The following is a 57671-nucleotide window of genomic DNA, read 5'->3' on the forward strand; positions in this document are numbered from 1 at the left end:
GAAGATCGAGGCGGGTGGCTGGACCATCACGCTGAACATCAACGCCAAGAAGCAGGCCGCGCTGGAGAAGGCCGTCAAGCAGCGCCTCACCAGCAAGCTCGACCCGAAGAAGCGCAAGGTCGACAAGTACATCCAGGCCGGCGCCGTCTCGGTGGACCCGAAGACCGGCAAGGTCGTCGCCATGTACGGCGGTGTCGACTACGTGAAGCACTTCACGAACAACGCGATGCGCCGGGACTACCAGCCCGCCTCCACCTTCAAGCCGGTCATCCTCGCCGCGGCCGTCGACGAGGACGCCGAGACGCAGGACGGCGACCCGATCACCGCCAGCACGGTCTACGACGGTGACAGCAGGCACAAAGTCATGGACGACGGCACCGCGGTCGGCTTCAACCCGCCGAACGAGGACAACGTCGACTACGGCGACGTCACCGTCCAGACCGCCATGAACAAGTCCATCAACTCCGTCTTCGCGCAGATGGGCGTCGACGTGGGCATGGAGAAGGTCATGGAGGTCGCCGGGAAGCTCGGCATGGACACCGAGGGCATGCAGGCGGTCCCCGCCCAGACCCTGGGCTCCATGGGCGCCAGCCCGCTGGAGATGGCCGGCATCTACGCCACGCTCGACAACCACGGCAAGAAGGTCACCCCGACCATCATCGCCTCGGCCACGCACCGGGACGGCGAGGTCGAATTCCCCAGTCCGATCGGTGAGCAGGTCATCACCCCCGAGGCCGCCGACACGGTCACCTCGGTCCTCACCGGCGTGGTCGACGACGGTACGGCCAAGACCTCCGTCCGCGACAACCCGGCCCGCAACGGCCAGCAGGTCGCCGGCAAGACGGGTACCTCCGACGAGAACCGCTCCGCCTGGTTCACCGGCTACACCCCGAACCTCGTGACCTCCGTCGGCCTCTTCGGCGAGGACATGAGCAAGAACGGCAAGCACGTCTCGATGTACAACGCCGTCGGCGTCCCCCGGGTCAACGGCGGTGGCTTCCCGGCCCAGATCTGGGCCACGTACACCTTCGGTGTCATGGGCAAGCCCGCCAAGTTCGACCTGGACACCAAGCAGGGTGCCGCGGTCGCGCCCACCGAGTCGCCGACCCCCTCGCAGACCCCGAGCGAGACCCCGTCCGAGACCCCCAGCAGCGAGCCGCCGACGTCCTCCAAGCCTCCGACGGCCTCGGAGTCGCCCTCGCAGTCGCCCCCGGAGTCGCCCCCGGAGTCGAGCCCGCAGGAGACCCCGTCGGGGACCCCGTCGGACGACGGCGGCATCGAGTTCCCGCCGGATCCCAAGGATCCACAGGTGGACGACTAGCGCACGTGACAGGCGAAGGGCGCCCGGTGAAAATCACCGGGCGCCCTTTCGTGTGTGCCCTCACGAGGCTCGTGTGTGCCTTCGAGAGGCGCGGGGCCGCGACCTGCGCGGCCGTTGAGCGCTCACGCGTGGTTCAGCTCGAACCACACGACCTTCCCCGCACTCAGCCGTGTGGCCCCCCACCGCTTCGCCAGCCGATTGACCAGGTAGAGCCCACGGCCCCCCTCGTCCGTCGCCCGGGCCTGCCGCAACCGGGGCAGCTGCGGCACGTCGTCGGTCACCTCGCACCGCAGCACGTCGGTGCGCAGCAACCGCAGGGTGACCGGCCGCGTCGCGTACCGCACCGCGTTCGTCACGACCTCGCTGATCAACAGCTCGACCGAGTCGGTCAACTCCTCCAGCCCCCAACGGGACAACGCGTGCCGGGCCAGCCGGCGCGCGCGCCCCGGAGCCATCTCCTCCGGCTCCAGGAACCAGTACGCGACATCGCTGGGAGCGATCCCATCGAACCGCGCGGCGAGCAGCGCGATGTCGTCGTCCCGGTCACCCGGGCCGAGCATGTCGAGCACCTCGTCGCACAGCGCTTCCAGCGGCGGCGGATGGTCCGGCCCGGTCAGCTGCGCGGTCGCGGCCAGCTTCTCCCGCAACTGCTCTATACCGGTCCACACGTCCCGGAGCCGGGACTCCACGAGCCCGTCGGTGTACAGCAGCAGCGTGCCACCGGCCGGCGCGTCCAGCTCCACCGCCTCGAAGTCCACGCCGCCCACACCGATCGGCGCACCCGGCGGCACCCGCAGCACCTCGGCACGCCCGCCCAGATGCAGCAGCACCGGCGGCGGATGCCCCGCGTTGGCGATGGTGATCCTGTGCGAGACCGGGTCGTACACGGCGTACAGACAGGTCGCCATGCGGTCCGTACCGAGCCGCTGGGCCTGCTCGTCGAGGTGGTGCAGCACCTCCTGCGGCGGCAGATCCAGCCCGGCCAGCGTCTGCGCGGTGGTCCGCAGCTGGCCCATGATCGCGGCAGAGGTCATCGAATGACCCATCACGTCACCCACGACCAGCGCGACCCGGCTCCCCGGCAGGGGAATCGCGTCGTACCAGTCACCGCCGACCCGCGCCGTCTCGGCGGCCGGCAGATACCGGTGCGCGAGCCGTACGCCGGTGCAGCGCGGCAGCGCCTCCGGGAGCATCGTGCGCTGCAGCTCGTCGGCGATGTACGCCTCGCGGCCGTACAGCACGGCCTTGTCGATGCCGAGCGCGCTGTGCGTGGCGAGCTGGGCGGCGACCAGCAGGTCGTCCTGCTCGAACGCCATCCGCTCCGGACGGCGCAGGAAGACCGCTGCGCCGATCACCCGGCGCCGGCCGCGCAGCGGGGCGAGGATCGCCCGCTGGCCGGTCGGCACCGTCAGCTCCGCGTCCGGGCCCAGCAGTTCGGGCAGCGCGTCGTGCGCGGCCGGCGCGTCCGCGAAGACCGGACGCACCCCCCGCAGCACCTCGGCGAGCGCCCCGCCGGGCCGTACCTCGCACTGCTCGGCCGTGACGACCGCCAGATCCACCGGCTGCTCCGGCTGGAGCGCGGACGGCATGAAGCCGCCCTCGGTGTCCCGCTCCTCGGGGATCCGGTCGGTGCGGCGCAGGCGCAGCACCATGGGCCCCGTCGGCCGCTCGTCGCCGACCGGCAGCGGCTCGCGCAGATACACGAGGATCGCGTCCGAGAACGTCGGCACGGTGGCCCGGCACAGACCCATCACGATCTCGTCCAGGTCTATGCCCCGGGCGATCCGCCGGGTCGCGGCGCCGACGAACCGCAGCCGGTCGCCGTCCCGCCGCATGGGCATGGGGGCGCCCGGCGCCACGCCCTGCCCGCTGCGCCGCTCCAGAGCGCCGACGGTCCCGCCGGACCGTTCCGGCTCACCGCCCGGCTGCGCCGGGATGGTCTCCGGCGCGGGGCGCGGGCGGTGTGGGGGGTCGGGTTCGGCGGCCGCGGGCTGGGAGTGCTCGGAGACCGCCGGCTGGGCGTGCTCCGAGGGGGCCTGTCCGCCCTTCGCGCAGGGCGTCGCGGTGCCGGGCTCGGCCGGTGCGTCACCCATGCGTGCCTGAGCGGGTAAAGCCGCGGCCGGCGCGGTGCGCATCGACTCCTGCGTACGCAGGAGCGCCCCGCGGGGATCCGTGGGGCCGGCGCCGCCCTGAGGGCGCTCATGGGAGGTGGGGTGCTCCGTCACGCGTGTCGAATCCATCCGTCCGGGACTGCGCGTTGTGTGCGCAGTGCGTCCCGCAAACCCGATACTTCGTCCCGCAGAAAGGCCGATACCCGGATTACGTGTCCTGGGAACGGAATTCCCGCGTGGTCAGAGGCAGTTCCTGTGCCACACACGGTACCGGCGGGCACGGCGAACGACAGTACAGCCCGTCCACCGGGCCGTCTCCGGCTCGTCCCGGTGTAACCCTCGTACCCCTTGATCACGTCTTGCCGCCCCTCGGTGACGTACGGTCAAGCCCTGCCCGAACTGCGGGAGTTGCCCCTGTGAACTCTTGCGGAGGACGATCCTACGGTTGCGGACCCGGGGCGCATCAAGGGTCTCATGAGGACAAGTGCGCGGGCGTACGGTCCCAGTCGTCCGGGAGAGACGGTACTCCCCATGCCGGATTCGGGCGCCAGTGCTGCCAGCCGTCCGCGAACGGCGGGCCCCACGCGCGGATCACCTCCACCGCGGACCGGCCCGCCTCCCGCACCTGCTCGGCCGCCGACGCGTCCATCAGGCCGTCCTGCTGGGCCTGCGCGAACTCGTCCTCGTCGAGCCAGGTCCAGGACCGGTCAGGGTAGACGCAGATGTCCAGGAAGTGGTCCTCGGAGTCCACACCGCCGTCCCAACGGGCCAGTGGCGTCTCCAGGTTGACGTACCAGTTCTTGAAACGCCAACCCTGCTCCCAGAAAAGCCACACCGACCACGGCTCGCCCGGCCGCGCGAGCTTCAGCACCCCGGTGCCGGACCAGCGGCCGTGCCGCACGCCACGCGGCTTCTTGTAACGCGACGCGAGCGGCTCGGAGTTCAGCGAGGTGCCGTCGGCCAGCACGGGCCGAACACACTCGGTGCCGGGCGCCAGCCACACGGCCAGCAACTCGGCGTCGTCGCGTACGACCGTGACGGGGCGCGCGATATGGAAGCGTTCGCCACCGTTCTCCCGGTAACGCCACAGGATCTGACTCCCCGGCTCCCAGAACGCCGCCGACCCGCCCGCTTCCACTCGTCTCACCACTCCGTCGTCTCCCATGCGCAGATATTAGGTGTCATGCGCATATGACGCTGCGGCACCGCTCACGGTTCACGCCTCGGCGGGAATCGGTTACCCGCGCGACACCCACGACGGCCGGAACTCGCCGTACGGTCACGGCCGTGTCATCCGCAGGACATCCAGCGCCTCGTCGAGCTGTTCGAGGGTGAGGTCGCCGCGCTCCACGTACCCGCTCGCCAGGACGACCTCCCGGATGGTCCTCCGCTCGGCCAGCGCCTTCTTGGCGACCTTCGCGGCCTCCTCGTACCCGATGTACTTGTTGAGCGGGGTGACCACCGACGGAGAGGACTCCGCGTACTCGCGGGCCCGTTCCCGGTGGGCGACGATCCCGTCCACCGTCCGGTCGGCGAGCAGTCGCGAGACGTTGGCCAGCAGCCGGACGGACTCCAGGACGTTCTTGGCGATGACGGGCAGCATGACGTTCAGCTCGAAGTTGCCGGACGCGCCCGCCGTGGTGACCGTGACGTCGTTGCCCGTGACCTGCGCGGCGACCATGAGCACGGCCTCCGGGATCACCGGGTTGACCTTGCCGGGCATGATCGAGGACCCGGGCTGGAGGTCCGGCAGGGAGATCTCCGCGAGACCGGTCCTCGGCCCCGACGCCATCCACCGCAGATCATTGGCGATCTTGGTGAGGGACACGGCGATCGTACGGAGCTGTCCGGACGTCTCGACGAGCCCGTCCCGCGCCCCCTGCGCCTCGAAGTGGTCCCGCGCCTCGGTGAGCGGCAGCCCGGTGACCCGCGCGACCTCCGCGATGACGGCGGCGGAGAACCCGGGGGGCGTGTTGATGCCGGTCCCCACGGCCGTGCCGCCCAGCGGGAGTTCGGCGAGCCGGGGGAGCGAGGCCGTGAGCCGCTCGACGCCGTACCGCACCTGGGCCGCGTACCCGCCGAATTCCTGGCCGAGAGTCACCGGTGTCGCGTCCATGAGGTGCGTACGACCGGACTTCACCACGTCGGAGAATTCCGCGGACTTGCGCTCCAGCGCGGCGGCCAGGTGCTCCAGGGCCGGGATCAGATCACGGGTGACGGCGGCGGTGGCGGCGATGTGGATCGAGGAGGGGAAGACGTCGTTGGACGACTGCGAGGCGTTCACATGGTCGTTCGGGTGCACGTCCCGGCCGAGCCGCTCGCTCGCCAGTGTGGCGATGACCTCGTTGGTGTTCATGTTCGACGAGGTGCCGGAGCCGGTCTGGAACACGTCCACCGGGAAGTGCGCGTCCCAGCGCCCCTCGGCGACCTCCTCCGCCGCGTCCCGGACGGCCTCGGCGATGTCCTTGTCGAGCACGCCCAGTTCGGCGTTGACCGTCGCGGCGGCGCCCTTGATCCGGGCCAGGGCCTCGATGTGGGCGCGCTCGATGTGCTGCCCCGAGATCGGGAAGTTCTCGACCGCCCGCTGTGTCTGGGCCCGCCACTTGGCGTCCGCCGGTACCCGGACCTCGCCCATGGAGTCGTGTTCGACGCGGTAGTCACTCATGCCCGGTACAGCGTCCGGACCGGGCCCGGTGTTCCCGGCCGTACCCCGTGAGGGTGAGCGTGAAATTCCGCACGCCGATGTCGGTGACGTGCAGTACGGTCACCGCGGTGAGTCGATCGTCGAACGCGATGTCGAATGAAATATCGAATGAAGTGTCGAAGAAGGAAAGTGCATTGAGAAGCGCTGTCATACGTCGGTCCTGCGTGGCCGGTGTCGCCGCCCTGTCCCTGACCCTCCTCGCCGCGTGCTCGGACTCCGGCGGGAGCGGGGGAGAGGGCGACTCGGGCGGCAAGGCCCTCTCCGCCGCGGACCTGGAGAAGGTGGTCCTGAAGGACGGGGACGTGAAGGGCCACAAGGTCACAAAGCCCACCGGCACGGTGGACCGGAAGGACATCGAGCCGGGCACCGACGCGTGCGCGCCCGTCGCCTACGCCATGCTCGGCTCCGTGGTCGACGAGCCGGCCGCGACCGTACAGCGCGAGACGCAGAAGAAGATCGACCCCGCCGAGGCCGCCAAGAGCGGTGACGTCTCGGGCCTCGACGCCACCCGCACCCTGCTCCGCCTGACCTCCTACGACGGCTCGGCCGCCCAGAAGGTGATGAAGTCCCTCGCCACCTCGGCCAAGGACTGCGCGGACGGCTTCGAGGTCACGGCCGACGGCACCGCCCAGCAGGTCACCAAGGTCTCCACGGACCCCGCGCCCGAGGGAGCCGACGAGGCGATCGCCCTGACCTTCCTCAGCGAGGCCGAGGGCACGAAGATCCCGATGAAGGTCGTCGTCTTCCGCAAGGGCGGCACCGTCGGCTACGTCACCGCCCTGAACCTGGCCTCGGCCGCGTCCGGCAAGGACTTCGAGTTCCCGGCGGAGGTCGTCGACGCGCAGGTGAAGAAGCTCGCCTAACCGTTCGACGAGACCCGCGCACCCCGCCCCGGCCCGCCCGGCGTCCGAGGACGAGCCCCTGGGGACCCCCAGCCCGTCCGGTGCTCGAGGACGGGGCCCGTTCAGGGCCGAAGCGGGGGTGCGGGGGGCGGCAGCCCCTGGCGGGGTCGAAGGGGCGGCGCCCCTGGGGAGGGGACGGGTAGGGGCGGCGGGGGCGAAATCCGTCCCCGCCGCCCCGGCTGCCGCTACGCCAGCCCCGGCCCCCGCACCGGAATCGTCGTGAACGTCGGCGCCGGCGCCGGGTCCTGGAAGAAGTCGTTGCCCTTGTCGTCGACGACGACGAACGCCGGGAAGTCCTCGACCTCGATCTTCCAGACGGCCTCCATGCCGAGCTCCTCGTACTCGACGACCTCGACCTTCTTGATGCAGTCCTGGGCGAGACGGGCGGCGGGACCGCCGATGGAGCCGAGGTAGAAGCCGCCGTACGTGTCGCACGCGTCCGTGACCTGCTTGCTGCGGTTGCCCTTGGCCAGCATCACCTTGGAGCCGCCCGCCGCCTGGAACTGCTCGACGTAGGAGTCCATGCGGCCGGCCGTGGTCGGGCCGAAGGAACCGGACGCGTAGCCCTCCGGGGTCTTCGCGGGACCGGCGTAGTACACCGGGTGGTCCTTCAGGTACTGCGGCATCTCCTCACCCGCGTCGAGGCGTTCCTTGATCTTGGCGTGCGCGATGTCCCGCGCCACGACCAGCGGCCCGGAGAGCGACAGCCGCGTCTTCACCGGGTACTTGGTCAGCTCGGCGAGGATGTCGTCCATCGGCTGGTTGAGGTCGATCCGCACGACGTCCGACGACTCGTCCAGGTGCTCGTCCGTGGTCTCCGGCAGGAACCGCGCCGGATCCGTCTCCAGCTGCTCCAGGAAGACACCCTCGGCGGTGATCTTCGCGACGGCCTGCCGGTCGGCCGAGCAGGACACGGCGATCGCGACGGGGCACGAGGCACCGTGCCGCGGCAGCCGGACGACCCGCACGTCGTGGCAGAAGTACTTGCCGCCGAACTGCGCGCCGATCCCGATCTTCTGCGTCAGCTCGAAGACCTTCTCCTCCAGATCCTTGTCCCGGAAGCCGTGCCCGAGCGGCGAGCCCTCGGCCGGGATCTCGTCCAGGTAGTGCGCGGAGGCGTACTTCGCGGTCTTCAGCGCGTACTCGGCGCTCGTACCGCCCACCACGATCGCGAGGTGGTACGGCGGGCACGCGGCCGTGCCCAGCGAACGGATCTTCTGCTCCAGGAACTTCATCATGGAGGCCTCGTTCAGGACGGCCTTCGTCTCCTGGTACAGGAACGACTTGTTGGCCGACCCGCCGCCCTTGGCCATGAACAGGAACTTGTAGGCGCCGCCGTCGGTGGCGTACAGCTCGATCTGCGCCGGCAGGTTCGACCCGGTGTTCTTCTCCTCCCACATGGTGAGCGGAGCCATCTGCGAGTAGCGCAGGTTCAGGTTCAGATAGGCGTCGTGGATGCCCTGGGACAGGGCCTTCTCGTCCCCGCCCTCGGTGAGCACGTTCTGCCCGCGCTTGCCCATGACGATCGCCGTACCGGTGTCCTGGCACATGGGAAGGACGCCCGCGGCCGCGATGTTCGCGTTCTTCAGCAGGTCCAGGGCGACGAACTTGTCGTTGCCCGACGCCTCGGGGTCGTCGATGATCCGGCGGAGCTGCGCGAGGTGCGCCGGCCGCAGATAGTGCTGGATGTCGTGGATGGCCTCGGCGGCCAGCTTGCGCAGCGCCTCCGGCTCCACCTTGAGGAACGTGCGCCCGTCGGCCTCGAAGGTGGAGACACCCTCGGAGGTCACCAGCCGGTACGGGGTGGTGTCCTCTCCCATGGGGAGCAGATCGGTGTACTCGAACTCAGGCATGTCGCCCATTCCTCACTCGGCACTCGGCACTCGACAAGACGGCGCGGCTGGCCTCCATCGGCAGCGCTCACCAGCGTAGAACCTGGCGCTGGGACCGGGCTTGTGAGGTAAGGCTCAGTTCGCCGGCCCGGAGTTGTCCACACCCCTGGTCGCGATCTATCGCGAGTGGGTAATCTGCTGTCGTGGACCTTCAGAAGCGCCCCACCCAGGAACCGCCGTTGCCGTCTGCCGAGCTGCGCGCCTCCGACGCCGACCGCGACCGGATCGCCGACCTCCTGCGCGACGCCCTCGCCGAGGGCCGACTCACCGCCGAGGAGCACTCCGAGCGGGTCGAGGGCGTGCTCGCCGCCAGGACGGTGGGTGAGCTGGACGTCTTCGTGCGGGACCTGCCTGCCGGCCAGGCGGCCCGCAGGGCGGCACCGGCGTACGTGCCGCCGGTCTCCTCCGTGCCCAACCGTCCGACGCCCGGCGCCATCCCGCTCGACCCCGACGACCGACTGATGGCCGTCTTCAGCGCCTCGATGCGCAAGGGCCGCTTCCGGGCGGGCCGGCGCATCCACGCGTACGCGATATTCGGCAGCGTCGAGATAGACCTCAGCGAGGCGATATTCGAGCACCGGCAGGTGATGATCAAGGCCATCTCGGTCTTCGGCAGCGTCGAGGTCCGCGTCCCGGAGAACGTCTCGCTGCGCGGCAGCGGCGGCGGCATCCTCGGCAACTTCGAGGTGCACGCGCTCGATTCGGGCGAGACCGACGCCCCGGTGGTCTATGTGGACGGCCTCGCCGTCCTCGGGAACATCGAGGCGAGGCCGAAGCGGGGGAAGGTCATCGCCGACCTCCTCGGCCGGGTCTCCGACCATGTCGCCCGCAAGGTGGACGATCATTTGCGCAAACACCAGGACCGTTGACGGGTGTGAATTCGACCACGTCCGGACATGACCCGAGGGGTCCGGTCCGGTTGTGCTCGCGCGGTGTGGGCGGCGAATTCCAGCGGATCGGGACTCAGTGCATAGGCCCGCGCACAGCGGGTAGGCCTTGCTGCATCGTCTCTCGCTCGCGAAGCCGTCGTCAGGAGTAGACCGTGCTGCATCCGCCGCATTCGTCCCTGCAGGTCGCTGCTGTTCCGCCCCAGCGGGTGCCAGTGCGAGACCGGGATCAGGACGCCCCGTGGCACACGGAGGCCGTGTGCCGGCGCGACGAGGCCGGGCTGTTCTTCGCCCCCTCCAAGGAGCCCACCGCGTCCCGGCTCTCCCGCGAGGAAGCCGCCAAGCGCGTCTGTGCCCGCTGCCCCGTCATGGTCGAGTGCCGGGAACACGCACTCCTGCAACCCGAGCCCTACGGAGTCTGGGGCGGTCTGACAGCGGCCGAACGCCGGGTCGTCCTGGCCCGCAGGCGCCGTCGGGACCTGGAACTGAACAAGACGGCACGGACGAACGGGGCGATAGCCGCGGCCGGTTGACGCCGGTTCAGACATGGCGAGGGCGCCCTCTCCGCACAAGAGGTCGCCCTCGCCGTGTACGGCCGCGCCGTGTGGGCGTGACCGGCGGAGCTACTTGGCCTTCTCGAAGTCGATCGAGCTGTAGGCCCGCAGCTTGCTCAGCCGGTGCGTCGAATCGATCCGTCGCACCGTTCCCGACTTCGACCGCATCACGATCGAGTCGGTCGTCGCGGTCTCCGAGCGGTAGCGCACACCCCGCAGCAGCTCCCCGTCCGTGATGCCGGTCGCCACGAAGAACACGTTCTCCCCGGACACCAGGTCGTCGGTCGTCAGGACCCGGTCGAGGTCGTGGCCCGCGTCGATCGCCCGCTGCCGCTCCGCGTCGTCCTTCGGCCACAACTTGCCCTGGATCGTGCCGCCGAGGCACTTCACCGCGCAGGCCGAGATGATGCCCTCGGGCGTGCCGCCGACCCCGAGCAGCAGATCGACACCGGTGCCCTCCCGCAGCGCCAGGATCGAGCCGGCCACATCACCGTCGGAGATCAGCTTGATCCGTGCTCCGGCCTCGCGGATCTCCTTGATGATCCCTTCGTGCCGGGGCCGGTCGAGGATGACCACGGTCACGTCGTCCGGCGCGGACCGCTTGGCCTTGGCCACCCGGCGGATGTTCACGGAGACCGGGGCGTCGATGTCGACGAAGTCGGCCGCCTCGGGCCCGGTGACCAGCTTGTCCATGTAGAAGACGGCCGAGGGGTCGAACATCGTGCCCCGGTCGGCGGCCGCGAGCACGGCGATCGCGTTGGTCATGCCCTTGGCCGTGAGCGTCGTACCGTCGATCGGGTCGACGGCGATGTCGCACTCCGGGCCGGTGCCGTCACCGACGCGCTCGCCGTTGAAGAGCATCGGGGCCTCGTCCTTCTCGCCCTCCCCGATCACGACGACGCCGTTCATGGACACGGTGGAGACGAGGGTCCGCATGGCGCGCACGGCGGCACCGTCCGCCCCGTTCTTGTCTCCGCGCCCGACCCAGCGGCCCGCCGCCATCGCGGCGGCCTCGGTCACCCGGACGAGTTCCAGGGCGAGGTTGCGGTCGGGGGCCTCGGAGGGCACTTCCAGTTCGGACGGCAGCTGATGATTCTCGGTCATCGGAGCGCACCTTTCTGATACGACGACGGCCGGATGAGGGTTCGGCCCGACTCTATCGTCAGTCCGACAAAATGAGCAGGGGACCCCACGGATGAGCGGGCCGGTGCACCTGCGACGATGAGGACGTGGCAGGTACGAAAGGCAAGCAGACCGTTCGCGACATGGTCCTCTCCCTGGGGATCATCGTGCTGGCGGCATGGGTCATCTATCTCTTCATCCCGCACGACGAGACCGAGCAGGAGCCTCAGCGCGTCGACTACCGCGTCGAACTGCTGACGGCGCGTCGCGCGGCCTCCTACCCGGTGGTCGCGCCCGAGGGGCTGCCCAAGACCTGGAAGGCGACCTCCGTCCGCTTCCGGGGCGACGAGTCGGACCGCTGGCACCTCGGCTTCCACGACCCCGACGGCCGGTACGTGGCGGTCGAGCAGTCCGCGGAGAAGCCGTCCCGGTTCATCGCGGACGCCACCCAGGACGCGCGGAAGACCGCTACGACGCAGGAGATCGGCGACGAGACCTGGACCCGCTACGAGGGCGACCGCTACGACGCCCTCGTCCTGAGCGGCGAGGGCTCCACGACCGTGGTCACGGGCTCCGCGTCGTTCGACCGGCTGGCGAAGATGGCCGAGGCGCTCAGGACCGGGTGACGGGCGCGGGTGGTGAACCCGCCGCGAACGCGACGAAGGGCCCCGGCGGGAACGCCGGGGCCCTTCGTGATGTGCGGCTGCGGGTGGTGCGTTGCCGCGGGTGGTGCGTCGGCCGCGGTGGGACTCAGACCGTGGTGACGACGTGGTCGAAGTCGAGCCGCGGGGAGCGCGGGTAGGACGCGCCCTCGCCGGGACGGCCGATGTTGACCACCATCAGCGGGGTGTGGTCGTCGTCCAGGAACTCCTTCTGGACCCCGGCGAAGTCGAAGCCGGTCATCGGGCCTGCGGCCAGGCCGGCGGCGCGGACGCCGATGATGAAGTACGCGGCCTGGAGGGCGGCGTTCATGCCGGCGGCGGACTCACGAGCGGCGCGCTCGGCGAAGAAGAGGTCCTTGGCCTGCGGGAACGCCGGGAACAGGGCCGGCAGCTCCTCGTGGAACTCGTTGTCCGCGGCGAGGATCGCGACCAGGGGAGCGGTGGCGGTCTTGGCCTGGTTGCCCTCGGCCATGTGCGGCACCAGACGCTCACGAGCCTCGGCGGAGCGGACCAGGACGATGCGCAGCGGGGTCTGGTTGAACGCGGTCGGGCCGTACTTGACCAGGTCGTAGATCGCCTGCACCTGCTCCTCGGTCACCGGCTCGTCGGTGAACGTGTTCGCGGTGTGGGCCTCGCGGAACAGCAGGTCCTGGGCGGCGGGGTCAAGAACGAGGGACATGAGGCAACCTTCGTGCGAGAGGAGGTGTACGTCCTCGACCGTACGCGAAGGAAGTTCAAAGTTCAACCAAAGCCTGGCCGTGGTGATCTGCTTCACAGCGCCTCGGTGTTCGGGGCCCCGCGCCCCGGGCCGCCGGAGTCACCTGCCCCGGCCCGCCGCCTCCGCGTCGCCCTCGTCGTCCTCCGCCAGCGCCGCGTCCAGCCGCGCCCGCGCCCCGTCCAGCCAGCGGCGGCAGACCTTGGCCAGCTCCTCGCCGCGCTCCCAGAGGGCGAGGGACTCCTCCAGCGTCGTACCGCCCGCCTCCAGGCGGCGTACGACGTCGATCAGCTCGTCCCGCGCCTGCTCGTACCCCAGGGCGCGGTCGGTCTCGGAGGCCCCGGCCGCCCCGGTCGTCCCGTCGGCCTGGCTCACGTTGCTGGTCATGCGGCCCACCTTATGCGTCCCCTCCGACATTCCCTGGTGCGCCTGCAGTCCCGGGTGCACCGAGCGCCCCCGGGGAGTCCCCGGTCCCCGCGCCGTGGGCCCGGACGGCGAACTCGCCCTCGGCCACCCGTGCCCGCAGCGGCTCCCCGGGTTCGACCTCGTCCGGCGCGCGGACCACATGGCCGTCGGACTTCTGCAGCACCGCGTACCCCCGCTGGAGCGTCGCCGCGGGGGAGAGGGCCACCACGCGCGCGTGCGTGTGTGTCAACTCCGAGACCGCGCGGTCCAGATGGTGCCCGAGGCAGCGGCGGCCCCGGTCCAGCAGCGAGCCCACGTGGTCGGCGCGCTCGTCGATCATGCGGTGCGGATCCTCCATCGAGGGGCGCGCGAGGGCATGCGCGAGCCCCCGCTCCTCGCGCTCCACGAGCGCCTCCACGCACCGGCGCGCCCGGTCGCGCAGCCACCGCACCCGCTCGTACTCCTCGCCCACGTCCGGCACGACCTTCTTGGCCGCGTCGGTCGGCGTGGACGCGCGCAGGTCCGCCACGTAGTCCAGCAGGGGGGTGTCCGGCTCGTGCCCGATCGCCGACACGACCGGCGTACGACAGGACGCGACCGCCCGGACGAGCTGTTCGTCGGAGAACGGCAGCAGGTCCTCGACGCTGCCTCCGCCGCGCGCCACGACGATGACGTCCACGCCGTCCATCGCGTCCAGCTCCTTCACCGCCTGCACGACCTGGGGCACCGCGTGCACCCCCTGCACGGCGACGTTGCGCACCTCGAAGCGGACGGCCGGCCAGCGGTGCCGGGCGTTCTCCAGCACGTCCCGCTCGGCCGCCGAGGCCCGGCCGCACACCAGCCCGATCAGCTGCGGCAGGAAGGGCAGCGCCTTCTTCCGCTCCGGCGCGAACAGCCCCTCCGCGGCCAGCGACTTCTTCAACTGTTCCAGCCGGGCCAGCAGTTCGCCGACCCCGACCGGCTTTATCTCCGTGGCCCGCAGCGACAGCTGGCCGCGTGGCGCGTACCACTCCGGTTTCGCCAGGACGACGACCCGGGCGCCCTCGCTGACCACGTCGGCCACCGCGTCGAACACCTGCCGGTAGCAGGTCACGCCCACGGAGATGTCGTGCGACGGGTCCCGCAGCGTGAGGAACACGACGCCGGCGCCCGGGCGCCGCGACAGCTGGGTGATCTGCCCCTCGACCCACACCGCGCCGAGCCGGTCGATCCAGCCGCCGATGAGGCGGGAGACCTCGCCGACGGGGAGGGGGGATTCGGCGGACGTGTTGAGTGCCATGCGCCGAGGGTAGCGGGGGGTACGGACAGGGCTCTGCCGTGCGTTCGGGGGGTGCGGTGCGTTGGCGGGTGCGGGTCCGTCGTGGTCGCCCGCGCAGTTCCCCGCGCCCCGGAAAGCAGCGGCTGCGCCCCGTGCTTTTCAGGCCCGAAGGGCCTGGGCTTTTCAGGGGCGCGGGGAACCGCGCGAGAAGCCCCACCGGACCCGCACCCGAAAACGAACCGAACCCCGCCCCCTCCCCCCGCTTCCCCGGCGGAGCCCCAGCCGGGGAACCCCCTACGATGGAAGACATGACCGCTTCGCCTGGCCGCCGTGTCCTCCTCGCCGCCCCGCGCGGCTACTGCGCGGGTGTCGACCGCGCGGTGATCGCCGTCGAGAAGGCCCTGGAGCAGTACGGGGCCCCGATCTACGTCCGCCACGAGATCGTCCACAACAAGTACGTCGTGCAGACGCTGGAGCGGAAGGGCGCCATCTTCGTCGAGCAGACGGAGGAGGTCCCCGAGGGGAACATCGTCATGTTCTCGGCGCACGGCGTCGCCCCGACCGTCCACGACGAGGCCGCCCGCGGCAAGCTCGCCACCATCGACGCGACCTGCCCGCTGGTCACCAAGGTCCACAAGGAAGCCATCCGGTACGCCCAGGACGACTTCGACATCCTCCTGATCGGGCACGAGGGGCACGAGGAGGTCATCGGCACCTCGGGCGAGGCGCCGGACCACATCCAGCTCGTCGACGGCCCCGAGGACGTCGCCAAGGTCGAGGTCCGCGACCCGTCGAAGATCGTCTGGCTCTCCCAGACCACCCTCTCCGTCGACGAGACGATGGAGACGGTCGGCGCGCTCAAGGAGAAGTTCCCGCTGCTCGTCTCGCCGCCCAGCGACGACATCTGCTACGCCACGCAGAACCGCCAGCTCGCCGTGAAGCAGATGGGCGCCGAGGCGGAACTGGTCATCGTGGTCGGCTCCCGCAACTCCTCCAACTCGGTCCGGCTCGTCGAGGTCGCCAAGCTCGCCGGCTCGCGCGAGGCCTACCTCGTGGACTTCGCGAGCGAGATCGACGAGGCCTGGCTGGAGGGCGTGGAGACCGTCGGCGTCACCTCGGGCGCCTCCGTGCCGGAGGTCCTCGTCGAGGAGGTCCTCGAATGGCTCTCCCAGCGCGGTTACGGAGACGTCGAACTGGTCAAGGCCGCCGAGGAGTCGATCACCTTCTCCCTGCCCAAGGAACTCCGCCGCGACCTGCGCGAGGAGGCCGCCTCCCTGGTCGCCGAGCGCACCGGACAGGGCGCCTGACCCTCCCCGCATCCGCCGTACGGCCCCGGAACGTGAAGGTTCCGGGGCCGTACGCGTCCCACGGGGTGAGGATCCGGACGCCCGGCGGCGGCCGGGCACCTCGCCGACGTGACTGTCAGTCGTACGACGTAACGTAGGGCCATGCACATCTTCGGCGTGGACATCGGTGGTTCCGGGATCAAGGGCGCACCCGTGGACCTGGACCTGGGCGACCTGGCGGACGAGCGACACAAGGTGCTGACCCCGCACCCGGCGACGCCCGACTCGGTGGCCGACGGGGTCAAGGAGGTCGTCGACCACTTCGGGTGGACCGGCCCGGTCGGCATCACCTTCCCCGGCGTGGTCACGGGCGGCGCCACGATCCGTACGGCGGCCAACGTCGACAAGGGCTGGATCGACGTCGACGCGCGCGCCCTGCTGAGCGAGCGCATCGGCGGCCTGCCGGTGACCGTGGTGAACGACGCGGACGCGGCGGGCGTCGCCGAGATGCAGTTCGGAGCCGGGCGCGACCGTCAGGGCACGGTCATCCTGCTCACCTTCGGCACGGGCATCGGCAGCGCCGTCTTCTCCGACGGCGTCCTCGTCCCCAACACGGAGCTGGGCCACCTGGAGCTGCATGGCCACGACGCCGAGACCCGCGCCTCCACCAAGGCCAAGGAAGACCACGACCTGACCTATGAGCACTGGGCCAGGCGCGTCACCAAGTACCTCGCCCACGTCGAGATGCTCTTCTCGCCCGAGCTGTTCATCATCGGCGGCGGTGTCAGCCGCAAGTCGGCGAAGTTCCTGCACCTCCTCGAAGGGATCAGGGCGGAGATCGTCCCGGCCCAGCTGCAGAACAACGCGGGCATCGTGGGCGCGGCGATGCGGGCGGCGAAGGCCGGCTAGGAGCGGGCGCCGCACCGGGACGGGGCGCGGGCGGGAGCCCGCAACGCCGCCTAGCGCCCCCGGGGGACGGTGTCGCGCGGCTGGGCCGGGGGCCTCGGGGTACGCGGCCCGACCGGCCGGTGGCCGTCCGGGGTCCGGGGCCGGACACGGGCCGTCCTCCCCGGAACATCAGCTTCCGGGACCCGGCGCTGCCCGCCCTGCCCCCCGACCCGCGCCCGGCCCTCCCGGACGTACCGTTCCCGCTCGGCAGCCCGGTGGGCCATCAGCCGGAGCTTGCGCACGGTCACGATGACACCGGCGACGAGCGTGCCGCCGTACAGCCAGCCCGCCTGCATGGCGAGGGCGGTGACGAGGGCCATGAGATGCCCGCCGAGCCCGCCCTCCCCCTCGGCCAGCAGCGGCAGTCCGGCCGCGAAGGCGATCGGGACGACGACGGGGGCGCTCGCCAGGTCACCGCTCCGCACCCACACCGCCGTCATGGCGCTGACCAGCAGGAACAGCACTCCGTATACGGTCGGGGACGCGCCGAACAGCAGGCGGTCGAGGCAGGCGAGCACGAACATCGCCGCCCCGCAGAACAACCCGCAGCCCAGGTCGGTGAGGCGGGGATTCGGCATCCGGCGCACGACCCGCGCGACGCTCCGCACGGCTCGGACCGGCGGGGGTACGGGCCCGCGCGCGACCGGAGCACGAGGCGGCACGCTCGCGCCGGGTGCCCGGCCCCCTCTGCCGGCCTGCGGGGGAAGAGGCGGTGTGCCGCGCGGCGGCCCGGTCCGAGGGGGATGCGTCCTCTGCTGCTGCTCCACTCGTCCAACTTAGGTCGGTTAATGTGCCGAATGGGTTCAGAGACACGCCGTCGAGCGGACCTTGGCCAAGCGTTCGACAGCTCGCCGGACCGAGTGCCGGCACGCCGTAAACTGGGGGATCGGCCGGTCCTCCGGCCGCTGGGGCACGATCCGCCGGACTGGCCTCAGGCCCTGCCGCTCCAGCCCCCCGGCCGCCTGGCCCTCCTACATACGGGAAGTCGCAAACGTGTCGCTCACGATCGGAATCGTCGGTCTGCCCAACGTCGGCAAGTCGACCCTGTTCAACGCCCTGACCAAGAACGACGTGCTGGCGGCCAACTACCCGTTCGCCACGATCGAGCCGAACGTCGGCGTGGTGGGCGTCCCGGACGAGCGCCTGACCAAGCTGGCCGAGATCTTCAGCTCGCAGCGCGTCCTCCCGGCGACCGTCGACTTCGTCGACATCGCGGGCATCGTGCGCGGCGCCAGCGAGGGCGAGGGCCTCGGCAACAAGTTCCTGGCGAACATCCGCGAGTCGGACGCGATCTGCCAGGTCATCCGTGCCTTCCAGGACGAGAACGTCGTGCACGTCGACGGCAAGGTCTCGCCGAAGGACGACATCGAGACGATCAACACCGAGCTGATCCTCGCCGACCTGCAGACCATCGAGAAGGTCCTGCCGCGTCTCCAGAAGGAGTCGCGCATCAAGAAGGACATCGTCCCGAAGGTCGCCGCCGTCGAGGCCGCCAAGGAGATCCTGGAGAAGGGCGACACCCTGTTCTCCCAGGGCATCGTGCAGGGCTCCGGCAACGAGGAACTCCTCCACGACCTGCACCTGCTCACCACCAAGCCGTTCCTCTACGTCTTCAACGTCGACGAGGACGAGCTGACCGACGAGGACTTCAAGAACGAGCAGCGCGCGCTGGTGGCCCCCGCCGAGGCGATCTTCCTCAACGCCAAGCTGGAGCAGGACCTCGCCGAGCTGGACGAGGCGGACGCGATGGAGCTGCTGGAGTCGGTCGGCGCCGAGGAGCCGGGCCTGGCCACCCTCGCCCGGGTCGGCTTCGACACCCTGGGCCTGCAGACCTACCTCACGGCCGGCCCCAAGGAATCCCGCGCCTGGACCATCAAGAAGGGCGCCACGGCCCCCGAGGCGGCCGGCGTGATCCACACCGACTTCCAGAAGGGCTTCATCAAGGCCGAGGTCATCTCCTTCGCCGACCTGGTGGAAACCGGCTCGGTCGCCGAGGCCCGCGCCAAGGGCAAGGCCCGCATGGAGGGCAAGGAGTACGTGATGCAGGACGGGGACGTGGTGGAGTTCCGCTTCAACGTGTAGCGGGTCACTTAGCATGGCTTAACTGATCTTGCAAACGTGCAGTTCAGATGGGGTCTGTCTTCTCAAGGGCAGGCCCCGTTTCTGTTCCCGTGCTGACTTGGTGCTGACCTGCGAGCACCCCTCATCACCCCTCATCACCCCTCCCGTGCTGGTTCTGTGCTGACCCATGGGCTGTAGCTCCGCGTGGGAAAGCGGATGTGGTCAGGAAGACCCGGGTACGACAGCAGCCGGAAGCGAAGACTGTGCGCGCGGCAAGGGAAGCGCCTGCACTGGCAGGGGACCTCGTTCTCCGTGCCCGCTCCACGCGCCGTCACCGGTGACGGTTTCCCATGCATTTGATGGCGCGACTGTCCCTGGTAGTGCTCCGCTGTGCGATGCATACATGGAGAGGGCGCTTAGAAGGCGCCTGGTGCATCCACCCGACCATGGGCCCTGACCTGCGTAAACCCGACCTTCTAGCGCCGTCCCCGGCAACGCGGGGGACACATGGGGGAACCGTAGATCCCTGGCGGCGGGGGGACGCAAGCGCCCGGATAAGCCGTACGTAGCTTCTTACGCCATCTCCACAAGACCGAAGCCCTTCGTGGAAACAATCCTGCCCCACTCGGCGTTTGTGATCTCCGAGCCGAGGAGGGGAAGGTGTCGGGCCTGAAGCTGTTCCACACGAGGAAAGACGGCGTGACCGAGGTAATGCCGCATCTGGCCGAGGAAGAGGGCGATGTGCAGGACCTCATCGAGGCGCACATGGAGACCATGCTCGGGGTGCGGTTCCTGGCGAGCGAGTACAGCACTGGCCCCGTCCATGGCGGGCGCATCGATTCGCTGGGCATTGACGAGAACAACGCGCCCGCGATCGTGGAATACAAGCGTGGTACTGACGCAGGTGTGATCCATCAGGGCCTCTTCTACATGGCGTGGCTGATGGACCACAAGGACGCATTCCGGCACCTGGTCCGCGACCGGCTCGGGGCTGCGGTCGCGGCCCAGGTGCTGTGGAGCGCACCGAGGCTGATCTGCGTGGCCGGCGACTTCACTCGCTACGACGTTCATGCCGTGCGCGAGCACCGCCGCTCGATCGACCTGGTCCGTTACCGGTTCTTCGGCAACGAGCACATCGGCCTTGAGACGGTCGCCTCCATCGCCGGCCAGACCCCCGCCTCCAGGGCAGTCTGCCGTCGCCGCAGGGCGGAGGTGCCGCGCGACCGTCGTACGGACGGGGCGATGGTGGAGCTGGCTGCCGCGGTTGACGAGGTGCTGCTCGGACTCGGTGACGACATCACCAGGGTCGAGAACAGGACCTACCGGGCGTACCAGCGGCTGCGGAACTTCGCCTGCGTCTGCCCGCCGCAGAAGACCAAGCTGCTCGTCTACCTCAAGGCCGACCCCAAGGAGGTCGATCTCGTCCCCGGATTCACCCGGGACGTGACGGGGCTTGGGCACCACGGAACCGGCGACCTGGAGGTGCAACTGCGCACGGACCGGGACCTGGAGCGCGCCCAGGACCTGTTCCGCCTCAGCTACGCCGCGGCGTAGTGGCTTCTCGTCCCGATGGACGGCAGGGCGGGTTATGCGGTTGTGGGGCTTCGTCGTGGCGCTGCCTTTCGACGTGGTGGTCAGGTAAATGGCGGTGGATTACTAAGGGTGCGGGGGATCCCCGGTTTCGCTAACCGGGGATCCGGTGCTATAAGGCATCGCCGATTTCTAACGTCACTGAAGGTGCAGTTTCCCAGCCTGGGCGTGAGAAGCCCTGTCGCCCATGGTTATTTGCCCTGACGCGAGCGCTCTTACAGTTGCGACCGCCGGTCGCCCCAAAGGACGGCCGCCACATCGGCGTGGCGACTGAGGATCGCAACTCGGACGTCGACCCGGTGGTGGTGCAGCAGATCTGGGAGTGGTGATCGCCCCCCTCGGTGCGACTGAGGATCACAATATGAAGGGCGACGGGCGAGACTGCAGAACATGCCGGCGGCGGCCCTCCAGGGCGACTGAGGATCGCAACACCTGCACCTGTGACGCGAAGCTCGAGCCGCACCCCAGCGGCGGTCGCCTTCCAGGGCGATCGAGGGTCGCAAGCGTGCGTCGAGTACGGCGGCCCAGCACGTGACCTAGGTGGCGGTTGCCCTCCGGGGCGACCGAGGATTGATGGTGGCTCATGGCAGGTGCCTTACATGAGCCACCATCACCAGAACTCGGCTGCCCATCGTGGCAGCTCACGACTTACAGTTGGCTCCCGTCCTTGCGCCGTAGGGATCTGCGAACCCGCACGGTTTCCCTCGCTACACCTCTGAGGCCGCCCGGGCGACGATCTCGGCAAGTCTGGGACTTTGTCGGGCCATGGACTCCAGCCAGTGGTGCGTCACGAAATCCCGCTGGGTGGTTACGAGTTCTCTGGAGGCCCTCGTCACGAGGGATTCGGCCTCGTGAGAGACGTCCCCAACGATCTGCTTGCGGTCCAGGGAAAGGGCCGGGGGCGTGGGGGAGCCGGTCAGGTTGATCACGACTCCGTGCAGGGCGTTCCGGCGCCGAGAGTTGGCGAACACCCCATGGCGGACGGAAGGCTGTACGAGCAGCCCGTCGGCCAGGAGCGCTCCTCCGGATTCGCACCAGACCACTTGGCCCGCAAGCGTGTGGACCACCCGGCCACGAACGTCGATGACGTCGTGGTGACGCGGTGCCTTCTTTCTGGGCCACAGTTCGTGCGGTTGCCATGATGCGGATCGGTCGCCGTGTCGGGCCGTGGTCGTGTACTCGGCGATACCGAGGACCTTCTCCAACACGTCAACGCAGGAGGGGGCATTCCGTTCGTCCCTGAGAATGAGGCGTACCCGGGTACCCGGGATGGTGCCCTGAGCACGCACCCGGGTGATCCTGGCTGGCTGCCCTGGGCTGGGCACGGTCATCTTCAGCTCTGGGCCGGGAAAACCCTGCGGGTCTATGCGGCATGTCGTTACGTCGATCTCATCGGCAAGCATGAAGTAACTCATCACGCCGATGCCGAAGCGACTGTTGGGGTACATCTGCACCGGTGGTTCACACGCTTCCCACTGGGCCTTCTCCTCCCGGAACTCCGGCAGTTCGGGGAATCGCAGCCCGACTCGGGAGAAGGATGTCCTTAGCTCCTCCTCCCCCATGCCGATCCCGTTGTCGACACAGTCCAGGAAGGCACGGCCCTGCTCGTCAACGCCTTGGGTGAATTCAATCCTCCCCTGCCAGAGATCGCTGAGACCGTTTGTCCGGCTTAGGTACTCGCGCCGCGCAGAGCGGTACCGGCAGGCATCGAGTGCGTTCTGGTACAGCTCGCGGACCGCCAATCCGCTGTCCTGGTACAGCTGCGTGCCCATCAGGAGTTCACGGATGCTGTCTTCGGGCAGGGTGAAGCGCCCCAAGGACGCGAGGCGCTTATCGCCCTCCAGTCCTTCGGCATAGGTGCTCGGTCCGGGGGCGGTCCGATCGGGCTGGCGCACCACATGCAACCTGGCGGTCCCTTTGCGACGCCCCGGGGCGGTGCCGTCTGTCGTGATGTCCGAGGGCGGGGCTGCAGAGGTGCCGATGAACGCGACACCGTAGAGGTCGCGGTCCTCCAGCGAGGTGCCGGCCGATGAATTTGCGTACTGCACCAACTGCTGAATCGCGGCGTACGCATCGGTGCCAGTGGCCGCCATGGCCGCACGGAAGGCAGGACGCGGTCTAGGCGCGGAGCCGGCACCCGCAACCTCGCGCAGTACTTCCTCTGCTTCCTCGGAACGGGCCAGCGATGCCGCGATGCCGTCGCCGATGCTGGTGAGCCGTCTGCTGAGGGCAAGGTCAGCTCGTGGAGGGACCGGCGATGTGGATCTCTGGGGCTCGAGCCGCTCCCTTCCCAGGGAGGCCGCCAGAGGCAGGAAGATGTGCTCGCGGACCTCGTCGTAGAACTCCGTGTCCTCCTGGGCGTGGCCGCGGCCGGATTCTGTGCCCCCGGCCCCCGGAACGGCGTCCTGCCCGGCATCCTCCAGACGGGTCTCCGCGAGGAACGCCTCCTCCGCCCGCCCGCGACCCAGCCCCGCCGTACGCAGACGCTCTGCTACGACAGTCAGGCGCGCCGCGTCACCATGGCCCCAGCGGGCAGCGCGAAAGAGCCACTCGACCGCCATGAAAGCGGTGGTCTTTCCTCCCCCCATGGGCGCGCTGATGACCAAGAGCTGGGCATCCTGGGGGGTCTGCCTGTGCTCCCGCAGGTGAACAGCGGTCAGGCGGAAGGCTGCTCCCGGATGTTCCTGCTCCGAGGCGATTTCGAACCAAAGGCGGGCCGTTGGCAAGTCCTCGCGGCGCAATGCCTTCGTACCGAGGCGGTAGGCGCTGTTGGCGTCGCGACGCCGATCGCCGTACCCGGAGGCGTGGGTGGCGCCGACAGCCGTTGACGAATTGCCCCAGTCGCCTGACGGGCGGTCCCAGAAGTCGGTCTGGGACTGGGAGTCGGCCAGCACCTGTGTCCAGCTCGGTGGGAGCTGGGAATCGTTGGGATTCACGTCACTCACTACTTGACCCTTCGCCGAGCCCGACATGCCGTCTCACTTCTCGCAGGGCCCGGTGTCTCTGCACACTCACCTGGTTCTTCGACACACCCAGATGTGAAGCGATTTCATCGTCCTCACGACCGTCGCGCTGCATCATGAGCACTTGGCGGCCCTGCGCGGAGCGGACTGTGGCGATCGCCGGGTCGATCTCCTCACGCCACAGCAGCAAGGTGTCGTCCTCCGGAGTGGCGGCATCACCGAGCACCTCCAACGGGACCTCCCGCCCGCGGCGCCGTAGAAGGTCCTTCGCCAGATTCCGGGCGATCGTCCAGATATACGGCAGCGGCTCTCTGTTGGGGTCGAAGCGCTCGTCCCGCAGGGCTCGGATCCATGCCTCGTGAGCGATGTCCCCAGCCAGGTCCATCAGACCAGCCTTTCGTAATCTGGCGATGATCAGGGTGTTGTGCTCCCTATACGCTTTGTGCAGGACCCGCTCTCGGTGGGCCTTCGGATCAGGGCGGTCCTCAGGGCTGCTCACCACGGGCGGATTTTCCCCTGCCTTGGAGGCGCGGACTGCGGCGGCACCTTCCATGCCGTCAGAGTGCTTCCATCACCCGACTGGTAGCGCACAACCGCGCCGTCGGGCACGTGCTGCAGGACCATGGCGATCACGGAAGGGTCGCATCCGGCTCGCGCGTCGGGAGCCCCCGGATCTCTGCCGGAGAGCCGCTGCACCCATAGACGGCGTACGACAGTGCCCAGCGCCGCCACCAAGGCGGTGCCGGACGTGACGTAGTCGGCAAACTCCATAAGAGTCACAGGATGCTTCCCTCGGATCGAAGCCCATGGGGCGCACATGCGCCCTCACATCCCATACGCGGCAGAGGGGTCTTGCCTTAACAGCCTTCTTCGAGATCTTTTCCGATTCTGCTGCCAGCCCGCGTTCAACGCGGGCTGGCAGCAGAATCGGCGATGGGGGCGGACAGCGTGCGGGCCGACGCTCGCCCGCACGGTCCGCCAACGACGGGACCGCGAGGGAGTCCCCCCACACACAACGTCTCGGTGAACTGTCGCCAGGCGGACGGACGGCACGGGGACGGGGAGCCGGTGAAGGTGCACCACTCCTCAGCCGGTGCACCGGATGCGCAACGGGCTCAGGCGGTCGCTTGCTTCCGTCGGCGAAGTAGAGCCAGGACGGCGACTGCTGTAAGGGTCATCCACGCTTTGCCGAGGATCTGTCCTGGCAGGTACTCGAACGAGCCGAAGGCCAGCTTAAGGAACAGGAGGCTGTCCGAGAGCAGGCCGATCGCGTTGGAGGCGAGCATCGCGATCAACAGGCCACGCTGCCGCAGAGGTTCGTAGACGGCGAAGTCCATGGTTTCAGCGACCCCGAAGGCGGCTGCCGAAGCAACGGCGAGCGCCGGATCGGCGAGGAAGTACGAAAGGATGGTGCCGACGGCTATGGCCGCGAGGACGGCTACGCGGCCGGTTGATTCTCGGGCGAGGTCGCGAAGGACGAGTGCGAGGCCGACCAGGTATACCCCGGCTGGGGCGGCGTAGCCGAAGCCGACGGGGACGGCTCCGAAGTGGGTGACGGCGAGGTTGGCCGCGGGGATGGTGGCGACGTAGGCGACGAGGGTCGTGATACCGGCTGGTGCGGGGACGTTCACAGTCTTCTTTTCTGTCTCGGTGAAGTGGTCGATGCGCCGATGCCACGCCGGGGACGGACGGCGGGGTGAGCGCGCAGACAGTACAACCCACGCCACTGACACCAGTGCCGAGTCCAGACGTCGAGACTCTGGCCGAGATTGAGTGCACTGCCGGAGGCATATGCATCTTCCGGTGTCGCGAGGCTAGTGCGCCGAGAAGCAGCAAGGGGAGCCACCTTGCGTGAACTGGGCCAGGTCATATAGCCATCAACTCTGCGCGACAGCGCAGGCCGGCGTTGACGTGCACACTTCATGCTTGGTGCATGCAACCTCAGCGCAAGGCTCCGTTTCGGACGTATTTTGTGGCGCGTTGCACCTCGCGATGCCGACCTGAATGACCATTTACTGACGATTTGCGTTACTTGTCGCGTCGACCTTGCGTCACCGGCAGCGCAATTGCACCCCCCTTTCGAATGTGTATACGAATTTTCGCATTACTCCGTCAACCGCGTTGTCAGTGGCTGCCCCTAAGCTCATGTCAGTCGTTAAACCAGCAGGTGGGGGGCGAGTAGAAAGATGCCTTCGGGCTTCGCAGTCGGGCACCTTGTCGAGTTCAAAGGGGCGCCTGGAATCGGCCGTGTAGGAGCGGTCAACGGTGACACTCTCCGCATCGACTTCTTCGAGTCTGTCGCCGAGCCGGAAGTCGAGTCACGCACGGTGCCAGCAACTGCATGCCGGCACGCCGTACTCCAGCGGGAGACTCGCGTCTTCTGGCGCAATCCGAACACGGGCGCCTGGCTGGCCGGACGCGTCCAAATGGCTCAACGCCCCATGTACTTCGTACACTTCCCCAATACAGAAGCCGATCTTCCAGTGCCGGAGGCCGAGCTTCGCGTCCGGTGGGACAAGCCCGTGCGCGACCCTCTCCAGGTGCTGGTCTCCGGTGGCAATGAGTCCGGTTACTTCCACAACACGCGGCTCCCCCTGCTTCACAACCTCGTCGGTCAACGCGCAGCCAGCGCGAGCACTCCCGCCCTACTGTCGTCCGCGGTGGAGATCTACCCCCACCAGATCCATGCCGCACTGACCGTGTTGTCCGACCCTGTTCAGCGGTACCTTCTCGCCGATGAGGTCGGACTTGGCAAGACCATCCAAGCTGGCTACGTCATCCGGCAGACCTTGATCGACAACCCGCGCGCCCGGGTGACCGTACTTACTCCCGAGGTCTTGCGGCGCCAGTGGCGAAGCGAAATGTGCGAGAAGTTCTTCATCGACGACTTCGTAGACGCCCGCGTACGGTTCACATCCCACGAGACGCCGGAAAAGTGGGCCCAATACCACGACAGTGAACTCGTCGTGGTAGACGAGGCCCACGACTTGGTTCATGACGTGGACAACGACGACCCGAGATACCGCGAACTGTGCGCGCTGGCCCACACCGCGCCCAAGCTCCTACTCCTGTCCGCCACTCCAGTCACGGCAGGCCCGACAGCCCATCTCGCGCTTCTGCATCTGCTCGACCCTGCCCTGTACGGCTGGGAGAACCGGGACGCGTTCGAGCGCCGTCACGCACTGCGCGAGATACTCGCGGACCGCGTCTCCGGGCTCGATGACAAGCTGCCTCCTCTCCTGCCATCCACGATCGACCGCATCAGGGACGTCATCCCCGAGGACCCGCTCTTCGAGGCCTTGGCACCCCAAGTACTCGATCTCCTCGACGAATACGACGAACTCGCCGACGACGCGGACGCTCCCGAACTCGCCCTGCGCGTGGAAGCGCTCCGCGCTCACATCAGCGAGACATATCGACTGGACCGCCGGGTAATTCGGCATCGCCGAGCTCGCATTCTTCGCGACGACGAAGAATCCGACCTGCTCCCCTACGTAGTCCGCGGTCGGGTTCGCCCCCAAGTCCTCGGCGAGGGATCGCTGCACTCCTTGGCCTCGGAGACCCTCCGCACCTGGCGGCGGTACACGTGGGATCACCTCCTCGATGAGAGCCTCGATGACCGGCAGACCGAGTACGGTCTCCTCCTCGGCATCCTCACCTCGCGACTCGGTGGCCCTTCAACGGACTTCCTTGACGCGATGCGGTGGCGTGTACGCCGAGACACACAGGCGGCAACTCGCGCTGGCCTCACGGATCAGGAGCGTGAACTGCTTGTAGGCGCGCCTCAGTTCGCGCACGAGGTCGCGCTCGTGGAGCGGCTCGAAGCAATGCTTGACCAGGGTGGTCTGAAGGACGAGATGGACGAACTCGTTCACGCGCTGCTGCCTCTGATCTCGAAGGCCGCCAGAACCGTGATCTTCGCGGGACCCGGCTCACTCGCGTCGGAGCTCACGGCAGAATTGAGCCGTCGCCTTCCCGGCACCTCTATCGCCGAGCACACTCGGCGTGCCGGCTCTGAGGCATCGAACCAGGCCGTAGACGCGTGGCGGGCGCAACGTAGGAAGAACACTCGGGCCACGAGGAGCACGGAGAATCCGCCCCGCATTCTCGTCGTGGACGACTCAGCCGACGACGGTCTGAACCTGCAGAGCGCGGACACGGCAGTGCACTTGCGCCTTCCCTGGTCGCCGAATCGTCTTGAGCAGCGTCTCGGCCGCATCGACCGATACCCCGACTTCGAGGCGACCGGACACGATCCTGCCGACCAGTTTGTCCTTGCCGACACCGAGGAGTTCAACGGCGCCTGGCTGACCCTGCTGCAGGACGGCTATCAAATTTTCACCGAGTCTGTGTCCACCTTGCAGGACCCCATCGCAGTGAACCTCTCTGGTGTGTGGTCCAAAGCACTCGTGCAGGGACCAGAAGGGCTGGCGAACTCCACACAGGAGATCTCGGCCCAACTCGGAGCTGCTCGGGCCGCCATCGCGAAATTCGACAGGCTCGAATCCGTCCACGAGTCCTCTGCTTACGAGACGGATATCGCCGCTACCCTCGGTAAGTTCGAGCAACCGTGGCGCAAGACGCAAGACGCTCTCCTGATGTATGCGGGCGACGAAGCCTCCGGCATCAAGCTGCGCCACTGGACCCGCATCGAACGCGGCTGCGAGCGCCACAAGTTCAACCTCGCTTCGCAGCCCCTGGTCTCGCCACACCTCTACCAGGCGTTGAAAGCCAAGGTGCCCTCTGAAGCCGCCGAAGCAGCGTTCATGAGGGCCGCTGCGCTCCGCGCCCCAGGCACGCGCTTGTACCGCATCGGCAATCCTCTGGTCGACATGCTGGCGTCGGTGATCTACACCGACGACCGCGGTCAGGCCACTGCCTTCTGGCGACTTGATCCACTCCACCGGGGAGAACTGGAGCCGTACTTCGGCTTCGACCTCGTGGTGGAAGCCGACATCACAAGCGCCCTGGCGCTGGTCGGCAACGAGCAGAAGGCACGCCCCGCGCTGCAGCGGCAGGCAGATCGGATCCTCCCACCCTTCACGCTCAAGGTGTGGGTTCCCGCAGGCAGCACGAAAGCGGTCACCGACGAACAGACGCTCAGGTGGCTTGAAAAGCCGTACGACAACAGCAAGGACCACAACTACAACTCCAAGCTGATCCGTGAACTGATCGATCTCTTTGGTGGCTGGAACTACTACGAGAAAGCAGCAAGGTCGGCCAACGGAGTCGCCCTTGATGAACTTGAGCGAGTGACGGACCTTGCAGCCCACTGCGCCCGCGCGCAGCAGTCGGCTCGTCGTCGTCTCGCCGTGGCCAAGGCCCAAGCCCAGTCTCGTCAGGCGGCCGGACACCTCCTGGGAGACACCGAGAGCTACCTGTTGGACGTGTCCGTCGCGGATGCCCTCGTCGAAGGGCTGACGCGGCCGAACGTGAGGCTCGTCGCGGCCACGTGCATCGTAAAGAGCGGCTACAGGAGAGTCCGGCATGACTCGTGACGCACGCAACGCCTTCCTCCGGCAAGGTGACCTGAACGTCGACAGTTGGACAGGAGCCCGCGAACTGCTTCGTGCCTGGCCTTCGGTCCCGCCGCTGAACGACGACAGCCGGGGCACACTACGGCGGCTCCGCGACGCCCTCGCCGGCCTGGAGAGCGGAACATCCGGATGGAGGGATGTGGCGGCCCTCCTGCGCCAGGTCCTGCTTGAAGCGCAGGCACGCGGAAACAACACAGGCCTCGTCGTGCCCAGCCACCCTCTGCTTCCCTCTCACGAGCAGTGGTCCGAGATCCACTGCGATGCGATGCCGAACGAACGCGGCTTGTACATCACCGCAAAGCCGTGGCATCCGCATGTGCCTGAGAGCGACGCTGCAGCGGTGGCTCGGGTGGATCTTCGACAGGTACATCTTGGGCGAGACGCAGAGCACCGCCGCCACCTTGAGCCCTACCCTGGCGATCCATTCTGGAGGGAAGCCCTCGGCCCCGCTCGCGACCGGTACTTGTCGATCGGGCAGCGGCAGGCCGCGCGCGCGGTTGCGCTCGCGCAGCCGGGCAGTACCGTGATCATTTGCTTGCCCACGGGCCATGGGAAGACCGATGTCATCCAGGCCCCGGCCATCCTGGCGAGCCGGAGCGCCGGCGTCTCCGTCGTCGTTGTTCCCACCGTCGTTCTTGCCCTCGACATGGAACGCCGTACCCGGCCGCTGATGGAAGCGCAGGGATGCCCAAGCCCCACAGGACGCTATGCATACGTCGGTGGCTTGCCCGAAGACGTCAAGCGGCAGCTCCGTGACGATATCCGCACCGGCCAGCAGCGCCTGGTATTCGCTTCGCCCGAGGCACTCGTCAGGGGACTGCGCAAGCCACTCGAAGAAGCCGCGGAAGCCGGTCTGCTCAAGTACTTCGTTATCGACGAAGCTCATCTCGTCGAGCAGTGGGGCAACGGCTTCCGACCCGAGTTCCAGACGATGTCCAGCCACCGCCGCACCTGGCTTAGCAAGGCTCCCGACGGCCTGGCCCCTGTCACTGTGGCCATGAGTGCCACCCTCACTACTCAACAGGTCGGTACGCTCGAGGAGCTCTTCGCCGGACCAGACGAAGCTCAGGTTGTCTGGGCTTCACAACTCCGCCACGAGCCTACCTACTACATCAGCGCATCCGAAACGCTTCAAAGTCGACAGGATTCGGTCCTTGAGGCCGTGTCGCTCCTGCCTAAACCCCTGGCCTTGTACGTCTCCACAGTGAGAGACGCAAAGGAATGGGGGGAGCGCCTCCGGGCCTCTGGGTTTTTCCGCGTAACTCAAGTGACCGGTGACTCAAGTGACCAGGACCGCCGCGATGCCGTTGAGGGCTGGGGAGGAAAATCAACCGAAGACGACAGCAGATTCTCTACCCGCTTTGACGTTGTCGTAGGCACTTCAGCTTTCGGTCTGGGCGTAGACCTGTCGGACGTGCGAACTGTGCTTCACGCATGCCTGCCCGAGACAGTCGACCGGTACTACCAAGAGATCGGCCGTGGTGGGCGAGACGGAAACCCGTCTGTCGCCTACATGGTGACGGCACCCGGGGACCGAGACATTGCCGAGGTTCTCGGCAGCGAACCAGTCATCACCTCTGAAAAGGCGCTGAAGCGTTGGGACGCCATGTTCCGGCGTGAACAGCAACTCGGCGGCAGCCGTTATCGTCTTGATCTGGATTCCCGCCCCAGCCACGTCAGTGAGGACTCCGAAACCAACAGGTCCTGGAACGTTCGCGTCCTCAACCTTATGGTTCGCGCCAAGCTGATCGAACTCCACGTACCTCAACCGCCCCAACGCGAAGAGGGAGAGCTCGAATCCGTATGGGCAGAGCGTGTAGACGAGTTCAGGAAAAATGTGGGGACACGGGCTGAAGTCACCATCAAAGACCCTCAAGTCAACACTGCGGAGCGATTCATATCTCGCTTCGAGGCGGAGCGGCAGAAGCTTCTGGATCACCAGAAGAAATCCCTCACGGGTCTGGAAGAGGCACTCGGTGGAAGTCAGTGCATCGGTGACGTACTCGGAGAGTACTACCGCCTGCGACGAGGCCGAACTTCCCTGCCTACCCGTGTCACCTGCCGTGGTTGCCCGAACTGTAGGGCGACCGGGCGCCCAGACAAGTCCGGCTTCTACAGGCTCGCCGGGGAGCCTCGTCCGTGGTTGCGCTTCCCGGTACCTCCTCCCAACGATCCACTGGCCCGCTACCGTGACGGTCTGGCCTGCTTGAGCTTGTGGTGGGAGGGCGAGCAGGAGCAACGTCTCCATGTACCCCGCCTCCTGGAGCGACTGGTGCGCCGCGGGATCGCCGTCGTAGGCGGCCCTGGTGTTACGACACGGTGCCGGGATGTACTCCGTAAGGCAGCCCGTACATACCCTGTTGTGTTCGATGAGGATGCCGAGTTGCTGAAGTCATGGGCTGGCCCTGTGGTGTGGATCCTGGACGACTCGCCCTCACTGGACTATGACACCGCAGCACGGTTCAGTTCAGAGGACATCACGTACCTCCTTCACCCACGCCACACTCGACACCCGGATCGGACCAACGATCCGCTGATCGATATCCACCGCGCCAAGCTTCCGGTCTTCCGCGCCTTGGAGGAAATCTGATGACGCTCCTAAATCCCCGCGGCGCAGCCTTGCCCACTCAAGCATGGGCAGTCGTGCGGTTGCTCGCCTATTTGGAGAAGGCAGTATCATTGGAGGAGGCACGTTCTCTGCTGTCCCCGCCGTCAATTCGCGGTGAGAAGACGAAGGACAAGCCGCCCTTCGACAAGGCAATCAGCACTCTCGACGAGTTGGGCCTGATTCGGATCGAGGGCGAAGATCAGCAACTCTCTCTGGCTGGTGCCGCTACGACACTTGACGGGCAGGACGTATCCGCGTTCAACTCCGTACTCCGCCAGGCGGTTCTCGATCAGGCCAAGAACACTTCGCTCGGCGATTCTGCCGACCAGACCGGACCTCGCGACCTTACCCGCGCACTGGCCTGGCTGCTCTCGCTGGATCCGACAGATCCGATGGACTGGTACAGGGTGCAGAACGACCAGCGAGAAGCGTTGCGGCCGGAGGCAGGTCCCGTATTCTCCAACGAAACTCGGTGGAACCACTTCAACTACTGGGCCCCCGCTTTGGGGTTGGCCGCACCCCCGCTCTTCCAAGTCGAAGGAAGCGCAAACAGACTTGTACCCGATTGCACGACTGCGGTCCGACAAACGGCGGCCGAACTGCAGGAGACCGAGGTGAGGATGAACGCTGTAGAAGTGCTGCGAATCCTTCGTGAGAGGCTTCCCGTGCTGCCGGGCGGCGCACACTCACGGGCTGTGGGACTCCGTTCTCCAGGTGACACTACGGCCGGCGCGGCTCTCTCCTTCGCGCTGCTGCGTGGCGAAGACGAGAAGTGGTTGCGCCTTGAGCACGACGATGACGCACAGCACGTGCTCCAGGTTCACGACCCGGACAGGTCATCTGCGCGACCGGTCAGTGCCATCACCATCCTGGAGGCCATCAATGGCTGACTTCCGCGGCATGCTCTGCTGGGACCCGCCGACCGCATCTGCAACGATCAACACCGAGGCCATCAGCCCCCACCGGTCCGTCTTCCTCGCCACGCATGCACCTTTGCGCATCAAGCGTGCCTTGGTCTCAGAGGACAAGCAGGTGCAGCCGATCGGCGATCTGATCAATGAACGGTCTGTAGTCAACGACTTCCTCACCAAGAAGTCCGACTCAGGCGCCCTCCTCATGCTGGTCCTGGGAGACTCAGGATCCGGTAAGTCCCATCTAATCCGATGGGCGCGCGAGAATATCCCAACGTTCGTTCCAGATTCGGACACCCACGAGGTCATCTACCTCGAACGCTCCATGACCAGCCTCAAGGCCGTGGTCAAGGCTCTCATCGCCAAGGCGGACAGCAGTGAACTAGCGCAACTCAAGGAAGATGTCGACAGGTTCACTGCCGACATCGATCAAGAGTCGCTCGGCCGTCGCATCCTCAATGAATTGAGTGAGCTTCTATCCGCGACAGTGCCGAAGGATATCCCGGGACCAGGACGGGTACTTGCCGGCCCAGGGAGGCTGGCAGCGATGCTGCACGACCCGTTCATTCGACAGCACATGTTGTCGGAAGGAAAATTTGTTCCGCGGCTTGCGGCTCAGCTCCTCAGGGATCGCCGCAGTGGGCAGGACGAGCGTCCTGAGACCTTCACTTTTGAAGACTTGCCTCTGGATGTCGACTACGACAACGCCGCTTCAGATATGGTCGCTCGCCTGCTTAACCAGATCGCCACGCGAGACGACCTCCAGGCCACCGCCGTGGACCTACTCAACAAGCACTTGGAATCTGCGGTTAAGAATGCGGCCAACCTCGGCGCGGGGCGTCTCTTGGACGCGATGATGCAAGTCCGCGAGGAGTATCAGCGACGCGGAAAGGAAATCATCCTCCTCATCGAGGACTTTGCTCTCATTCAGGGAGTCCAGCAAGATCTCTTGGACGCTGTGATCGAGGCAGCAAATCGGGACGGAAGCACGTCGCTCGCCCCCATCCGCACGCTCATGGCTGTCACGCCGGGCTACCTGGAACAGATTCCGGAGACGGCGCTCACCCGAATCCGGGCTACCGCTGGGTACGTCTACAACCTGGATGTCCCCTTCAGTGCGACCGACACCGGAAGCCAGGAAATCTCTTCGTTCGTCGGACGCTATCTCAACGCGGCTCGCGTAGGCCGGGACGCGCTGGAGCGCGCTCGCGACGGCGAAACACCCAACGCGTGTGAAGGTTGTCCTCTCCAGGAACGATGCCACGACGCCTTCGGTGTCACGCCAGAAGGGTACGGCCTGTATCCCTTCAACTCGTCTGCTCTCGTCAGAACCGTCCACTCAACCGCAGACCCGAAGAAGCCATGGTCTTTCGTTCCTCGAACCGTTCTCGGCAGTGTCGTACGACCGTTGCTGATCGATCACGCCGAATCCATCCGGCGAGGTGAATTCCCAGACTCTGAATTTCGACGCCGGTTCTCGAGGGCTGACATCGATAAAGTGTTGAGCCGAGAGGCGCATGCCTTCATTGACGAGAACGATCGCGTCGACCCTGAGCGACGAAAATCCCTTCTTTTGTTTTGGGGAGACGCTCCCGCGGACGCCAATGCGATCGATGGCACGATCCTGGAAGCATTCTCTCTGCCTCCCTTGGACGGCCAATCGCGGCGGATCCCGACAGGGGCACGTCCACCTTCGACGCAGAGGCATCTCGACGAATCCCTCGATAGGGAAACCGAGCCGGCTTCCGGCACGGACAACATTCCTCGATCTCTCAAGAAGAAGCTGGAAACGGTCAATGTTTGGCTTACCGACGAAGAAGTCCTAGACAATTCCACCGCACTTAACGTCCGCACTATCATCGCGACGGCCGTGCTGCAGCGATACCGCTGGGAATCACCGCTGATGCACGAGCAAGGCAAGCGAGTGATGGTAGGAGTAGGAGGGGCTTGGCCCAATAACGCAACAGTGGTTTCAGTAGCTGGGGCGGACGAGCGCCTGGCCGGCGCTGCTGACGCGCCCATCCGCTTCGGACGCACAGCCAAGGACAGCTACTTCTTCGAAAGCCTGCTGTGCGCCGAGTCGGGCAAGGGACAGGTCAGAAGCCAGGACATACGGCGTCTCGCAACCTACGCCGACCAGTACGCGCCAGCCCTCACGTCACGCGTTCAACGTCACCTGGAGATCTCCGACGAGCAGTTGGTACTTGGCCTACGTGCTTCTCTACTCGGCGCGATGCTCGCCGGCCAGGCGTACCCGGGGATGGAAGCCGCCGCGCTACTCACCGCTGTCCTGGACGAAGGTCAGGGATGGGAGCGGGCGGACGTTGCGTTGAGGACAAAGCAGTGGAACGACATCTTGAAGCGTCACCTGTATGCGCGTCCTGTTCTCGTTGAGCGGCTCAGGGAAGCCGTAGGTGTCGCGCAGGGTGTGACCGGGGCCGTGCGGATGATTGACGCTGCCCGCATGTTGCCGCTACTCAAGCGGACGACATCTCAGTGGGAATGGACGCTCGACAGGACACAGGTCCCATCGTGGGTGCAGAAGGCGGTCACCGGCTTCTCCGCACTGTCTGTCCTGGTGGACGAGCAACTGAACCTGCTTGAGAACCAGTTGGCGGAGATCCGGCAGCGGCACCCTCGCGGCACCAACAGCGTACACACGCTCACCGCGATCGAGGGCGCCCTCACCACGGCCCAGGAGGTCGGCGGGCTGATGCCACTCGGAACGGACCAAACACTCCGCTTCGAGTCGCTCCTTGAGCGGGGCAAGCAGGTCGAATGGACCGCGGTGTCCGAACTGGAAGACGACCTCGCCCGAGCATCGGATGAAAACCGGACTGACCGAGCTCGACAGGCCGCTCGCATTGCTGCTGCAGCGCAGGACCGTGGAACAGCCATCCAGGACATCCATTTCTTGCTCTCCGAGAGCGAATCGTGGCTGGAAGCTGCACTCAGGAGGGCTGACGCGCGAACGGGCAGCAGTGCAGTCGACAGCGTCTCTCTCGCTATGCAGACCGTGCTCAGTGAATGGAATGAGGTAGCACGATTGGCCTCTGATGCATCGAGGTCAGCCGAAGTCTCCGCCACGCTGGAAGGAGACGCCGAGTGACACAGAGACCTGTGTATGAGATGGCGCTGCAACTGCAGGATCGAGCCCGGCAGTTGGCTGAGGGCGAGGCGGGCGCGAAGGAGGCAGCCCGGGTTTCGTCGCGTATCAACGAACTGAGTGCACGCCTGGCGGATCTCCGGAAGGAAGTCACAGTGGCACTCGCCTTGAAGAACCAGGGCGCAGCAACGGGCCCCGGCCTCTTGGCGGCCAGCGACGGGCTTGAGGCGTTCGCGCGGAGGGCTCAGAACGGGTGGCCTGGCGATCAGGCTTTCAACACGGCCAGGCGGAAGGTCCAGGCGGCAGCCGACGCCATCCGAGAAGAGAACCTCGCAGCATGGACCGAGTGGTCGGGTCGCCAGTTGGCTTCGCTTCATCTGGCACGGATTCCGATGCTGCCTCCGCAGGAGCAAGTATTGGCTCGATCGCGACGTACTGATCTTGAACGTACCGCGTCAGCCAAGGCCGTTACCGCCGGGGACATCACCCTATTCGTGACCAAATGCGAAGCACTCGCAGAATCACTGCGTGATGCGAAGGAGCCGCCAGCGGAACTCCTCGCGCTTCTTGAACGACTCGACCGTCGCCCGGCTCCAACTCTATTCGACATCACGGACCAGGAAATTGCCCTCTTGCGTGAATTCGCAATGGATGGCCAAGTCGCACTGACAAGGAAGGGCGCGTGACACAGCTTATCAACCAAGGGTTCGCCAATGCGCTTCTCAACCGGCTGGAAGACCGCGAACTCCCCCTGCTCTCCTGGGGAGTGACGGAGAGCGCCCTCTCTGAAGCTGAGGTTTTGGAGACCATCGACGAACTCCTTGTCACCCGACAGGACGCACCGGCCGGGGCCTCGACCGACGAGGTGCTAGAGGAGTGCCTCGATCGCGCCCTGCTGTTCGAAGTGCCCGTCCCCGTTGTCTCGCCTCCGCGGTACCGCACCCGGCTGGCCGAGACCCTGAGGCTGACTACCGGGCTACGACAACTCTTTGCGCGAGGCGGATGGGCCAGCCAACCCGACCGGGGCTGGTGGCGGCAGCAGAAGCGTCTGGTCGCCGACTACCGACTCCACGTCGCGCCGCGCCGCTACCCGCGCCGTGACATACCCGCAGAGGATGCCCTGGCGGAGCTGGCCCGCCTTGACCAGTGGCGTGACCTGCAGCAGCACGTCGCGGCAGCCCACGTGCGGGACTACAAGCTGGCTCGCTTCCAGTTGGACGCCACGCGCACCGTGTTCAAGGCGCTCGGTGGTCCGCGATCAACGGGAATCATTGTCGGCGCGGGTACCGGTAGCGGTAAGACCCTCGCGTTCTATCTGCCGGCATTCGCGGCGATGGCGGAGCACGCCCGTCCTGGTACAACGTCCCGGGTACACACCCTTGCCCTCTATCCCCGCCTGGAGCTCCTACGAGATCAACTCCGGGAAGCAATTCGTGGGGCCGACGGCATCGAGGGAGCCCTGCGTGCGCAGGGACGTCGTGCTCTGCGTATCGGCGCGCTCTATGGCAACACCCCTTGGAACGCGCGGGACCTGAAATTGGAACCGGGTGGCAGGGTGGCCGGAGCGTGGGCGCGAACCTCTGAGGGGGCCATTTGCCCGTACCTCCCGTGCCCAAATCCCGAATGTGGGACCGGTGACTTGGTGTGGTCCGACAGCGATCGGCTCCAGGGGCGCGAGCAGTTGACCTGTGTGAAGTGCGGCCACACCATCAAGGATGGGCGCCTCGCACTCACGCGCGAGTCGCTCAAGGCCAACGAGCCAGATCTACTCTTCACCACCACCGAAACCCTCAACCGCGCCAGTGCTGACAGCTACCTCGAGCGCCTGCTCGGGTGGCGCGGAGGCAACCCTGGCCCCGCCCTCGTCCTCCTTGACGAGGTTCACACGTACACCGGCGTACACGGGGCACAGGTCGCCCTCCTTCTCCGTCGTTGGCGTGAAGCGGTTGGCCGGCCCGTCACATTCGTCGGTCTGAGCGCCACGCTGCGAGACGCCAGACACTTCTTCGCCCAACTGATCGGGCTGCATCCGGGCGACGTCGAGCCGATCGAACCGGCTGAGGACGCCATGGAGACCGAAGGCCGCGAATACGCGCTCGCACTACGTGGCGACCCCGTCGCCGGCGCCAGCCTGCTGTCCACATCGATCCAGACCGCGATGCTCTTCGGACGCACGCTGGACCAAGAAAGTGACCGCTTCCTTTATGGCTCAACGGGTTTTCTGTTCACCGACGACCTCGACGTAACCAACCGTTTCTACGACGATCTCCGTGATGCGGAGGGAGGTCAGTACCGGTCCGGCGGTCGCAGTGGCTGGAAGCCTGTGCTCGCTGGCCTTCGCTCCCCAGATCGGGACGAGCACGATGCCCGCTACCGGGATGGTCAGTCCTGGGACATGGTCGAGAAGATCGGGCACGATCTCGATCCTGGCCTTCGCCTCCACCACCTACGGATCGGCCGGACCTCGTCACAGGATGTGGGCGTCGACCACAACGCGGATCTCACGGTGGCCACGGCCTCTCTTGAAGTCGGCTTCAACGATCCTCGGGTCGGGTTGGTCCTGCAGCACAAAGCACCCCGCGACGCCGCCGCCTTCATCCAGCGCCGCGGTCGCGCCGGGCGTCAGCGCGGAACCCGTCCGATCACCGTGGTCACACTTTCGGACTATGGTCGAGACCGTCTTGCCTACCAGGCGTACGAGACGCTGTTCGCCCCGGAGGTACCGGCCCGAACGTTGCCCATCGGCAACCGGTTTGTGCTGAAAATTCAAGGCACTCAGGCCCTCCTGGACTGGACTGGCCGCAAGCTCCGCAGCAGACGTCAGTGGGCGGACCCGCGCAAGCTGCTCAAGGCGCCCCGCGGCGGCGTCGTGCGCCAGGAGGATCAGGCGGCAAGCGAGATGCTCGCCGAGTTGCTCCAGGCGCTCCTGGACAATTCCGGTCTCCAGGATGAACTCGCCAACCATCTGGTGCGGGCTCTCCGTATCAGCGCCGACGAGGCTCAAGCATTGCTCTGGGAGCAGCCCCGCTCGCTCCTCCTGGCCGTAGTGCCGACAGCCCTCCGCCGGCTGCGCAGCCAGTGGCGGCCGCTGCGCGACGACTCGGGGGCCCGGGACGGCGCGATGCTTCCCGAGTTCGTCACCCAGTCGTTGTTCGCACCATTGAACCTGCCAGAGGTGGACCTACTGCTGCCCTTCTCTGAGGGGGACAGCATCGAGCAACTTCCCATCGCTCGGGCTCTGCGCGAAGCGGTACCGGGGCGAGTCAGCCGCCGCTACGGACACCGCCGTGACGAGCACCGCACCTGGCTTCCGATGCCTCCCGACGACACGGATGTGCTGCCGCTCACTGACATCGTCCGGAGTGGCGATCCTGAAGGAATGTGGTTTCCCCACGGGCACGGCCCTTCAGGATTTCAGGTGTTCCGCCCGCAGCAGCTCATCCTCGATCAACCCCCTCAGGAGATCGACACCCGGTCGCAGGGCATCCCTCGCTGGGGCACGCAGATCGTTGTTCCAGAGGATGCGTCCCTGAGCTCGGCGGACGTTCCAGAGCCTTCGTTGTGGTCGCGGCGCATCGCCTCGGTCAACTTTGCAACCCACGCCGCTGGCAACCCCATCGAGGTTCGGCGCATGACGATGGGGGCAGACTGCGAGATCGCTCGTAAGCGCGGGGACAGTGAGAAGCGAACTGTCCGATACGAAGTGCAGGGTCAACCGGCTGCCCTCGGCTTCCGGCTTGAGGTTGACGCCTTCCGCGTCAGGCTCATGCCGCTGGATCTCACCGAGCCCGCCGTACGGGACTATCTGGATTCTCCACAATGGCGCTCTCTCGCGTTCTCCCACGCCGTCGCCGAGGATCCGACGCTTGCCGAGATCACCAACAAGTTCCAGCGCGAGTGGCTGACTCAGGTGTATCTGACTGCATTCGCCCTGGCCGGCCTGGACGGCACGCGCACCGGTGAGCAGGTGAGGGCCTCACTCGCCGACGGATCGTGGAGCCAAAACCTCGCTGAAATCTTCAAGGTTCTCTACCGGGACAACAGTGAGTCCGAGCAGCCTGTAGACGGGGACCGCCTGGTGGCCGCACTCCTGGAGTTGTCCCACGACAGCCGCGTTATCTCAGCACTCGACGGAGCAGCGGAACTCCTGGTCGCGCCCGACGTCGCCGCGCACACCGAAGAGCTGGCGCAACGCGCATATCGCGACACCCTGGCCGCTGCGATATCCACGGCGGCTCAGCGGGCCTGTCGCGATGCGCAGGACGGCGACCTAATCGTCGACGTGCTGCCCGGAGACGGCCTGGGCGACCCGGCCACCGTGTGGTTGAGCGAGACGTCCATCGGAGGATTGGGGGTCATCGAGCGTCTTGTGCAGTACTACAGCGAAGACCCGCGCCGGTTCTGGGGACTCGTAGCCAGTGCACTTGCCCCCAGCGACTACGAGTATGTCGATGCGACGCTGACCCGTCTCCTTCGACACCTCATTCAGGAGCCCGGCGGTGAGGCCGCGCAGATGATGAATGCTCTGCGCAGCGCAGAGGACTCCACGGCGGCGGGCACCGCCCTCCGAGGGCTTCGGGCGGCCTGGGAGCGTCTGGATGGCCCTCCTCGGCGTACTGCAGTGTCTGCCATGTCGACTCGACTCCTCCGCCCCGGTTCCAGCCCCGACACAGACGCGGTAGCGCTGGGACTTGTCGATGCATGGAGCGAGTTGGAACAGCGCCTCGGCATCGAAATGGACGCACGCGTCCTGGCTTACGCCGCCGGCGCCGGACGCCTCACGGTGAGCAGCTCGCGGGAAGTGACCGCGGACCAGGCGTTCAGTCTGCTCTGGCCGCGCGGGCGACAGGCCAGAACCCAAGATCTCCAGCACTACCAGCCCTATGTCGGGCCCCCTGTGCTGGACCGGCTCCTCGTACAGGCTGCACACGACGACAACATCGCGCAGATCGACGTCACAGGCACCGACTGGACGCTGGCCTACCAGACGGCAATGTCGGAAGGTGCTGCTGTACAGCTTGTATGTCCAGCCAGGGAAAGCACGGCAATGGCGCAGGCCCTCGTACGCGTGCCGGCGCTGCCCATCGACCGGGACTTCCTGAAGGTGTTCGGCGAAGTTCGCGGGTTCGGGCGCCACAGAGATCAACTGCAAGTGCGAGTGGAACTACGGGAGGCAGCACAGTGAGCGTCCTGGAACGCACCGTCCGCATCGGAGCGCGCACTGGTCTTCGTGTCGATTCGATGCTGTCGGCTGCCTTGATCGCTGAGGCGGTGAACCCGAGCAGTGAACTCTGGTTGGTCTCACCGTGGATTACCGACGTCCAAGTACTGGACAACAGCCACGGCGCCTACGACTCGTTCTTCGGAGATGTTCCGCCACTGGGCTGGCGGCTTTCGGAGGCCCTGACCCGTATCGCGAGCCCTGAGGCACGTGTACACGTGGTCACGCGCCCTGCCCCGCATAATGCGGCCTTTCTGCAGCATCTGGAATCGGCCCCGGAACGGGACTACATCCGCATCGTGCAGAGTCCAGATGTCCATGAGAAGACGCTCTGCGGGGAGGACTGGATTCTGACCGGGTCGATGAATTACACGATCCGGGGCATGGCGGTGAACGACGAATCAGTCACGTACAAGGTCGGCGGCCCGGACGCGGGCCAGGCGCGGCTGGACCTCAGGCAGCGGTGGGGGGTTGGCGCGTGAATCAGAGCCAACAGCGCACGCGGGAGCAGACCGAGGAGTTCTTGCAACGATTCTTCGGAACAGGAAACCGTGTCTGGCCGAACCTCGATCCTGCCTACCAGCACGCTGGCCGCACCCTTCCGTTCGTGGAAGCCTTCCGCCGTGGGGACGACGCTCCTATCGTGCTGCCTCGTACCTACCCCGACCGGGACTGGTTCGTGATGTACGTCATCGCGAGAGATACTGCGGACACAGCGAAGACGGCCGACTTGATCCGTTCCTTCGCGGGCCCGACGTATATCGCGTTCGACCCGCTACGGGGACTCCGCCCGGCTCCACTCGCCCCTGATGATCCGGTCGAGAAGGCGATCCTGGACTTCTTCGGTCCTCGCGTCACGTTTCGACTCGACACCGGCAAGACACGCCAGCACCGCACGAACCTCGCTGAGGCGCTGCAACTCATGCAGCGGACCGTCGCAAGCCGGCCCCCCAGATTGTGGCGACTCGCCAAGCCAATGGGACGGCTCCTGGCCGAGTTCGATGCCTCCCTGTCGGCCGGCGGAGACTCCGCTTCGCTCGATGCGCTTGAGCAGTTGGCCGCAGGTGGCGGCATCACGGCAACCAACCTGGCTAACCTGCATATCAAGAGGCTGGACCGGTTGGGGCGGAGCGCGGATGTCCTGGCCTTCCCCGGACTGCTGGACATCGTTCGCCAGAACCCTCCGGCGCCAGTACGGGAAGCGATCCTCAATGCCGTCTATTCAGTGGCGCTGGAGCGGCCGCTCACGGAAAACGACCTCACCGCTGCAAAGAGCAAGCTGGTCGAATCAGGGAGGGTTGTCCCTGATCTGATCCCCAGCGACGCCAGTGCGTACGGGCCGCAGGCAATGACCGTACTGCTGCTGGCGGTTGGAATCCGTCAGGACTTCACTACCCTGCAACGCCTCGCGACATCAGTCGAGGCAAGCGGTCGGGTGGATGAGATCCCGTCTCTCGTATGGGACCACGTCACGGAGTTGCTGCCGACGGTCCAGCCGACAGAAGTCACAACCGCTCCGGTTCCCGAGCCACAAGAAATCCTGGCTGAACGTACAGCAGAGGCATCGGCGGGGCGCCATGAGCCAGTTACGTCCTGGAGCAGTCTGCTGAGTTCGATTGCCGCAGGCCACGCTGACGGCAAGGCGGCGTTGGAGGACCGTACATGGATGGTCTGGCAGAGCCCGGCCACCGACGATGCGGCGCTTGCCGAGTTCCTGGATGGCTTGCAGGATCACGAGGCGGACAGGGTATGGAGCGCAGTCGGAGCCTTCATCGATGCCGTGGGATACGACGCGCCAGCGGGTCAGACGGCTCACGCGTTCATCCGGAACGCGCTGACCTTCGACCGATTCGGTCCAGGCGATCTTGCTGTCCTGCAGGCGCTGACGGAGATTGCCCTCCGGGCAGCCCCGGCGGAGACGGAGTACAGGGAACTCCTTGAGGAGATCGGATCGGAGCGGAGCCGGTGGGTCGCTGCTGAACGGGCTGCGGTCGCGCTCGACTTCGTCGATCGCCTGTTCCTTGCCGGGTGCCCCAGTAGCGAGGCTCGCAGTAACCTGGCGTACGCACTCCTGGAACCGCTCTGGCTGCATCAACAGCGCCTCAACGAGGCGGACTTGTCTTTTGCCCAGCGCCTTTCGCAAGAACTCGGCATCGACTTCGAGTGGGAGCCTCCCTCCGGGGAAGGCAGTGAGGGCGATTCGTCGTCTGAAATCCCGCCCCTGACACTGCTGCTGTACTCCCTGGATGAAGCAGTACTCGCCCGCTGTCGGGAAGAGGTTGAGCGACTCGCGCCGGCCGTGAAGGTAACGACGGCCTCCGACCGTGTCGGCACGCCGCAACTGCGCCAGAAGGCCCGCACGGCTGACGCGATTGTTCTGGCCACGCGCTGCGCGAAGCATGCGGCGACTGGCTTCATCGATCAGCACGCGGTAACCCAGCACATTGGGTACGCGAACGGCAGCGGCTCGGCCTCTCTTCTGCGTGCGGCGGTCGACGAGCTTCGCGCAGCAGCAGCGGAGTCCTGACAGCAAGGTGGCCGCCCCAGGGATCTGGGCGGCCACCTTGCTAGGGCGCACTGTCAGGTACTACCCGCGGACTCGGGCCTGCAGGTAAGTGCTGAGCAGTCGTACGTCGCTGGACGTGTTCTGCAGACTGTTCCAGCGGCGCTCCTGGCCGTCCGGGAACGTCCATGTGCCAGCCGTCCACGCCACATGCTCTTCGAGGCCTCGCAGAATGGAGCGGACCTCGTCCCAGTTGACCTTGTCGACCGGGATATCAGTGGTGAGCCGGTCCATGACGAAGCCCATGGCCTGGATACCCACACCGTGCGTCAGCCTCGACTCCTTCGGGGGCTTGCTCCACGCGTCCTCGAAGATTTTCGAGACTGGCTTCCAGAAGGCCTGGAGGTGCGCGACCATCCGCTCCTCGTCGCCGGTGCCGTCGGTGGCGTTGCGGTACTGGAACAGCGCGCCCTCGTAGATGCTGTGTTCCAGCATCTTCAGCACGCTGTTGTCCTTGATGTTGCCCTTGGGAGACGTAGGGCTGCTGATCCTCCCGCAGAAGGGGCCCTCTTGGGTATTCAGGAGAGACATGATTTGCGCAGCGAGCCGGCGACGCTCATGCGAACGCGGCAACTGCCCGGTCGTCGCGGGCAACAACTCATACACGAGCCCCTTGGGGAGCGGCTTGGTCGAGTTGACCAAGATGAACTGCGACCGCTGCTCCGCCTGTCCGGAAGCAATGAAGCCCACGGCAGCGACGGGGAACTCGGCAAGGTCAGCGTCCCTGATGGCGGCGCTGCGCTGCTGTCCGTCAACCAGCCATGCTGGCTTGTCTTCGTCAGCCAGTGACTCGTCGACGGGGATGACCAGTTCACCAGGAACGGAGTAGTCGACGGATCCGCCGCGGGCTGCGGGAACAAATTTCACTCGCTCGTCGAAGGCGAGGACCAGTGCGTTGGGAAGCATCGCGCCGTCTGACTCAAGGTAACGGCGGATCGACCGGATGTGGCTGAGGACCTCGGGCCGCTGGTACCCCTGCAGCTGCTTCTCGTCGTCTCGGCGGATGCGCGAGACGGCGGCGAAGTCGTGCAGTTTCTTGCCGTCGACTGCGAAGCAGTAGATCTCCTTGCTGCCTTGGCTCACCTTGAGGGCAGGCAGCTTGAGCTCGTAGCGGTCGGCCACATTATCTCCTGTTTAGGGTACTTAGAGTCTTATGCGCGGTCTGGGTGATTATGTGAACGACAGCTTGCGCATCTTGGCTTCCAGGACAGTCATGTTATGGAATCCGCGGCGCTTGTTTCGCTCTGTTCCGCGGAAGATGACCATTTCGATCTTGTGTTCCTTGCAGAGATCGCATGGGCAGTCGTCCCAGGGGCGATCAGCAAGGGTGGCCTTGTACCGCTCGACGTGCTTCAGCTTCTTTTCATCGCCGAGGAGCGCCTGATAGCCGCGCAGTGCCTCCATGACCTCTTCGGCTTCCGCATTGCGTTCGTCGTACCTGCGCAGCAGTTGGAGGCATTCCCGCTCTGCTTTGATGGCCACCGATTGAGAGACGACGCCGGCGAGGATCAGTCGCTTGAGGGTCAGGTTTCCATCGACCTGCGGAACTCTGATCGCTGTGTAGGAACCGTTAGCAGTGTGGTAATTGTTGCGCTCGTCCATGAAGGCCTGGCGGAACGCTGAGGTGCTGTCGAAACTTGCGACGTAGTACTTGGAAAACTCTTCCATGCTGTCAACGCGGGTGATCCCGAGCAAATGGAAGTACACCTCATCCGCACGGACTTTAGCGATCTTCTCAAGGCAGGACACGATTTCGGGCGTCTTCAACGGGACCATGCCGCCCAGGGCAATCCGCTTGTAGCCCATTTTTTGGAGCCGAGCGACGCTGTCCGCGTAGCTATCTGGGCTCCATCCCTGAGCAGCGCCAACAGGCTCGAGTTTGTCATCCTCGTTCAGGGTCTTCGCGTTGCGAGCCCTGACGCCGGCGATGAACTCCTCCGCCAATTCTAGCGAAATCTCGCGGCGCTGTGCCCACGCAGGATTGACATCCGCGTCGGAGACTTTCGGATCGTAGCCGAAGATCACATGGTCAATGCTGATCCCTGAATTGAATTGGCAGCCGAGGTAGAAATCGAGGACCTGTTCGACAGAATAGGGAGGACGTTCTTCGTCGATATAGTTGAACGCCCCGCAGTCTCCGAGACTTCTCATCGCCTTGGGGAGTCTGAAGAATTCACGCACGCCAAGCCGGTATAGCCGCTCGCGCTGAGGTGCACTATATTTTCCTGCACCCTTTACCGAGCCGTCGACAATGGCCTTGCTGACTAGTATGCCGTCGTATGGGGCAGGCTTCACCGCTTGATGAGCGTAGAGATCGTCTCTCTGTCGAACCCGGTACGGAGAATATTCGTCATTGAGGAAGTCGTACGTCGGACTGACCTGGTCCTGGCTGTCTGGAAAGTAGAATTTCACGATGCGCTCATCCTTGACTCACGGTAAACACGGATCAGATAGTTTGACAGGATGTTGATGTGCTTCGTGACGTTCTCCAGCTCATTCCAGGAGAAGTTGATCTCAGACCAGCGTCCCTTGGTCCAGTGGCAGTGGGGTCCAATAAGCGCGAGTTCCGCCATGACCTTGTCGTAGACGTCGTTCGAGTTGACGTCTACTTCAAACAACACTCGCTCCATGACGCGATCCATGAGTCGCCCCATGGAGCGAATGCCGACGCCATGCATCAGCCGGCTCTTGGTCGGTGAGATTCCCCATGCGTCAGGGAATGTGTCCCTCACTGCAGTCCAGTAAACAACGAGAATGTTGCGGATAGTTGCCGTGTCAGTTGTTCCGCTGGACAAGTTCTTGTAAGGGAAGAGGACTCCGGAAGCCGACAAGGATTCCGTGATTGCCTGAAGGAGGCTGTTGTCCTTAACGAAAGTTTCTGACTTCTTGCTGGCGGTGGTTGACGCCTGCTTGATCAGACCTTTAAAAGGTGAGTCGCTATCCTGGTTCAGCGCATTTACCAGAGTTGCTGGGAGCTTACGGGCCGAGAGCCTCGTGGGCAGTTGGGTGTTCACCTCTGGCAGGAGTTCTGAGACCAAGTTCCCGGGAAGGGGCGACACTGTATTAACGCGCAGGAACTGGTCGCGTTGAATGTCCAGGTCTTCAGCTACAAATCCCGCGATGGTGATTGGCATCTTGGAGTTCCGCGTACGAGCAAGCGCCAGGCTCCGCTGCTGACCGTCGACAATGAGAGCTGGGCGTGGCGCTTCCCGTGATTCCGGGAGGGGAATCTCCAGGGTGCCAATGGTTGCGAGCCCGTCGCTAGGGTTGGGGCCTCGGCTCCCCTTGAAGCGTACCGCCGGGGGCAACGCGAGAATTAGGCCGTTCGGAAAGAGCACGTCGTCGCCGTCTAGGTATTCCAAGATCTGCTTGACGTGTTGCTTCTTCTCGGGGCGCTGATACCCAAAGAGCTTGCCGGCCTCATCACGCGAGATCCGCGCGACGTCGGCTACGAGGTCAACTTCCCCTGCTTCCAGTGCGAACAGGTACAGGGGGATCTTGGGGTTCTGTTCGATGCGCAGGGCCCTGCGTCTGATCAGATTCTCTGTCACTATTCCCCCCTGGTGCGAATGAACAACCCGGCAAACCTGCTCTGCTCGCATGCTCGGCCGCTGTCTCGCAGTGCACGCAAGAGTCGCGTTCGTGAGATGCCGGGCGAGGAGGTGATCTGCTCTTTAATGAAGGCGACGACCTCTTCATCCGACATGGGCTCGCGGTTGTGCTGCTCCGGCTGAGACGTACTCGCCGCCCACTTGCGCCAGGAGTCGTTGGCCGCGGGAGAGGTCAGTCGTTTGTCATCGCAGTACTGGAGCCAGGACGCCGCCATGCGTACGTTCAGGCTCGTCAGGGTTCCGCCGAGCGCATGGCGCAACCCTGCATCGGAGGCGACTCGTTGGATGCCGGGGATCTCTTCGACGCCGCCGACCATCAGAGCCTCGCTTGCCACCGCGCCGAGGGCTCGAAGCTCTGCTTCCATGGCCTTCGCGTAGACCTCGGACAGCACCAGCAGCACTGGCCCTTCCTGGCCGAGTCCCGGCAAGGTCGCGCGGCCAACTCCTTCTTGAAGATGCCGCCACCACTGGACACCGTCTGCCGCCGAGGAAGCGACCGAGTCGGCGTGTCGGGTGCTGAAGGTCGCAGCGTAGGAAGGCGCCATTGCAGACACTGGCTGCAGGCCGAGGCCGGCGGATGCCACCCACAGTTGCGCATCGAATCCCGCCTTTGCGGCTGCTGCAGTTAGTCGACGCGACTGCGTCCAGTGATCGCCCCGGTAGAGCTCGGTGAGGGAGTGCGTGCGAGTCGCGTTCTCGACACGCTCCTTCCAGAGTGCCGAGCGTTCCTTCACTGTTCCGACCGGGAGCGACCTTGCTTGCAGTGCGGCCTCGGGTGCAGCTGCCTTGCGGTCCGTGCACGTGACGACCAGTGAAAGTTGCCTCACGCGGCTCTGCTCCCGACGCCGATAACTGGAAGTATGTTGGCGTCACTCTACCTGTCAGTTTTCGCGTAAGCTGCAGCGGTACACATAGAGCTAACTAGGGAGCAGGGCATGGCGGAGCGTCCCGCGATCGTTCTACTGAGTGGCGGCCTGGACTCGACGACCGTTCTGGCGATCGCCAAGGACCAGGGCTACACGCCGTACGCGCTGAGCTTCCGTTACGGCCAGCGGCACAGTGTGGAACTGGAGGCTGCGAAGCGTGTGGCGGGGGCGCAGGGGGTTGCTCGCCACGTCATCGCGGACATCGATCTGCGAGTTTTCGGCGGCTCGGCTCTCACGTCGGAGATCGAGGTTCCCAAGCACGAGTCTCTGGACGACGCCAGCAGCAAGGACACGGGAAGCAGCGTGCCCATCACGTATGTACCGGCACGCAACACGATCTTCCTGTCCTTCGCGCTGGCCTACGCGGAGACCGTCGGCGCGAGCGACATCTTCACCGGCGTGACCGCCGTCGACTACAGCGGCTACCCGGACTGCCGTCCCGAGTACATGGACGCGTACGCGAAAATGGCGAACCTGGCGACCCGCGCAGGCGTTGAGGGGACGCAGGAACTCAAACTCCACTCGCCGCTCATCGCCATGTCGAAGGCCGACATCGTCCGCGAGGGACTGCGCCTCGGTGTGGATTATTCCCTGACGTCTTCTTGCTACGACCCAGACGAGCAGGGTCGGGCCTGCGGGCACTGCGAGACCTGCCTGCTCCGTCTGAAGGGGTTCGCCGAGGCTGGCGTTACCGACCCTGTGCAGTACCAGGGCGCGTGAGAATGACCTATCTGGTCAAAGAGATCTTCTACACCCTGCAAGGCGAAGGGAGTCACGCAGGTCGTCCAGCCGTCTTCTGCCGCTTCTCCCGGTGCAATCTCTGGACCGGCCTGGAGAAGGATCGCCACCGTGCGATCTGCCAGTTCTGCGACACGGATTTCGTCGGTACTGACGGAGAAGGCGGCGGCCGTTTCGCGTCCCCGGACGATCTCGCGCAGGCGGTGGAACGAGCGTGGCCCTCGGCATCCAGGGAGCACCGCTTCGTCGTGTGCACCGGAGGCGAGCCACTCTTGCAGCTTGACGATGCAGCGATCGATGCCCTTCATGCCCGAGGCTTCGAGGTCGCCGTCGAGACGAACGGCACCCGCGTACCGCCAAAGGGCATCGACTGGCTCTGCGTCAGCCCCAAAATCGGCTCCGAACTGGTAGTTACGCGTGGAGACGAACTGAAGCTCGTTTACCCCCAGTTGGGCGGCGACCCCAGTCAGTTCGAGCACCTGGACTTCCGGTACTTCCGGCTCCAGCCCATGGACGGCCCGGACGTTGACGCCAACACCAGGGCGACGGTCGACTACTGCATGAAGAACCCGCGCTGGATCCTCTCTCTCCAGACGCACAAGTATCTGGGAATTCAGTAATGGAAATCTTCCGCGAGTTCACCTTCGAATCCGCGCACCGCCTGCCCAATGTGCCCGAGGGCCACAAGTGCGCGCGCCTGCACGGGCACTCGTACAAGGTCATCGTCCACGTCGAGGGGCCCGTCGGAGCCGAATCGGGCTGGGTCATGGACTTCGGTGACGTCAAACGCGCCTTCAAGCCCATCGAAGCGCGACTCGACCACTACTACCTCAACGAGATCGAGGGTTTGGAGAACCCGACCAGCGAGGTCCTCGCCCGCTGGATCTGGGATCGGCTGAGGCCGACACTGCCCGGCCTCTCCGCCCTCACTGTCCGCGAGACGTGCACATCCGGCTGCACCTATCGGGGCGAGTAAGCGTGCACGACATCCAGAACGAGACCGACTCCCGCGGCATCGAAATCGACGACGTCGGCATCAGCGGCTTGCGCTACCCGCTGTACTTCGAGGACGGCCACCTCCGCCAGGACGGCGTCGCCGAGATCGAAGTGACCGTCCGGCTGCAGCACGACCGGCGGGGCACCCACATGAGCCGCATGGTCGCTCTCGCACACGATCACCTTCGTCGGTTCGATCCGCGCAAGCTGCCGTACGTCCTGAAGGTCGGCGCCGACCTCCTCGACGCGCCCGCGCTCGCAGTGACGATCGATGTCCCATTGAGCACTAGCGTGGTCGCGCCTGCGAGCGGCGCTGAGTCGTGGCAGGTCCACGACGCTCGTTTCGAAGGCCGCTGGGACAACGGCGACACGACGGTGATTACCTCGGTCACGACCGAGGTAACGAGCTTGTGCCCGTGCTCGAAAGCTATCTCGGACTACGGCGCCCACAACCAGCGCAGCCGCATCACGCTGTCCGTGACGGGGCACGGGGACACGCCCTATCCCTTTGCGGTGCAGGAGGCCGTAAGGCTCCTGGAGCAGAGTGCGTCCGCCCCTGTCGTGCCGTTGGTCAAGCGGCCCGACGAACGCGTTCTAACGATGCAGGCGTACGACCACCCTGTGTTCGTTGAGGACATGGCGCGCGACATCAGCCTCGCCTGCCGCGAACGGGGCCTCGAGCATGCTGTACGCGTTCGAAACCTTGAGAGCATCCACAGCCACGACGCTGTCGCTCGCATCTCCAGGTGACGACAGACATCGTCTCCCCGCAGCATCCCGACTCGATACGCCGCAACTGAGCCTGGGCCCAGCGCCTTCTGGGCCCAGACGATCAAGCACGCGTCCAGCTGGTGCGGCGGAGGTTCAGCGGGTCTGGGTGGAAAAGGCTGCCGGCGCCTGCCCGGGAGGGGCGGGCGCCGGGGCCTGCGGAGTCAGCATCGCTAGTCGCGGAGTGGTAGCAGCGGGGACCTGGCGGCGTCCTTGCCCCTCGGCGAGTTCGAAGGTGAGGTCTTGCAGGACGGCCGCCGGGGTGTACGGGGAAAAGTGGAGTGCCCAGGTGGGCTGGTGGACGGAGTTGCCGCCCCAGACGGTCCAGGTCGGCAGCGGGCTGTTGGGCTTCTGGGCGGCGAAGGCGTCGAACTGGACGCCGGCGGCGTCCTCGCCCGGTGCCTCCCACCGGATCCAGCGGCCTTCGACTGTCTGCTTCCAGCCCGCGTCCGCGAGCGGCCGGGTCGCCTCGGCGATCTCTGTCTCGGAGTCGCCGGTCGCCGGTCCGGCGCCCCATACGTAGTCGGAGGCCAGGGAGTTGAGCAGGGTGCGCACGATCTCCACCGGGGTGGTGGCAGTGGCCGTGGCGTGCCAGAGGCGCTCGCTGACGGGGGATTCGTAGGCGGCGATGGTCCACTTCATGTCACGGCATTCGGCGTCGTGATCGATGAGGGCGCGCAGAGTGAGCGATTCGTGGTTGGCGATGGTGGTGTTGTCGTCCCAGGTGCGGTACTTCTCCCAGTCGTTGTTCTCGGTGAGGAAGTCCTCCAGCAGAGCGTCGTGGTCGCCGGGGTCGGCATCGTAGGCGGGCACGCTCTCGATGGGCGGCGTGGATGGGGCCCGCGTCGTGCCGGTTGAGCCGAGTGCGACGCGGGCTTGGGCGGTCTGGCGTTCGGTGTCGCTCATGGGGGCGGGGCCGGAGCGTAGGGCGTCGCCGTGAGTGTGTTCGAAGGCTGTGATGGCTTGGGTGGGGGAGTCGAAGGTGTCGGTGACCTGCCGGAGGTGGTTCTCGCCGTGGAGATACACGCTCTTCCCGCTGTCGCGGTAGGTGCCGACGGCCACGATGGTCCAGCCGTCTTCGGCGTGGGCGTGGATGAGGAGCCGTCCGTGGCGGATGTCGTCGTAGATCTTCTGGGCTTCGTTAGAGACCTCGCGGATCTCGGCGCGGGTGCACCAGGGCATCGGATAATTCGCCCAGGTCCATTCCTCGGCGATCGCCTCGCGCAGGCTGGGGGTGAACTCGGTGGTGATCCCTTCGGCGTTCAGGGCCTGGGCGGCTTGGTCGACCCAGTACGCCTCTTCGTGATCAATGCGGGCCAGGACCATGGCGTGTGGGTCGAGGGTCTCGAAGCCGTGGGTGGCCAGGAGTGCCAGGGCGGTGCGGTGGTGGGGGCCGGTGAGGGTGGCGGTGACGGCACTGGCGTGGGCGGGGTGGGTGTCGAACTGGACGTGGGCGTCGAGAGGGCTATGGGCCATGGAGGCGGGCTCGATTCGAGGCCGGCCTGGCCGTGGAGGCCGGCCTGACCCGGTGGTTGAGGTCATCGGTGGGCGCGAGTTGCGGTGACGGCCGGCCGGGGCGGCCCCGCCCGGGGACGCGGCGCGGACCGCGCGGTGGCACTGGTGGCGGACGCGGGGGTGGGCGCGGTGGCGCGGTTCCAGCGGGTGCGCAGGGCGTTGAGGTCGGCCAGGGCGCGGCGGCTGCCGGTGATGAACTGGTGGGGGGTGTTGGCGGGGTCGTCGGCGTAGGCGGTGATCCGTGCGGCGACAGTGTGGGCGCGGGTGAGGAGGGCGCGTTTCAGGATCTTCTCGCCCCAGTACTCGGGGGAGCCGGCGGGTGTGGAGACCAGGGCCATCAGGTCTTTGGGAGTGAGGGAGTCGGTGATCAGTCTGCGGTGCTGGGCCTCGCCGAGGACGGTGACCGGGTCGACCATGTCGCCGCGGTGGACCAGCGCCGTGATGGACTGCCAGAGCGCGGCGTGCAGCGGCAGCAGGAAGTCCTCGGCGACGAGCCACCGCATCTGCTGGACCTCCGCCGGATAGGCGGTGGCCGTCGCCAGAAGGAGGCGTTCTTCGTCGAGGTCCTCCTCGTCGGCCTGCCGTGGATCATCCACGGGGGGTGTCGTGCGGGGGAAGGAGCCGGGGTGCGGGGCGAACTGTTCGGCGAGGGCGTCCAGGACGCGGCCGATGTCGTCGGCCATGCCGAGCGTCTTGGCTGTCGGGTTGGGCATGCCCGGGTCGGTTGCGGTGGAAGCGAGGCGCTCGGCGTGCGCGCGCAGGATCCGGCGAGCGTTGTCGGCGCGGATCATCCTGGCGTACGCCGCAGCGTGCTTGGGCTGCGGGCAGAACTGGATGAGGGCGTGGAGGTAGGAGGCGCTCAGGCCGCGAGCGTGAGGACGGGCGTGGTCCAGCACGGCGTTGAGCCAGGCGGTGTCCTTGGCATGGTCGGCGGGGTCGGGCGGTGGGAGGGTGCGGATCGCGGTGAACAGTGCGGCGTGGGTGTGGCTGTCGAAGTGGTGGGCGATCAGCGGCTCGGTGTCGGCCAGACGCGCAGGTTCGAGGAGGAGGGCGCCGAGCAGAGCCTGCTCGGCGTAGTGCACGGGCTTCGGCACCGGGACGCGGTCGAGGCCGTCGTCGTCATGGGGATCGAGGGTGTGAGGCATCAGGCGGCGAGAGTGAAGTCAGCAGGGTTGAAGGGCTTGTTGAGGTGCGTGGCGAGCAGGTGTGCGGCCAGGCGAGGGGGGACGGCGTTGCCGATCTGCGAGAACATCTGGCCCTTGTTGCCCTGCCACGGATAGTCGGCGGGGAAGCTCTGCAGCACACCCGCTTCCCGGGCGGTGATCTTGATCGGCTCCGGTGCCGACCCCGCTGCCTCGACGGCGGGCTCGGCGACCCAGGTGCACTCGTTGGCCCGGTGGCCGAAGAAGAGCGTGCCGGCGGGTTCGTCGGACCGGCGGATGGTGGCGTTTGTCTGGTTGTTGCTGCGCAGTGACCACGACCAGCGGTGCGCCTCGGCAGTGAACGTGGGGGCTGCGTCTGCGGGGCGGTTCTCGCGGGCGCCGTGCGGGGCGGCCCAGCCGGAGCCCTCTCGCCGGAAGGACAGGACGATCTCGGAGTCGGGGCGGGGTGCCCAGGTACCGCGGGCGCGGGCGTCGATGAGGGTCTTGCGGGCGCCGGAGGGGAAGGGCTCTGGGCCTCCGCCTGGTCCGCCGCCCGCGCACACAGTGGGCACGGGCCGGTCGGTGGCGCCCCAGCCGAGGGCCTCCGCCATGGACACCCAGCGGGTGCGGCCGGGCCCGAACAGGCTTTCTGGCTCGGCGAGTTGTGCATGTGTGGGGGGTGGGGGCTCGGCGGTTCGTACCCGGGAGGCGAGCAGGATCGCCCTCCGCCGAGTCTGCGGGACACCGTAGTCGGCGGCGTTGAGAATGCCGACCCACACCGAGAAGCCCCAGGTGCGCAGGATGGCCGCGTACTGCTTCCACAACGGCAGAACGTCGGGGACCTCTTCCATGGCCACCCACTCGGGCTCGCCCACGGTGTTCAGGGCGTGCAGGTAGCGCATGGGCTCGGCCGCCAGGAGAGAGCGCTCGTCCGCGCACGCGGCGAGTAGCCGCTCGCGGGTGTCGCGTCCGGCCGCGAGGTCGGCGACTGCCTGGTGGACGAGCGGCTGGTCAACCAGGCCGAGCCGCTTGCCAGCCATGCTCCATGCCTGGCACGGCGGGGAGGCGATGAGTCCGAGGACGCGGCCGGAGAAGATCCACGTCGGATAGCGGGCGACGTCGGTCCGGATCGTCAACTGCCCCGCCATTGCTCGGGTCTTACAGGCCCATGCATCCCACTCCAGGCCGACGTCCCGCGCGCCGAGGACGGTGAGCGCGTGGCTCCAGCCGCCGGGCCCGGCGAACAGATCGAGGATGATCCGCCTCACCAGGCCAGTCCGAAGTCGCCCTGCACCGGTTGGGCTTCACCGCGGCAGGCCCAGGGAGAACAGCCGTCGACCACGCCGTTCTCCAACTCCTCCACCGCAGCGGCACCGTCGTCGAGTTCCTGCTGGCGCGCAGCCCACTCCGCGGCGGTGACGTGGTCGATGGGAGCCTGGTCGAGCGGGACGCGGGAGCGGTGCAGGAACGCCTGGCCCAGCAGCCGTTTGCCGGCCGCGTTCGCGCGGGCGTTGCCCTGGTGGATGGCCGCGTCGAACGCGACCACGTCCGCCCATTCCGCCGGACTGCTGTCCCGGATATTCCTCCACTGCGCGTTTCCGTGAAATGGACAACCGAGGCAGCTCGATTTCGGCGTGTCTGCCAGGCCGATAGAGGTCAAATAGCGGATGCAGTCTGCGCGTGACCAGCCGAGGTCGATGAGTGGATGCCGGTTGCGCATGTACTTGACGTCGGCGTCCTTGGCCCGGTGAAATTCATCCGTCGAGATACCGACCCACTGTTCGACGAATATATCCTTGGGGATGCGCTGGGGGGAGGGGTAGCCGAGGAGTTCCCGGACCTTCTTCTTGATCGGTTTGATCTTGTATTCCCCGGTGCACTGGCGCCTGGTCATGCCCTGCTTCCCGTCCTGGTTGAGGATGTACAGAGGCAAGGACGCGAAGCGGTGCTCGGGATCTAGGGCATCGTTACGGATGTTTCCCGCGGTGACGCGCAGAACGGGTATGCCTGCAGGCGCGGCTATTTCCTGTTCGAGGCGGTCGAGGTGGGAATAGACGGCCTTGGGTTCCCATCCGGTGTCGGCGAAGATGGCGTAGTCGACCTTCGGAAGGATGCCTTCGGCGGACAGGGCAAGCATGGTACTGGATTGAATTCCGGCGCCTAGTGAAATCGCGTGGAAAGCGGGGAGTTCGGAAATGACTGGTCCTGGGGGTGCTGGGGCCGGCCCAGTTCAGCGGCGAGGCGGGCAATGCTGGCGCTGATGAGGGCCGCGTGGCGGATGGGCAGGGCGTGTGTGGTGCGAGGGAGGACGTCCAGTGCGGCGGCCGGGAGTTGGACGGCCAGATGCTTGGTGTGGGCGGCGGGGATGTGCCGGTCGTCGGCTCCCGCCATGAGCAGCAGCCGGTCGCCGAGTTGGCTCAGGACGGTGAGGTCGCGCGGCTTGTAGTCGCACAGGGACTGCCACAGGGCGGCGAGATCACCGGTCGCGGTGTGGATGACGCCGTGGCGGCAACGTGGTGGCCCGTCGGCCGACCGGTTGGGGCGTGGCGTGAGGCTGTGGGGGTGCGTGCCGGGAAGCCGTCGGCGCAGGAGATCCACTGCGCGCGGTGCGTGGGCGCAGGTCAGAGCAGCGAGGCTGCGCCCGGCGGCCAGCAGCCAGGCGCGCGGGCCGCGGCCGGGCAGCACCGTCGCACCGCGTGCGGTGGGAGACAGCAGCACCATGCCCCGTACTCGGGTCAGGTATTGGGGGTGCAGGGCGGTGAGTTCCTGCAGGACGAGGGCGCCCAGGGAGTGGCCAGCGAGCACGAGCGGTCCGGTGGGGACGAGGCGGGTCAGGATCTGGTGCAGGTCGTCGGCGAGCTGTTCGACCGTCAGCGGTGCCCGGCCTCGGGAGGTGTGGCCGTGCGCGCGCTGGTCGTAGCGCAGGACGCCCAGGCCCAGACCGGTCAGGTGCCGGGTGTGCAGACGCCACAGGTCGGCGGTGACGGACGCGCCGTGCACGAGGACGACCGTCGCGTCGTCGCGACGCGGGCGCACAGGCGTATCGCGGTAGACGGCCAGGGGTGTGCCGTCCGCGGCGGAGACGGACAACACCTCAGTGACAGAAGGCGGATTGGGCATGGGAGGGAACTCCGGAAGGTGGATCGCTGGAGGGGCAGCCGTGCGCTGCGTGAGCCGGGGGCGGAGCCAGCTGTTGGACACCGCACTGCGCTTGTCGCTGCGAGTGGGGCGTAGCGATACCGAGGACCCGCGACTCCGAGGGCCCCGGACGTTCAGCGCCGTACCGCTGTTGGGGGCGCCGCGAGGGTTAGCGGTGGCGTACCGAGGGCGGCGCAGCGGTGCGGGTGGCGGCGATGCCAGGGGCTGTCCCAGCCGGTCCAGTCCGCCGCCAGCCAGGTGGCGCGGGCGACCAGGACGCGGTCCGCCGGGGCGAAGCTCATCGTCTGCGACCCGCCCCCTGCTTCGTTGCATGAGGGATCACGGCCGCTGCTCGGGCGCTAGCCGGGGGGCTTGTGCTGGGCGAGGGCACGCCGGCCTTCGGCGGTGACGTGGAGGCGCTGACCCTGGTGCAGGGGTGTCGTGGTGTCCACGTCGACGAGTTCTCGCTTGATCAGGGCGTTGAGGCTGGCGACGTTCACGGTGGCCCGGTCCTTGTCGATGGCCTTGAGCACGCCGTGCCGGCTGATTACGTAACGAGTGCCGCCTCCTGCGGACAGCCGGGCAAGGACGGCGTACTGGCTGGCCGTGATCTCCGGCACCGGTGTCTCCTGCTGCTGTTCGGAGTGCTGCTTCAGGTCCCGGGAGATACCACTGGCGAGGTAGTAGCAGCCGGTGTATGCCAGGTCGAGCCCGTGGGCGGCGTCCGCGAGGCGCTCCGCCATGGCGGGGACGGCCTCCGCGTGCCGTGCCGTGCGCACGGCTGCTTCATCGGCCGGCGGGCCGGGGAACGCGGCGCCCTCCAGAGGGTTGGCCTGCAGCGCGCCGGCCAAGTCGGACGCGGCGATACTGGCGGCGAAGACGACGGAGGCGAGCGCATCCAGGGACGGGCGGCTGCCGGGTACGGCGGCGTACTGGCTGCCGTCGAGGGCGGCCAGGCGTTCCATGGCCTGTTGGACCAGCTCGTTCGTGGCCAGGATCTTCGACGTGAGCTGCTGCCGGGCGTCGGTGCCGGGTGTGAGGGTGAGTGAGCGGCCTTCGCTGTGCAAGTCCTCGAAGGCGCTGCCGAGTTGCCGCAGGTGGGCGATCTCGGCTTGCAGGTCGATCTGGTGAATGGTGCTGCTCCGGGTGAGGGCCGGGGGCTTGGTGGTCAGCGGCTGCGTCGGTGGGCCTGGTCCGGGGAGGGTGTCGCGGGCGTGGCTGGACGGCGGGAGGGCGCGGGCGGGATGTCCTGGAGGGTCGGGATCCCGAGGCCGACGCGCACGCTGGCGCCGAGTGTGTAGAGGTGGGATTCGGCACAGACCACCGCACCCAGGGCGTCGGATTCACCTAACTCGGCGGGAAGTGTGTACTCCCGCGTTGCCTTCGTCGGGGTGAAGCCGTGCTGGATGAGGACATCCCTGGCCCGGTCGGTGATCGCGGTGGCGGTGACGGTGCCATCGTGGAAGCGCATGGTCGCCTCGGGCTCGGCGTCGGTGGTGAGGGGGTAGCG

General features: G+C 66.7%; 46 protein-coding genes (2 of these 46 only partly in view). 21 read left to right on the forward strand and 25 right to left on the reverse strand.

The window, feature by feature from the left end; genetic code table 11:
* On the forward strand, positions 1–1321 hold the 3' portion of the coding sequence (locus tag H4687_RS29600; RefSeq protein ID WP_179860266.1) for a transglycosylase domain-containing protein. The gene continues 1061 nt to the left of window position 1, outside the view; the window shows 1321 of its 2382 coding nt (coding positions 1062–2382); its start codon lies beyond the left edge, outside the window; it ends in the stop codon at positions 1319–1321.
* A 122-nt stretch (positions 1322–1443) separates the two neighbouring features.
* Here H4687_RS29600 and H4687_RS29605 read toward each other — a convergent pair whose 3' ends face one another.
* The 4 genes from H4687_RS29605 to H4687_RS29620 all read right to left on the reverse strand — a co-directional run bounded on the left by H4687_RS29605 (position 1444) and on the right by H4687_RS29620 (position 6287).
* Entirely contained in the window at positions 1444–3561 is a 2118-nt protein-coding gene (locus tag H4687_RS29605; RefSeq protein WP_179860021.1) for an ATP-binding SpoIIE family protein phosphatase, read from the reverse strand.
* A 343-nt stretch (positions 3562–3904) separates the two neighbouring features.
* Positions 3905–4597, reverse strand: coding sequence for a cytidylyl-2-hydroxypropylphosphonate hydrolase (fomD, locus tag H4687_RS29610; protein ID WP_046918606.1), 693 nt, complete (start codon positions 4595–4597; stop codon positions 3905–3907).
* 114 nt (positions 4598–4711) lie between these two features.
* A complete protein-coding gene (locus H4687_RS29615; protein ID WP_046918605.1) occupies positions 4712–6097 on the reverse strand; it encodes a class II fumarate hydratase in 1386 nt (461 codons plus the stop codon).
* Complete coding sequence (locus H4687_RS29620; protein WP_050399578.1) at positions 6090–6287, reverse strand: hypothetical protein; 198 nt, start codon at positions 6285–6287, stop codon at positions 6090–6092. The genes H4687_RS29615 and H4687_RS29620 overlap by 8 nt, the downstream gene beginning before the upstream one ends.
* 13 nt (positions 6288–6300) lie before the next feature.
* Between H4687_RS29620 and H4687_RS29625 the strand changes: the two genes are divergently transcribed.
* Positions 6301–6999, forward strand: coding sequence for a hypothetical protein (locus tag H4687_RS29625; RefSeq protein ID WP_050399579.1), 699 nt, complete (start codon positions 6301–6303; stop codon positions 6997–6999).
* A gap of 224 nt (positions 7000–7223) precedes the next feature.
* On the opposite strand, the gene H4687_RS29630 is transcribed toward H4687_RS29625, so the two are convergent.
* Entirely contained in the window at positions 7224–8891 is a 1668-nt protein-coding gene (locus tag H4687_RS29630) for a fumarate hydratase (RefSeq protein WP_050399580.1), read from the reverse strand.
* Positions 8892–9073: 182 nt separating this feature from the next.
* Between H4687_RS29630 and H4687_RS29635 the strand changes: the two genes are divergently transcribed.
* Together H4687_RS29635 and H4687_RS29640 are read left to right on the forward strand one after the other, a co-directional pair.
* The gene (locus H4687_RS29635) at positions 9074–9799 is read left to right on the forward strand and encodes a DUF1707 SHOCT-like domain-containing protein (protein ID WP_005480707.1); all 726 of its coding nucleotides are present in this window, start codon (positions 9074–9076) and stop codon (positions 9797–9799) included.
* Positions 9800–9972: 173 nt separating this feature from the next.
* Positions 9973–10350, forward strand: a complete 378-nt coding sequence (locus tag H4687_RS29640) for a WhiB family transcriptional regulator (protein WP_078907616.1) — start codon at positions 9973–9975, stop codon at positions 10348–10350.
* Between the two features lie 90 nt (positions 10351–10440).
* Here the strand turns inward: H4687_RS29640 and glpX are convergent, their stop codons facing one another.
* The gene (glpX, locus tag H4687_RS29645) at positions 10441–11475 is read right to left on the reverse strand and encodes a class II fructose-bisphosphatase (RefSeq protein ID WP_046919002.1); all 1035 of its coding nucleotides are present in this window, start codon (positions 11473–11475) and stop codon (positions 10441–10443) included.
* 125 nt (positions 11476–11600) lie between these two features.
* Between glpX and H4687_RS29650 the strand changes: the two genes are divergently transcribed.
* Complete coding sequence (locus H4687_RS29650; RefSeq protein ID WP_078907617.1) at positions 11601–12119, forward strand: DUF4245 domain-containing protein; 519 nt, start codon at positions 11601–11603, stop codon at positions 12117–12119.
* Positions 12120–12243: 124 nt separating this feature from the next.
* Here H4687_RS29650 and H4687_RS29655 read toward each other — a convergent pair whose 3' ends face one another.
* The 3 genes from H4687_RS29655 to xseA form a co-directional block, all read right to left on the reverse strand.
* On the reverse strand, positions 12244–12834 hold the full coding sequence (locus H4687_RS29655; protein ID WP_020113944.1) for a malonic semialdehyde reductase: 591 nt from the start codon (positions 12832–12834) through the stop codon (positions 12244–12246).
* Positions 12835–12972: 138 nt separating this feature from the next.
* A complete protein-coding gene (locus H4687_RS29660) occupies positions 12973–13257 on the reverse strand; it encodes an exodeoxyribonuclease VII small subunit (RefSeq protein ID WP_046919005.1) in 285 nt (94 codons plus the stop codon).
* Positions 13258–13267: 10 nt separating this feature from the next.
* Complete coding sequence (xseA, locus tag H4687_RS29665; protein WP_046919004.1) at positions 13268–14554, reverse strand: exodeoxyribonuclease VII large subunit; 1287 nt, start codon at positions 14552–14554, stop codon at positions 13268–13270.
* A gap of 278 nt (positions 14555–14832) precedes the next feature.
* On the opposite strand from xseA, the gene H4687_RS29670 reads away from it, so the two are divergent.
* On the forward strand, positions 14833–15840 hold the full coding sequence (locus H4687_RS29670) for a 4-hydroxy-3-methylbut-2-enyl diphosphate reductase (protein ID WP_097249424.1): 1008 nt from the start codon (positions 14833–14835) through the stop codon (positions 15838–15840).
* Positions 15841–15981: 141 nt separating this feature from the next.
* Positions 15982–16728 carry a polyphosphate--glucose phosphotransferase gene (gene ppgK / locus H4687_RS29675; protein ID WP_046918285.1) on the forward strand — a complete coding sequence of 249 codons (747 nt, stop codon included), beginning with the start codon at positions 15982–15984 and terminating at the stop codon, positions 16726–16728.
* Positions 16729–16778: 50 nt separating this feature from the next.
* On the opposite strand, the gene H4687_RS29680 is transcribed toward ppgK, so the two are convergent.
* Positions 16779–17345, reverse strand: coding sequence for a DUF6542 domain-containing protein (locus H4687_RS29680; RefSeq protein ID WP_050399581.1), 567 nt, complete (start codon positions 17343–17345; stop codon positions 16779–16781).
* A 415-nt stretch (positions 17346–17760) separates the two neighbouring features.
* On the opposite strand from H4687_RS29680, the gene ychF reads away from it, so the two are divergent.
* Entirely contained in the window at positions 17761–18849 is a 1089-nt protein-coding gene (gene ychF, locus H4687_RS29685) for a redox-regulated ATPase YchF (RefSeq protein WP_046917296.1), read from the forward strand.
* A 639-nt stretch (positions 18850–19488) separates the two neighbouring features.
* On the forward strand, positions 19489–20382 hold the full coding sequence (locus H4687_RS29690) for a DUF5655 domain-containing protein (protein ID WP_050399582.1): 894 nt from the start codon (positions 19489–19491) through the stop codon (positions 20380–20382).
* A 743-nt stretch (positions 20383–21125) separates the two neighbouring features.
* Here H4687_RS29690 and H4687_RS29695 read toward each other — a convergent pair.
* The 3 genes from H4687_RS29695 to H4687_RS29705 all read right to left on the reverse strand — a co-directional run bounded on the left by H4687_RS29695 (position 21126) and on the right by H4687_RS29705 (position 25012).
* On the reverse strand, positions 21126–23354 hold the full coding sequence (locus tag H4687_RS29695) for a hypothetical protein (RefSeq protein ID WP_159392238.1): 2229 nt from the start codon (positions 23352–23354) through the stop codon (positions 21126–21128).
* A 1-nt stretch (position 23355) separates the two neighbouring features.
* A complete protein-coding gene (locus H4687_RS29700) occupies positions 23356–23934 on the reverse strand; it encodes an RNA polymerase sigma factor (protein WP_078907618.1) in 579 nt (192 codons plus the stop codon).
* A gap of 562 nt (positions 23935–24496) precedes the next feature.
* Positions 24497–25012: a VUT family protein gene (locus tag H4687_RS29705; protein WP_046914108.1), complete on the reverse strand. Its 516-nt coding sequence runs from the start codon at positions 25010–25012 to the stop codon at positions 24497–24499.
* Positions 25013–25567: 555 nt separating this feature from the next.
* Here H4687_RS29705 and dpdE point away from each other — a divergent pair.
* The 8 genes from dpdE to dpdD are packed head-to-tail and all read left to right on the forward strand — an operon-like array spanning position 25568 to position 43291.
* Complete coding sequence (gene dpdE, locus H4687_RS29710; protein WP_050399585.1) at positions 25568–28879, forward strand: protein DpdE; 3312 nt, start codon at positions 25568–25570, stop codon at positions 28877–28879.
* Positions 28869–31508, forward strand: coding sequence for a protein DpdF (gene dpdF / locus H4687_RS29715; RefSeq protein ID WP_046914109.1), 2640 nt, complete (start codon positions 28869–28871; stop codon positions 31506–31508). The genes dpdE and dpdF overlap by 11 nt, the downstream gene beginning before the upstream one ends.
* Positions 31508–32416: a protein DpdG gene (gene dpdG, locus H4687_RS29720; protein ID WP_046914110.1), complete on the forward strand. Its 909-nt coding sequence runs from the start codon at positions 31508–31510 to the stop codon at positions 32414–32416. Before dpdF ends, dpdG begins: the two co-directional genes overlap by 1 nt.
* Positions 32409–35546, forward strand: coding sequence for a protein DpdH (gene dpdH / locus H4687_RS29725; RefSeq protein WP_063778514.1), 3138 nt, complete (start codon positions 32409–32411; stop codon positions 35544–35546). The genes dpdG and dpdH overlap by 8 nt, the downstream gene beginning before the upstream one ends.
* A complete protein-coding gene (locus H4687_RS29730) occupies positions 35543–36229 on the forward strand; it encodes a hypothetical protein (protein WP_159026107.1) in 687 nt (228 codons plus the stop codon). Before dpdH ends, H4687_RS29730 begins: the two co-directional genes overlap by 4 nt.
* The gene (gene dpdJ, locus H4687_RS29735; protein ID WP_046914111.1) at positions 36226–40728 is read left to right on the forward strand and encodes a protein DpdJ; all 4503 of its coding nucleotides are present in this window, start codon (positions 36226–36228) and stop codon (positions 40726–40728) included. Before H4687_RS29730 ends, dpdJ begins: the two co-directional genes overlap by 4 nt.
* On the forward strand, positions 40725–41246 hold the full coding sequence (gene dpdK / locus H4687_RS29740) for a phospholipase D-like domain-containing protein DpdK (RefSeq protein ID WP_233443719.1): 522 nt from the start codon (positions 40725–40727) through the stop codon (positions 41244–41246). The genes dpdJ and dpdK overlap by 4 nt, the downstream gene beginning before the upstream one ends.
* Positions 41243–43291 carry a protein DpdD gene (gene dpdD, locus H4687_RS29745; RefSeq protein WP_046914125.1) on the forward strand — a complete coding sequence of 683 codons (2049 nt, stop codon included), beginning with the start codon at positions 41243–41245 and terminating at the stop codon, positions 43289–43291. The genes dpdK and dpdD overlap by 4 nt, the downstream gene beginning before the upstream one ends.
* 60 nt (positions 43292–43351) lie before the next feature.
* Here dpdD and dbpB (H4687_RS29750) read toward each other — a convergent pair whose 3' ends face one another.
* The 4 genes from dbpB (H4687_RS29750) to H4687_RS46695 are packed head-to-tail and all read right to left on the reverse strand — an operon-like array spanning position 43352 to position 47339.
* Positions 43352–44449, reverse strand: a complete 1098-nt coding sequence (dbpB, locus tag H4687_RS29750; RefSeq protein WP_046914112.1) for a DGQHR domain-containing protein DpdB — start codon at positions 44447–44449, stop codon at positions 43352–43354.
* 48 nt (positions 44450–44497) lie between these two features.
* Complete coding sequence (dpdA, locus tag H4687_RS29755; RefSeq protein ID WP_046914113.1) at positions 44498–45739, reverse strand: tRNA-guanine transglycosylase DpdA; 1242 nt, start codon at positions 45737–45739, stop codon at positions 44498–44500.
* Positions 45736–46878, reverse strand: coding sequence for a DGQHR domain-containing protein DpdB (dbpB, locus tag H4687_RS29760; protein ID WP_046914114.1), 1143 nt, complete (start codon positions 46876–46878; stop codon positions 45736–45738). The genes dpdA and dbpB (H4687_RS29760) overlap by 4 nt, the downstream gene beginning before the upstream one ends.
* On the reverse strand, positions 46878–47339 hold the full coding sequence (locus H4687_RS46695; RefSeq protein WP_225966871.1) for a hypothetical protein: 462 nt from the start codon (positions 47337–47339) through the stop codon (positions 46878–46880). Before H4687_RS46695 ends, dbpB (H4687_RS29760) begins: the two co-directional genes overlap by 1 nt.
* Positions 47340–47873: 534 nt before the next feature.
* On the opposite strand from H4687_RS46695, the gene queC reads away from it, so the two are divergent.
* Genes queC through H4687_RS29785 form a run of 4 tightly spaced genes read left to right on the forward strand, consistent with a single transcriptional unit; the run spans position 47874 to position 50348 of the window.
* Positions 47874–48584, forward strand: a complete 711-nt coding sequence (gene queC, locus H4687_RS29770; RefSeq protein WP_046914116.1) for a 7-cyano-7-deazaguanine synthase QueC — start codon at positions 47874–47876, stop codon at positions 48582–48584.
* A 2-nt stretch (positions 48585–48586) separates the two neighbouring features.
* The gene (gene queE, locus H4687_RS29775; RefSeq protein ID WP_046914117.1) at positions 48587–49222 is read left to right on the forward strand and encodes a 7-carboxy-7-deazaguanine synthase; all 636 of its coding nucleotides are present in this window, start codon (positions 48587–48589) and stop codon (positions 49220–49222) included.
* Complete coding sequence (gene queD / locus H4687_RS29780) at positions 49222–49578, forward strand: 6-carboxytetrahydropterin synthase QueD (RefSeq protein WP_046914118.1); 357 nt, start codon at positions 49222–49224, stop codon at positions 49576–49578. The genes queE and queD overlap by 1 nt, the downstream gene beginning before the upstream one ends.
* Before the next feature lie 2 nt (positions 49579–49580).
* A complete protein-coding gene (locus tag H4687_RS29785; protein ID WP_046914119.1) occupies positions 49581–50348 on the forward strand; it encodes a GTP cyclohydrolase I FolE2 in 768 nt (255 codons plus the stop codon).
* A 114-nt stretch (positions 50349–50462) separates the two neighbouring features.
* On the opposite strand, the gene H4687_RS29790 is transcribed toward H4687_RS29785, so the two are convergent.
* The 8 genes from H4687_RS29790 to H4687_RS46700 all read right to left on the reverse strand — a co-directional run.
* Complete coding sequence (locus H4687_RS29790; protein WP_046914120.1) at positions 50463–51842, reverse strand: DUF317 domain-containing protein; 1380 nt, start codon at positions 51840–51842, stop codon at positions 50463–50465.
* Positions 51843–51904: 62 nt separating this feature from the next.
* Positions 51905–53026, reverse strand: a complete 1122-nt coding sequence (locus H4687_RS29795) for a DnaB-like helicase N-terminal domain-containing protein (RefSeq protein WP_046914121.1) — start codon at positions 53024–53026, stop codon at positions 51905–51907.
* On the reverse strand, positions 53026–54282 hold the full coding sequence (locus tag H4687_RS29800) for a DNA cytosine methyltransferase (protein ID WP_046914126.1): 1257 nt from the start codon (positions 54280–54282) through the stop codon (positions 53026–53028). Before H4687_RS29800 ends, H4687_RS29795 begins: the two co-directional genes overlap by 1 nt.
* Positions 54283–54287: 5 nt before the next feature.
* The gene (locus H4687_RS29805) at positions 54288–55160 is read right to left on the reverse strand and encodes an adenine nucleotide alpha hydrolase family protein (protein ID WP_063778515.1); all 873 of its coding nucleotides are present in this window, start codon (positions 55158–55160) and stop codon (positions 54288–54290) included.
* Between the two features lie 23 nt (positions 55161–55183).
* A complete protein-coding gene (locus H4687_RS29810) occupies positions 55184–56116 on the reverse strand; it encodes an alpha/beta hydrolase (RefSeq protein WP_233443720.1) in 933 nt (310 codons plus the stop codon).
* Between the two features lie 179 nt (positions 56117–56295).
* On the reverse strand, positions 56296–56463 hold the full coding sequence (locus H4687_RS29815) for a hypothetical protein (RefSeq protein ID WP_159026108.1): 168 nt from the start codon (positions 56461–56463) through the stop codon (positions 56296–56298).
* A 57-nt stretch (positions 56464–56520) separates the two neighbouring features.
* Positions 56521–57228 (reverse strand): hypothetical protein, encoded by a 708-nt coding sequence (locus tag H4687_RS29820; RefSeq protein ID WP_050399587.1) that lies wholly within the window; start codon positions 57226–57228, stop codon positions 56521–56523.
* Between the two features lie 101 nt (positions 57229–57329).
* On the reverse strand, positions 57330–57671 hold the 3' portion of the coding sequence (locus H4687_RS46700; protein ID WP_225966872.1) for a hypothetical protein. Its footprint extends 30 nt past the window's final position; the window shows 342 of its 372 coding nt (coding positions 31–372); its start codon lies beyond the right edge, outside the window — the gene reads right to left on this strand; its stop codon occupies positions 57330–57332.

Source organism: Streptomyces stelliscabiei (assembly GCF_014873495.1).
Lineage (GTDB): Bacteria > Actinomycetota > Actinomycetes > Streptomycetales > Streptomycetaceae > Streptomyces > Streptomyces bottropensis.

Excerpts from the sequence above, each read along its gene's own strand:
- H4687_RS29605 (WP_179860021.1), bottom strand. The coding sequence starts at position 3,561 with ATGGATTCGACACGCGTGACGGAGCACCCCACCTCCCATGAGCGCCCT.
- fomD (WP_046918606.1), bottom strand. The coding sequence starts at position 4,597 with ATGGGAGACGACGGAGTGGTGAGACGAGTGGAAGCGGGCGGGTCGGCG.
- H4687_RS29615 (WP_046918605.1), bottom strand. The coding sequence starts at position 6,097 with ATGAGTGACTACCGCGTCGAACACGACTCCATGGGCGAGGTCCGGGTA.
- H4687_RS29620 (WP_050399578.1), bottom strand. The coding sequence starts at position 6,287 with ATGACAGCGCTTCTCAATGCACTTTCCTTCTTCGACACTTCATTCGAT.
- H4687_RS29630 (WP_050399580.1), bottom strand. The coding sequence starts at position 8,891 with ATGCCTGAGTTCGAGTACACCGATCTGCTCCCCATGGGAGAGGACACC.
- glpX (WP_046919002.1), bottom strand. The coding sequence starts at position 11,475 with ATGACCGAGAATCATCAGCTGCCGTCCGAACTGGAAGTGCCCTCCGAG.
- H4687_RS29655 (WP_020113944.1), bottom strand. The coding sequence starts at position 12,834 with ATGTCCCTCGTTCTTGACCCCGCCGCCCAGGACCTGCTGTTCCGCGAG.
- H4687_RS29660 (WP_046919005.1), bottom strand. The coding sequence starts at position 13,257 with ATGACCAGCAACGTGAGCCAGGCCGACGGGACGACCGGGGCGGCCGGG.
- xseA (WP_046919004.1), bottom strand. The coding sequence starts at position 14,554 with ATGGCACTCAACACGTCCGCCGAATCCCCCCTCCCCGTCGGCGAGGTC.
- H4687_RS29670 (WP_097249424.1), top strand. The coding sequence starts at position 14,833 with ATGGAAGACATGACCGCTTCGCCTGGCCGCCGTGTCCTCCTCGCCGCC.
- ppgK (WP_046918285.1), top strand. The coding sequence starts at position 15,982 with ATGCACATCTTCGGCGTGGACATCGGTGGTTCCGGGATCAAGGGCGCA.
- H4687_RS29680 (WP_050399581.1), bottom strand. The coding sequence starts at position 17,345 with ATGCCGAATCCCCGCCTCACCGACCTGGGCTGCGGGTTGTTCTGCGGG.
- H4687_RS29700 (WP_078907618.1), bottom strand. The coding sequence starts at position 23,934 with ATGGAAGGTGCCGCCGCAGTCCGCGCCTCCAAGGCAGGGGAAAATCCG.
- dpdE (WP_050399585.1), top strand. The coding sequence starts at position 25,568 with ATGCCTTCGGGCTTCGCAGTCGGGCACCTTGTCGAGTTCAAAGGGGCG.
- dpdF (WP_046914109.1), top strand. The coding sequence starts at position 28,869 with ATGACTCGTGACGCACGCAACGCCTTCCTCCGGCAAGGTGACCTGAAC.
- dpdG (WP_046914110.1), top strand. The coding sequence starts at position 31,508 with ATGACGCTCCTAAATCCCCGCGGCGCAGCCTTGCCCACTCAAGCATGG.
- dpdH (WP_063778514.1), top strand. The coding sequence starts at position 32,409 with ATGGCTGACTTCCGCGGCATGCTCTGCTGGGACCCGCCGACCGCATCT.
- queC (WP_046914116.1), top strand. The coding sequence starts at position 47,874 with ATGGCGGAGCGTCCCGCGATCGTTCTACTGAGTGGCGGCCTGGACTCG.
- queE (WP_046914117.1), top strand. The coding sequence starts at position 48,587 with ATGACCTATCTGGTCAAAGAGATCTTCTACACCCTGCAAGGCGAAGGG.
- queD (WP_046914118.1), top strand. The coding sequence starts at position 49,222 with ATGGAAATCTTCCGCGAGTTCACCTTCGAATCCGCGCACCGCCTGCCC.
- H4687_RS29790 (WP_046914120.1), bottom strand. The coding sequence starts at position 51,842 with ATGGCCCATAGCCCTCTCGACGCCCACGTCCAGTTCGACACCCACCCC.
- H4687_RS29795 (WP_046914121.1), bottom strand. The coding sequence starts at position 53,026 with ATGCCTCACACCCTCGATCCCCATGACGACGACGGCCTCGACCGCGTC.
- H4687_RS29805 (WP_063778515.1), bottom strand. The coding sequence starts at position 55,160 with ATGCTTGCCCTGTCCGCCGAAGGCATCCTTCCGAAGGTCGACTACGCC.
- H4687_RS29815 (WP_159026108.1), bottom strand. The coding sequence starts at position 56,463 with ATGAGCTTCGCCCCGGCGGACCGCGTCCTGGTCGCCCGCGCCACCTGG.